Below are 57089 nucleotides of genomic sequence, written 5' to 3' on the forward strand. Positions count from 1 at the left end.
ACGGGTATTGCGCAAAGAGCAGCTTTATTTTGATATGGTGTGCGAGTGGATCAACCGCCGTAGCCTCTTTAAAATGCACTGGGGATACAAACGTGCCGGCATGGACGCCAATGAGTATAAAAAGCTCCTTGAGAGCAAAGTGTATCCCGCGTATGAGCGGATCAAAAAAGAGATCGTCAAACGGGGACTGTTTGACCCTACGGTAATTTACGGATACTATCCCGTACGCAGCAGCGACCAAGAGCTGCTGATTTTCGATGAAAGCTGCGGGTGGAATAGTGACGAAAATGCGAATCGACAGCCGTTGGATGCAGTGATCGGCAATGCCAAATACGTCTTCGAATTTCCGCGTCAGCGCAAAGCGCCTCACCGCGCGCTGAGTGATTTTTTCGCCCATACGCGCGATGATGTTTTGCCGCTTACCTGTGTGAGCGTGGGGGATAGATTTAGCGAGTATGAAAAAGAGCTGTACGCCAATAATGAATATCTCGAATACAACATGGTGCACGGATTTGGGGTGGAGCTGGCTGAGGCTTTGGCGGAAGTGGCGCACAAACAAATCCGGTTAGACCTGAACATCGCGCACGACGATGAAGGGTTCAGCCTGCGCGACGTCCGATTGAACCGCTATCAGGGGGCACGTTATTCCTTCGGCTACCCTGCATGCCCTGATTTGGAACAAAGCCGAATCATCTTTGATCTGTTGCGCCCCGAAGAGTTCGGGATCACCCTCAGCGAAACCTTCCAGATTCACCCGGAACAGAGCACGACGGCGCTCGTCGTCCATCACAAAGAGGCGACGTATTACAGCATCTAAATCCTTATGTCCCTTTTTTTGTTCCGGCAAAAAAAGGAACCAAAAAAACCTCATCTGACTGATGGTTCGCTACGCGCGACTCTCGCACTACTGCTTCGCGCGCGGCTCATTTACATCATTCAGATTTCTTACTCTTTGGAACTGTTCCACACTTTTGCAATCCACTCCCCCATCTTCGCTTCGTAACCGATCGGTTTGAATTCAACGAATTTGAGCGGCTTGGAGAGATATTTTTGGTTCACCCATCCGCCTGCGTCGTGCGGATACAGATACCCTTTGTGCTGTTGGCGCAAGTGTTCGGGAATTTCGAGGATAACGCCGTTTCTGACAGCCTGCTGTGCGGCATTGATTGCGTTGTAGGCCGAGTTTGATTTCGGTGAGGCACACAGGTAGATGACCGCCTGAGAGAGGATGATCCGCGCTTCGGGATAGCCGATCTGCTTCACGCTCGTCATGGCCGAAGTCGTCAGCGTCAGCGCCTGCGGATTGGCATTTCCCACATCCTCGCTGGCAAGGATCACGAGACGTCTGGCGATAAATTCGGGAGGTTCTCCCCCCTCGATCAGACGGGCGAGGTAATAGACCGCCGCATCGGGGTCTGAGCCTCGAATGCTCTTAATGAGGGCGGAAGCAAGGTCGTAATGCACCCCCGCTTCGGAGCTTCCCCGTGCCTGTGCGGCGGGGCGGAGCGATTTGAGCAATTTCACCGTAATCGGTTTGTTGAGCGCCACTGCGACTTCAAGCAGTTTGAGCATCGCCCGGGCGTCTCCGCCCGAACTTGCCACCAGATATTCGCGCGCTTCTTCGTCCGTTTCCACGCCTGTTCTGGCTAACAGATTTTCTAACGCATCCAAACCGATTTCGCGCAGTTCGAATAAAAGCGAGCGCGAGCGCATCGCCGCATTTAGCGAAAAATAGGGGTTTTCGGTCGATGCCCCGATAACTAACACGCTGTTTTTTTCCATAACCGGCAATAACACTTCCTGCTGATTCTTTGCAAGGCGGTGTACCTCATCGATGAAAATCAGCGGCCGGGTCAATGCCCCTTCGTATTGGTCGAAAATTTTGCGAAGCTGCTCGATTTTGAGCGAGGTCGCGTTGAATTCGTAAAACGGCAAATCCATCACGTCAGCGATGATACGCGCCAGAGAGGTCTTGCCCGAACCGGGAGGACCGTAGAAAAAAGAGTGGGTAAGATTTCCCCCTTCGCACAAAGTGCGCAGAGGAGCATCGGATGAGCATAAATGATCCTGCCCGACAACTTCGTCGAAGCTTTTAGGGCGGAGGAGGTAGGTGAAGTCCAAAAACGTTATCCCGCAATAACCTTGATGACTACTTCGCGTTCCTGTCTTGGGCCGTCGAATTCGCCGAAAAACACTCCCTGCCATTTCCCGAACATCGGGCGCCCGCCATGGACCGGGATCGTCACGGATGCGCCCATGCGCGAAGATTTCAGGTGGGCGGCGGCATTGGAGCCTACATGGGTGTAATGCTCGTCGCTGGGAATTGTTTTGGACAATGCAGCCAGCAGATCGCGGCGAAGATTCGGATCGGCATTTTCAAACAAAAATACGCTTCCCGTCGTGTGGGGGGTAAAAACGACACAAATGCCCTCTTTGACACCTGATGTAATGACCGCTTCACTCACCTCATTGCTGATATCCATTAGCTGCGTTTTGTGGCTGGTCGGAAATTTCAATGTTTTCATTTTTTGCGTTCACCTTGTGTAAATTTTTTTTCCGGTTTGTATTTATTTGTGCTGAAAGAATCATTCGCCGGCTTGGATTTAGATTTTGCCTTCTCTTTGCTGAAAGCTCTTTTTTCCGGCTTCGGTTTTTCTTTTAGGAACTTCGGTTCAGATTCCCCTTCGGCTTTGGGAAACTTCTTCTCCGATTTTTGTTTGGTTTTTTCCGATTTTTCAACCGCATCCAAGAATTCCCGCAAAGAGACGTATTCGTTGCGTTCTAAAAAGCGAACTTTTCCGGTCGGAAGATTATTCAGGTCGATTCCCCCGAAACTGAGCCGTTTGAGGTCAACGACTTCGGCACCGAAATGGGCGAAAAAACGGCGGAGTTCGCGGTTTTGCCCCTCGCCGATCGCGACTTTGAGCACCGAAAAATCACCCTGGTTTTTCTGGATCTGGTAAGCGTAAAAAGGGGCGAAATTCATCGATCCGATTTCCGAATGCTCATGTGCCCCGGCGCTGGCATCTTCGAGTTCGAGCCCTTCGCCCATCGCAACCTTCATCGCATCCGTAACGGGGCCTTTGATCTTGATCTTGTACACCCGCTCCATCTTCGACGTCATCAATGCCGTCGCAACGCGCGATGCGTCGGTAAGAAGCAGCAAGCCTTCCGAAGCGTAGTCGAGCCGTCCGACGGGGATGAAATGGCGGTACTGCTTTGCAAGCGAATCGTAAATGGTCTTGCGCCCCTGCGGGTCTTTTTTCGTTACCAGTTCACCGCGCGGCTTGTTATAGACGATCACGGTAAACTGATCGTGTGCGGTCACCTTGTTGCCGCTGATACTGACGTTTGCCGTCCGCTCATCCACCTGTGTCGCGGGATTTTTTTCGATCTCGCCGTCGATACGGACATATCCGTCCAAAATAGCCTGATCGGCTTCGCGGCGCGAATACGTCGAGTAGTGGGCGATAAATTTGTTCAGACGCATCATGAGATACCTGCTTCCACGAGAGTATGAAGGTGCAGAGCACCCTGAATGACGCCGGTTTTGTCCGTAACGACCAGCAACTGGATTTTTTTGTTCTCGATCAGCACCAACGCATCGCTGGCCAACATCGTCGCATCGTCAATCACAAGCGGATTTTTCGTAGCATAAGCCGATGCCGGAGCATCAAGCGAGAACGATTCGTTCATCAGCGCACGGCGAATATCCCCGTCGCTGAGAAGCCCGGAGAGTTTCCCCTGCGCGTCACGCAGCATCACCGTCCCCAAACGTCCCTCGCTCAGAGCCAAAATGGCTTCTTTGAGCGACGTGCTTTCCTCGACGATCGGAAGGTTTTCCGTCCGCATCAAATCAGAAACTTTGACAAACAACCGTTTGCCGAGTGAGCCGCCGGGATGAAACGAGGCAAAATCCTCTTTTTGAAAATTGCGCGCCCTCATCAGGCACACCGCAAGGGCATCACCCATTGCCAGCGTCAGAGTCGTCGAGCTGGTAGGCGCCGCATCGAGAGGACACGCTTCTTTGCTGACGTTGATGTTGATCACCACGTCGCTGGTGCGTCCGAGGGTCGAAGCATTATTACGGGTCATCCCGATCAAAGGGATATCAAAACGCTTGATATGGGGAAGGATTGAGCTGAGTTCCTCGCTCTCGCCGCTGTAGCTGATCGCAAGGACAGCATCCTCTTTCCCGATCATTCCCAGATCGCCGTGAAGAGCCTCGGTAGGATGGAGGAAAAAACTCGGCGTTCCGGTCGACGCAAACGTCGCGGCGATTTTGGCCCCGATAAGACCCGATTTTCCGACACCGGTCACGATCAGTTTTCCTTTGCACGAAAGAATGATCTCTACGGCACGGATGATTTCTCCGTCTAACCGCTCCATCGCTTCGCGGAGCATGGCCGCTTCGATTTCAAGTGTGTTTTTGGCTATTGCGATATAATCGTTGTTCATAAAAATAATTATAGCCGAATAACCTTATTAATTCAGGTCTTGACATGCGCAACCTTTATCTTGAAGTCAGTTCACTCGATCAACGTGCCGTCTCCAAATTCGGTCTGTCCGAAGAGATTATGATGGAACATGCCGCCCTAGCGCTGAAAGCGGCTATCTGCCGTCGTTTTCCTGCCGGTTTGAGAGTTTTGATCGTGTGCGGCAGCGGCAATAACGGAGCCGACGGGCTTGCACTGGCACGGCTGCTGCTTGGGGAATACGACGTTTGCGTTCATCTCCCCTTTGGGGCTTCTTCTCCTCTCGCACAGCTGCAGCGCTCCCGCCTTGAAGCACTGGAGATCAACCATACCGAGATAGGGAATGCCTACGACGTGATTGTCGATGCGATGTTCGGCAGCGGCCTCTCGCGGCCTCTTGGCCCCACCGCAGCGGAAGTGATCGATCGGATCAACGCGATGGAGGGATTCAAAATCGCGTGCGACGTTCCCAGCGGGCTTTATCCGAACGGTACGCATGAGAGTCATGTCTTTCGTGCCGATCTGACCGTGACGATGGGCGGTCTCAAACGGGGGCTGTTCAGCGACGCGGCCAAAGAGGTTGCAGGCGAGATCGATTCATGCGACCTGGGAGTTCCGCGCTCTTTTTACGAAACCCCGTCTTCATGGCAGTTGCTGGAAGAATCGGATTTAAACCTTCCTCGACGCATCCATGCCTCGGCGCACAAAGGGCACTACGGCCATCTATCGGTCGTGTGCGGCGAGAAAACGGGAGCGGCAGTGATCGCCGGCTCCGCGGCGTTACGGTTCGGTGCCGGACTGGTTAGCCTGATCAGCAACGAAAACGTCCGTATCCCTTACGAACTGATGCAAAGCCATTCCCTCCCCGCTACGACAACCGCCATTGCGGTGGGAATGGGGCTGGGGAGCGAATTCGACGACGAAGAGCTCGCGCAACTGCTGGAGAACGAACTGCCGATGGTATTGGATGCCGATATTTTGACTCATCCGATACTCGCCAGATTGCTGAAGCGGCAACGGATCATTTTGACCCCCCATCCCAAAGAGTTCACACGGCTTCTGCGGTGCTGCGAAATCGCCGACATCGACGTCGACACTCTCCAAAACGACCGCTTCGGTTACGCCGAACGGTTCTGCACCGCCTATCCCAATGCCGTTTTGGTGCTAAAAGGTTCCAATGTCATCATCGGACACCATGAGCGTTTTTACGTCAATCCGCACGGTACCGTTGCCTTGGCTAAAGGGGGAAGCGGCGATGTACTCGGAGGACTGATCGGCGCCCTGCTGGCACAAGGATATGAGCCTCTTGACGCCGCCGTTCAAGGATCGCTTGCCCATACGTTCGGCGCTAAAAGCTGGGATCGCGGCAACTATGCCCTGACACCGTTTGACCTTATTGAAAGAATTACCCATTTATGAAACGCATTGTGACCTTGTTTAGCGGCGAGGGGACTAACCTCGCCAACCTGATCGAAAAGCTCCACCTCAAGCATTGCGCGATCATCGCTGCCATCACCAACAATCCCGAAGCCGGAGGAATTGCCAAAGCCCGTTCCGCTGGAATTCCCGTCGAAATTCTGGATCATCGCGAATTTGAAAGCCGGGAGAGTTACGATGCGGCGTTGGTCGAACTGATCGGCGAATACGACCCGGATTTGGTCGTTCTGTGCGGATTCATGCGGATCCTCACCCCCGTCTTTACATCGCAAGTCCGCTCGATTAACCTTCATCCCGCACTGCTCCCCGCATTCAAAGGAGCCCGCGCCATCGAACGCAGCTTCGAGAGTGACGAGAAAATATGCGGGGTGAGCGTACACTGGGTCACCGACGAGCTCGATGGCGGGGAAGTCATCATGCAGCGATCCTTCGCTAAAAGCGACGGTGAGACCCTTGAGAGCTTCACGACGAAAATCCGTGCCATCGAGCATGAAATTTTACCCTTAAGCATTATCAGTCTGCTCAAAGAATCGTAGAATTCCTAAGATTTTCTATGCTATAAACCCCACATTAATTCAAAGGAGCCTATCCATGCATACTTTGCAAATCGGCAAATACACTCTCGGCAGCCGTTTGATCGTCGGCAGCGGTAAATACGATTCGTTTGAGATGACCAAAGCGGCTACGCTAGCCTCTGGCTCCGAACTCATTACCGTAGCGGTCCGCCGCCTCAACATCACCAACCCGAACGAACCGAATCTGCGCGACACGTTTGCGGGTACCAACGTCAAATTCCTTCCCAACTCGGCAGGATGCACGACGGCCGAAGAGGCGATTACCCTTTTTCGTCTCACCCGCGAAGCGACGGGGATTGATCTGATCAAACTCGAAGTGATCGGAGATACCCAGAAAACCCTCTATCCCGATGTCCTCGAAACGATCAAAGCGTGTGAAGTGTTGGCCAAAGACGGCTTTACGATCATGGCCTACACCTCGGATGATCCGATCATGGCGCGCCGTCTCGAAGACGCGGGAGCGCACGCGATCATGCCTCTCGCCGCCCCGATCGGAAGCGGTCTTGGCGTGCAAAATCGCTATAACATCGTGTTTGTACGCGAAGCGGTCAAGGTGCCTATCATCGTTGATGCGGGAATTGGGTGTGCTTCTGATGCGGCATTGGCAATGGAGCTGGGTGCGGATGGCGTATTGACTAACACGGCGATTGCACAGGCGCAAAATCCGATGTTGATGGCCGAAGCTATGAAGAATGCGGTGATCGCGGGGCGATTAAGCTACCTGGCGGGACGGATTCCGAAACGTCCGTACGCTACGGCTTCGTCACCTATCGACGGGATGATTCAGTTTTAATACCTTCTATACTTTTCTCGCTAAAGAGAAAAGTACATCACGCCTCTATGTAATCCAAATCCTCATGAAACGTTTCCCGCGTGTAATACAGCGCAATCAACGCAATCGAAAACGTCACTACGCCGACCACAGCGGCTGATCCCAAAACTCCCATACTCTCTTTGAGAAGCATAAAGCTCGACGTGATGGGAACCACCGCGCCGCGGACGAAATTGGGAACCGTGGTTGCGACGGTAGCGCGTATATTCGTTCCGAACTGCTCCGCCGCCATCGTAATAAAGAGCGCCCAGTAACCGCAGAACACCCCCAGAAAAAACGCGGCCATATAAAACATTTCCGCGCTCGCCCCGCTCAGTGTAAAATAGTACAGGACACTGACGACGGAAAACCCCATAAAAACGGCATACGCTTTTTTACGGCTTCTCATCTGCTGGGAGAGGTAACCACTGGCCAGATCGCCGACCGAGAGTCCGATGTAGGTGTACATCAGCGCCGCTCCGGCACTCACCTCCCCCTGGATCGATAGCGCCTGCGCAAATTCGGGAGAAAACATCACCAAAACCCCGACAACATACCACAGCGGCATCCCGATTACAATCGCTTTGATGTATTTTGCAAAAAGTTTTTTATGGGCAAAAAGGGCGAAAAACTGCCCCCGTTTGATATCGTCGCTCACATGATGCTCAAACATCGCCGATTCCCGGACACGGAACCGCAAAACAAGGAGCATAAAGCCCAATACCCCGCCGATGATATAGGCATTACGCCATGCAAAATGCTCTGCGACGATATTGGCCGCGACAACCCCAAGAACACCGAACGCCGCGATCGTCATGACCCCGTATCCGCGCAGCTCTTTGGGGAGAATTTCGGCGACCAGCGTCACCCCAGCACCCAGTTCGCCGGCCAGGCCGATCCCTGCGATAAAACGAAGAATCGCGTACTGCTCTACATCGGTGACAAACGCATTGAGCAGATTCGCAACCGAATAGAGGATGATCGAGGCAAACAGCACCGACAACCGCCCTTTTTTATCTCCGAGGATCCCCCATAATATCCCCCCTATCAACATTCCCGCCATCTGGGCGTTGAGGATGATCGATCCCCAATAGGTAATCCCCTCTTTGTCTAATCCGAGTTCGGTGAGACTCTCCACCCGAACGACGCCGAATAAAATCAGATCGTATATGTCGACAAAATACCCCATCGCGATGACGATGACAGGCAGCGTCAGCACCTGCCGCAACGTAGATATACTCATCCCTCTTCCTTCGCACGTTTGGCACCGTAAAAGGCATAAATCATCATACCGATGATCGACCATCCGATAAAACGCAACCACGTATCAAACGGCAGTCCCGCCATCATAAATATGATCAGGATGAAATTGAGCGGCATAAGAATCTTGAACGCAGGGACTTTAAACACCGGCTGAATGATATTTTGGCGTCGCAAAACGATGATCGCCACCGCTACCATCAGATAAGCGAACAATGTTCCGATATTAACCAATTCCGCAAGCGTTTTAAGAGGAACGAGTCCTGCCATAACGCTCAGTAATACGCCCCCGATCAGAGTTGCTTTATACGGCGTATTGTATTTCGGATGAATTTCACTCAGTGATTTGGGCAAAAGCCCGTCGCGTGCGAGGGCAAAAAAGATGCGGGTAAAGCCAAGCCCCATAACGATCATAACGGTCGTAATCGTAATGACCGCTCCCAATGCAATCACATTGGCGGCAAAGGGTTCATTTACTTTATACAGCGCAAACGCAAGGGCATCGGGAACATTCAATTCTTGGTAGGGGACGATTGCGGTAAGGGTAAAGCTTACGAGGATAAAAAAGACAACGCTAAGAGCCAACGAGAGCATCAAGCCCAACGGAATATTACGGGTGGGATTTTTCGTCTCCTCCGCTACCGTACTGATCGCGTCAAATCCGAGATACGCAAAAATAATCAGAGCGGCTCCATGCCAAACCCCTTCCCATCCGAATGGGAAAAAATCGACAAGATTATTAAAATCGACGTGGGGAAGACCGACCACGACAAACGTCACCAGAACGGATAGTTTAATCAAGACAATAGCCGTATTGACCTTTGCACTCTCTTTAATCCCGATCGCCAGAAGGACGAAAATAGCTAAAATAATCCCGAACGCACTGATGTCGATATACGTTCCGGCGCCGGGGTTATACGCACCGCTGAGAGCCAAAGGTATTTCTATTCCCATGCTGTTTTCTAAAAAACGGCGCAAATAGCCCGACCATCCGGTCGCCACGGCTGCCGTAGCCACTCCGTATTCCAACAGCAGATTCCACCCGACAAACCACGCGAACACTTCACCCAGCGACGCGAACGTAAAACTATAGGCACTTCCCGCTACCGGATAAGCCGAGCTAAGCTCCGCATAGATGAGCGCCGTAATGCCGATCATAACGGCACCCAGTAAAAACGAAAGGACAATAGCGGGCCCGGCCATCGTAGCTGCCGCCTGACCGGTAATAACAAAAATACCGGCTCCGATAACCGCTCCGACGCCGATGAAAGTAACGTCCATCAGCCCCAATCGACGCTGGAATTCCCCGTTTACGCCGGACATATCTTTTTTACGAAAATACTTCTTCATTCTTTTTTTGCACCTCATCCACAAGCAATATATTCTGATACAACCCCAGCAATAATAAGTCCCGATTATACATTAATTTCAAGTTGGTTCCTTCATCAAATCCCTTTTTTACAATGTTTCTGCCGAAACCATTACGATTATAAACACGTCTCTTGACAATATTCTTGCTTTCCGATATAATTTCGCCTCACTAATTAAGCTCACTTGGGTTAGATTAGATGAAGGTCGGGGCGTAGCTCAGTATGGTTAGAGTACTTGGTTTGGGACCAAGGGGCCGGAGGTTCGAGTCCTCTCGCCCCGACCATGTTTTTTTCTTTTTGTATCTTATTTTCAAACACAGATTCTTTATTACGTGAATGGTGGAATTAGCTCAGTCGGTTAGAGCATCAGGTTGTGGTTCTGAGGGTCGTGGGTTCGATTCCCATATTCCACCCCATTTGTTTCTGGTTTGAAACTCCTTTGATACACGATATTTTAGAAGGTGATTGTGCGTTCGTAGCTCAACTGGATAGAGTAACGGACTTCGGATCCGTAGGTTATAGGTTCGAACCCTATCGGGCGCACCATATAGTCTTTCGCGTCCTTAGCTCAGCTGGATAGAGCAATGCCCTTCTAAGGCATCGGTCAGAGGTTCGAATCCTCTAGGGCGTACCACCTTAGACTTTTTTTTGTTATGCGGACGTGGTGAAATTGGTAGACACGCCAGACTTAGGATCTGGTGCCTCACGGTGTGAAGGTTCAAGTCCTTTCGTCCGCACCACCCTTAAATAGGGACTTTCAAAGCTTTTTCTTCATTTTTTAAGAATTCACAAAAAACTTTTTTTACTACATTTTTACTACAAACATCAATCTGAGTTCAACCTTTTCAATCCACGATAATTTTATATCTTCAAAAAACCTTCCCTTTCAGCTACGTTCATGAAAAAATTCGTAGTAATATGAAACGTTTTGATACGCTTTGACAGCCTGTGAAAATATATTAACATAGCTCATTTTTTCAACTATGATTTCCCCGTTACGATTATTCAACGGGGTACCAAGTGTTCAATCACTCCCAAGTGATGGAAGCCTCTCGGCTTCCCGTTGAGTAATTCAATTGGGACACTTGGTACCTGTTCCCTTACTCACAAATCCATTCCCATTGTTCAATATATGAAAGGCGTATCATCAAGCGTCTGGTGAAGTATATATTTTGATTGTGACCATCATAGTCTCTGCTCATAATGCAGTACCCGAAATATAGAAAAAAGAGTAGAAGTTGATGCGGCTGCGGCTGGCTCTCACAGGGAAACCAAAAGGGGGATCGATCACACGCGAAAAGTAGCGCTGTGGTAGATACTATGCTCTCTGCACCTTCTCATACCGACCTAAATCCAAGACTCTCACATAATGGACACGGAACAAACTGAACAGCACAACCGACAGTTGATGGTATGCTCTTGCCGAGCGTGAAAAAGGCGAAGAGGCTATTCGACGATCAATCGAAACGACGGAATTATAACGTAAATGTAGTTAGTAGAATTTCAAGTGCGGAGAAGTATGCCCAAAATTTTGGGAGCTTTGAAGCCCCTAACTGCGTCATCTCCTCCCTTCTCACTCTGGAATTTGACTTGCTATCATTCTCTTAGACTTTCATAACCCTGCTTGGCGATATTTTTTAAAATTCTCAGCTTGCTCAAAAATCTCTTTATACACTTCATCTCTATCAATTGGCGGATAATCGTTTTCTGCCAGCAGGATAATCAGATCGGCTTTGAGCTCAGCTTTGATATCATCACGTTGACTCCAGTCGGTATATTTGGCTTTGTCATCCACGACGAGTTTGACCTCTTTGGCCAGATGGAGCAGTTTTTCTTCGGGATAGTAAAAATCATAGCGGTGTGCCATCGCCTTTAGGATGTCATAAAACGCTTTTTCTTCGAAATCGATGCCCATGTCGGCAAACGACTCTTTTTCTTTTTTCAGGGCATGATACAAGTCGATAATTTGATCGGTAAAGTCTTCGAGGACTTCACTGCGCAATACATCTGCTTCTTTACGTTCATTGTACATGTCAACCAGCGCTTTGAACTTTTGGGAAAAGTCGATCCCTTTGGTTTTGTTCACTTTTTTGAAATCGTTGATCGCTTTGGTCAAAAGCTGCTGCAACAGTTTGATTTTGGTATTGGGGAGCTTGATTTTCTCGATCTTTGCCAGATACTCATCATCGAAAATATCGATTTGCGATTGCTGTGCGTCACCGAGTTTAAAAATCTCCTCGACCCCGTCGCTTTCCAAAGCGTCTTTGATCATATCCCGGACTTTGGCGTTCATCTGCGCGACGTCGGGAGCATTGCCCTTGGTCAGTTTGAATACGATCGAACGAACCGCCAGATAAAAGTGGATCGTATCGCGTTCACTTTGGCTAAAGACTTCACTTCCGCTGCAAATATCGTAGGCTGCTTTGAGGCGCTTGACCAGATACATAAACCGCTTTTCGATCTCCTGAGTGATCTGCACGTATTCCGCTGCCATATTCAGCGTTTGGAGCTGCTGCAACGGTGATCCTCGGAAATACAAAGCCGCATCAAAATGGTGAAAAATTTTTCCGATCAAATCGAGATGATCTTTGACCACCACGATCGACTGCTCGATCTCTTCGAAATTGGTACTTTCTCCTTTCGAATAGTGGGCAAGTGCCAGGTTCATCTGCCTTTTGATCCCGATATAATCGACGACAAGCCCTTTTTCTTTCCCCTCGAATTTGCGGTTGACGCGCGAAATCGTCTGAATGAGGTTATGCCGCTGGATCGGTTTGTCAATGTAGATCGTATCGAGAAAAGGGACATCGAATCCCGTCAGCCACATATCGACGACGATCGCGATTTTAAAATTGGATTTGGCGTTTTTAAACTGCCGGTCCAGCTCTTTGCGATCCTCTTTGGTCCCCAGCATACGATACAGCTCTTCGGAATCGTCCTTGTTCCGCGTCATGATCATTTTGATCCGCTCCATCGGTTTGATCTCCTGGCGCTCTTTTTCGCTCAGTTCGGCACCTTCGTCGCATACTCGGATTTCTGCCCACTCCGGACGCAGTGCAATGACCTCTTTGTAGAACTGATAGGCGATCGGACGGCTGCTGCATACGAACATCGCTTTGCCTTTGACCGTCGAGCCTTCTGAAACGCGCTTTTCGTAATGGGCTACAAAATCTCCCGCCAGCGCTTTGATCCGATCCGGATCGCCCAGGATAACATTCATTTTGGCGTTGGCTTTTTTGCTCTTTTCGATCTGATATTCGCTGGTTCCCTCTTCGGCGCATTCGTTGTAATAGTTTTCGATCTCTTTGAGCTTGCCGTTGTCGAGAAGCACTTTTGCCGCACGCCCTTCATAGACGATACGGACGGTAATCTCATCCTTGACCGATTCGCTCATCGTATACGAATCGACGACCTCCCCGAATACGTCGAGAGTGGCATCGACCGGCGTCCCTGTAAATCCGACGTACGTTGCATTCGGAAGCGAATCGTGCAGATATTTGGCAAATCCGTAGCTTCGTTTGACCCCTTTTTCGGTGACGCTTACTTTCTGATCCAGATTGGTCTGTGACCTGTGGGCTTCATCCGAAATACAGATGATGTTGTTGCGTTCGCTCAGCAGCTCGGTGTCTTCGGTAAATTTGTGGATCGTCGTCAAAAAGACTCCGCCGCTGGAACGTCCTTTGAGGAGTTCACGCAGCTGCGCCCGGCTCTCCACGCTGATGATCGCATCGTCGCCGACGTAGCCTTTGGCATTGGTAAACTGATCGGAGAGCTGATCGTCCAGATCGGTTCGATCGGTGATGAGGACGATGGTCGGACTCGCGAAATCGACGCTTTTCATCAGCAAACGGCTCAGATAGAGCATCGTATAGCTTTTACCGCACCCCGTCGCACCGAAATACGTCCCCCCTTTCCCGTCTCCTTCGGGTTTGCGGTGTTTCATGATATTGGCATAGAGTTTTGTGGCCGCGTAGTACTGCGGATAGCGGCATACGACCTTTTCCTCTTTTTTGGAGGTGTCGGGGAAATAGATGAAATGGCGGATGATATCGCACAATCGATCCCGCCCAAAGAGCCCTTTGATCATCGTATAGAGCGAATCGATCCCATCGCGTTCGATCGACTCATCACCCGTGATCTTGCGCCACGCATAGAAAAATTCATACGGAGCGAAAAACGACCCCGCTTTGCTGTTTACCCCGTCGCTGATGACGCACAGCGCATTGTATTTGAACAGTTCTGGGATATCCCGCCGATACCGTACGGTGAGCTGGATAAACGCATCGTGAATCGTTGCCTCTTCACGAATCGCGCTTTTGAATTCGAATACCACGAGCGGCAATCCGTTGATATAGAGAATGCCATCGGGGATACGCAGTTCATACCCCTGAATCTCCAGCTGATTGACGATTTTGAAATGGTTTCGATCGACATCCGTATAATCGATCAGCTGAACATAGAGATCTTTTTGGGAGCGATCTTCGCGTTTGAGGAGAAATCCGTCAGAGACTATCTTCATAATCGCTTTATTGCTCTCATACAGATCCGAGTGGGGGAGGAGTTCCAGCTTGCGGATCAGCCCATCGATTTCATTGGGTGTGATCCCATCGGATGCGTATCGTGTGGATAAAAAGGATCGCAGATCCTCTTCGATCAAAACGCCCTGCGGATCTCTGATGATCGTTTCACCCGATACGTGCGTAATCTGCTCTTCGCCCAGCAGCTCGATGATCGCCTGTTCCAGCCGCCCTTCGGTAAACCTACTCACCTGTCACCTCCCAATGCCCGCCTTTGGCCGATCCGATCCGTCTGATAATCCCCTCGGATTTGAGTTTTTGGATCTGCCATTCGATCCCTTTGGTGCTGATGCCCGCGGCCTCAGCCAACTCTTCCATCGTAACGGAAGGGGTTTTTCTCATAGTTTCGAGAATGTTCTCCCTAGTTTTTCCCCTAGTTTTTCCCCTAGTTTCTACCGCTTCATCGGCTGCCGGTATAAACCCAAAAGAAATCCACAGACCGTTATCGTATCGAAGGGTCGGCTCGACACGGTTGTAGGCTACCGATTCGCTGATGATTTTATCGATACCGCGCCCCCAGGATTCGATAAGCCCTGCGAGGAAAAAGATATGGGCGATATCGGGGTTAAACGGCTTGGACGGGTGCTTTTGTTTCAGCGTCTCCACGCTCCACCCCTGCGGGAGATCCCCGGCATTCCAAATCATCAGCTTGTCATCGTACACGCTGATCTGGATCGGGGTACCGCTGCCGTAATCCTTGTGCGCCACGGCATTGATGAGCGCTTCACGCAAAGCGAGTTTTGAGACCGGGAACGTCTCGATCCTCTGTATCCCCTCGTAGGTGATATCGGCTTTGAGGTATTTGGTATAGAGCAGATCGATCGTCTTTTCGATCTGATCGAACAGATTGCCGTGGATCTCATCGTGAAAGCGCAAATCGCTGTCTGTTTTAAAATACCCGATCTTGATGTAGGCACCGGTGATGTATCTTTCGGCATCTTTGGCAAACAGCAGTACCGAGGCACGCTTGAGATACTCCCCGTCGATGAGATGAAGTTTGTCGATCAGTTCCTCGTCCGTTTCGTTCAGGATATCGACATCCAGACGCTCTTTCTTGGCGGCACGCTGGCGAAACGTCTCGATCGCCGAGGGGTCCAAATCGGTGCGCTTGATATACGGTATCGGTACACCGTCCCACCGTTTCCCCTGTTTTTCGAGTAAAAACCGATCCAGCGCTGCGCCTTTGAGCTCTTGTTTGGTGCTACCGGTACGGTAATGGTATTGCCCCTTATAGCTGACGGGATACGGATAGGGTTCGGTAGCGATGGAGAGGTATTGTCGCCCCTGCGCTTCATCCATCTGGACATCGACGATGATGCCGAGCAGATCGCGGACTTTGTTGGGGATGTCTTCGAGCAGTTTTTTGGCATTGTCGATCCCGACGATCTCACCCACATCATCGACACCGATGTAGATCGTACCCCCCTTGGCATTGGCAAATCCGCAGATCCACTGGATATACTCGTCGCGCCAGGATTGTTTAAATTCGGTGTCGTGGTTTTCGTGTGCGGTGAGTTTCATAAATTGATCCCAGAACAAAAAGCTCTTATCGGATGTATCAAAACTTCAAAAAAATGAGGAGAAGCCAAATCAATCAAATATATAGCCATTAGAATAAAACCGACCGTAAAAACAATAACGACCGATTGATATATACTCGTAAGTTTTAAAATGCTTCGAACTCTTCCGTTTACTCCATCTTGTTCTTTAACCAATACCTCTTTATCAATTCCAGATTTTTCCGAAATCAACTGAAATACATGATCAAATCTCACTTTTAAATCAGAAATACCTTTTTTCATTGTGCTAATGGTGAAGAAACTAAAAAGGCTCCAAACAAAAATTATGCCAGAAGCAATCAATAGAGGATACGGTTCTTTTTCAAATCTAAATAATAGATAAATATATACTCCAAACTGTATTGGAAGTGAGTTCACTTTAGATAAAAATTCGGAGAGTGAATCCTGTAACGTTTTAAAATATTTGTCCTTTTCCTCATCTAACTTTGATTGGAATTCTTCAAATGAAAATTTGTTTTTATAAAGTTCAAATTCTCTATTGGCTTTTTCTACAATTTTTGCCAAATTTTCCAAAGCAGTAATGAAGCGGTAGTTAATATCTTTGCAATCCTGAACTTTTTCAATCATATTGTCTCGAAAAAAACTCAAATATTCATTTTCCTGACATTTTATAGACAGCTTGTGATAGAGTTCTTTTAACTCATGATTCCTTTCATAGAAATCCAAAGATTTGTCTTTGTAACCAACCTCTATCTTGCCTCTCTTCTCTGATAAAAAAATAAATTTTTCATGCAATATATCGTGGTATGAAGCAATCTCTTTTTCAATAAGAAGTTTTTGTATTTTGGATGCAAAAATCAAGTTTTCAAAAAATAGATTTTCATCGGCATGACCATCTTGAAAATAGATTTGATCTTGAAGGATGATAATAGGCTTATCGGACGTTTGATCTGCATAATGCAATAAACAATCTTTTTTTGTTTTGTAGATATGTAATGGCTGAATAGATAAGTCGATATAAATGCCTTCAGCATGCTTCTCATACGTTATCGAATATTCAGCAAGAATTTCAGTTGAATTTTCGAGTTCTTTTGAAACGATTTCCAGGTCATTGTCTGAAATGTCATTACATTGTACGAGAAGATTAAATAGCTTTGAAACGTCATTCATTTTTAATCGGTTCTTCCGTGATTATTCAATGCATTTTGAATTTGCTGGACTAAGCCTGGAGAATTGATGACTACGGAGCCATCAACTATTCGAATTGCATTGGGGTTAAAACTACTTCTGGGAGCAGTAAGTTCAATGTTATCAGCTTTTACAGAGACCTTATAAAACTTTTGCAAGTTGCTACCAGTGAGTTTAAACTCTCCATCGATGTCAATATTATTTTCTGAGCAGAAGTTTGAAATCTTATTTTCATCTGCATACAAGTATTGACTGAGTTCTCGCAGATTAATCACTCGGTCTCTATGACTTTTGGTGTAGTCAAAAATCTTTTTCTTGAGTTCTTCTCTCGTTACACCTGCTGGCAAATCGATTTGATTAGCAACATCATATAAAGCTTCAGCATCTTTATTTTCCTGCTTCGTATCATCAAGTCCTATCCAGCCTTCAAAGTAATGCGATATATCAGTATTACCACGGACAAGGGAAACGTACCTGTCTTCTGACGTACCATTCAAAATTGAAAGATTGATTTTTGCACCCATTGCAAAATGTTCAACATCGAGATATTGCGTAGAATTCAGATCCCAGCTACCAGCATTGGGCGTCAATTTGGATCCATCCGTATTTCTTACAAGGAAAAGTGCTAAGAAATCATGATTTGAAGCATACTCTGCAAAAACAAGATAACCGCCTTTTGCTGCCGAAATACCATCTATACGGTCTTTCAGATTTTCAGTCAAATTGCGAGAAAGAGATAAAATTTCAAAACTTTCGAATGACTCTACACGATCTTGAAATCCTCCATCGGCGAACTTCGCTCGTTTAACAGTTTTTCTTGCAAAAGATTCTTCAAGAGAATTGACAATTCTTTTAACATTTTCATTCGTAACATCTAAGGTATCATTTGAAAGATATATACTCGCACTATTGGTACTGCCTGCTTCTTTGGTAATCTCGTGAATTACAATGGATTTTAATGTCATATCAATCCCTTTCTTTCGGTATTTCAACTTCAATCGTTGCCATTTTCGCAAGCAAAATTTGTCGCATGGTATTCAAAAGCTGAGTCTCTTTAGATTTGGCTTTTATGCGTTCAAAAATTGGCTGAACAAATTCATGAAATTTTTGCATTGTATTCAAATCGATTTTCATAATCGGATATTCATTTAAATAATCACTATGCACACGTTCTCTTCCTGAAGAACCTATCATACTGCTGATTGCATAAGTTCTGAACTGCTCATCTCTGGCAAAACAATAGATCCAAAACGGGCTAATGGCATTTTTAGCACGCATTACAATAAATTCAGTCGAGCCAAAAGCTATTTCACCATCTTCTAAACAATCGACAAATGCCGTTTTACCATTTTCAAGACACGGAGTTATTCGTGCCAGCAATGTATCACCATTTTGAAATTTAGAGCCGGCAGTATAAGGACGCTTGGCTACCTGTTTAATACTTAGACTGTCTTCCTGTACGTCAGCCATTTCTACATAACTACATAAAGTGTCTTTTTTGATTGAATGTGTCGGATTAAACTCGATATATTGTTCCAATGTCGTACTATTTTCTGTATCAATGACTTCGTCCATATTAAACCACTGCCGATAGAGCGCTTGTGCTGTCTCTTCAAGTTTTTGGTTCAACTGTTCGTTAAGGCGGATACACTCGGTGATCGTATGATACTCCCGCACGATCTCGCGCTGTTTTTCGATCGAGGGGATAGGAAGTTCAATATCACACATCTCTTCCCAGCCAAAAATCTCCCGCACGCTGCCGTGTGACATATAACGGGCATAACGATCGAATTCGGGACGGCGAAACCACATCATCAAATATTCGGGAAGTAATTCTTCAGAATCGATAATTTCAAAAACCGTATAAGCTTGAGAAACCAAAGCTTCTTCATGTGTTTCCAACATTGCAATTCCAATTTTATCACCACGGCGTGAAGTATCTGGAACGTAGGTAAACTGATACTTTTTAACAACTTTATATTTCTTGAAATCAGTTCCAACCGTATTTGCTATAGATTCAATAAATTTTTTTTGCGTTGAAACACCTAAGAGATTTTCTTGCTTATCTTCAACATTGCGAGTATCTACTTGACGAATATATTTGCCAAGATCCTTATAGTTCGATCGCATAACCCAACTCTTTGAACACGTTTAACAACTCTTTTTTCGATTCCTCTTCGGCTCGGAGCAAGTCGGCAAATTCAAATTGCAACGTCTGCATCTTCTCATCAAAATCGATGTTTTCATCGCGGTTGACAAACGCGATGTATTTGCTGGGGACGAGAGAATAATCTTTGGCTTTGATCTCCTGGATCGTGGCGCTGTAGCAGTATTCGGGGATGTTTTCGTATCCCTCTTCGACACACTGCCACGTGTGATAGGTACGGGCGATATCGCGGATATGCGCTTCGCTGAACTGCACGAATTTTTTCTCGAACGGCTCACCGACCTGGCGCAAGTCCATAAAAAGCACTTCATCTTCACGGTCACGATAACGGCGAACGACATCGCCGTGCTCTACCGTATGGGCTTTTTTGTTTTTGTTTAGAATCCAAAGCGTAACACTGATATCCGTCGTGTAGAACATATCTCTTGGCAAAATAACAATCGCTTCGACCAAACGGTTCTCGATCAGCTTCGCCCGGATCGCCTTTTCGACTCCGTCACCCGAGAGGGCGCCGTTGGCGAGGATAAATCCGGCGACCCCGTTTTGGGAGAGCTTGGAGACCATGTGCAAAATCCACGCGTAGTTAGCGTTGGACGTCGGCGGAACCTCGTAACCGCTCCAGCGCGGATCGTCGGTGAGTTCATTATCCGCACGCCAGTCTTTTTGGTTGAACGGAGGGTTGGCCATGATGAAATCGGCTTTGAGATCGGTATGGAGGTCTTTACTAAACGTATTGGCGGCGTTGTCTCCGAGATTTCCGCTGATCCCCCGAATGGCGAGATTCATTTTCGCCAGTTTGAGGGTGGTGGAAGTCCCCTCTTGTCCGTAGACGGAGATGTCTTTTTTGTTTCCTTGGTGGTTGTCGACGAATTTCATCGACTGCACGAACATCCCCCCCGAACCGCAGCACGGATCGTAGATCTTGCCCCGGTAGGGCTCGATCATCTCGGCGATCAGATTGACGATGCTTTTGGGGGTATAGAACTCCCCTTTCCCTTTTCCCTCGGCGAGGGCGAAGTTGGAGAGAAAATACTCATACACCCGCCCGATGATGTCGTGGGATTTGTCATTGAGGGTGTCGATGTTATTGATCGTATCGATTAGGGTCGCGAGTTTACTGACATCCAGATCCAGACGGGAAAAATAGTTATCGGGGAGCGCCCCTTTGAGCGCTTTGTTGTTTTTTTCGACGGTGTAGAGAGCGGTATCGATCTTGACCGCGATATCGTCTTGTTTCGCGTTTTCGCTGATGTAGCTCCATCTCGCTTCCGGCGGGAGGAAAAAGACGTTTTTCATCGCGTAGAACTCGACGAATTCGAGATATTTTTCTTTTCCTTCGGCGATGAGTTCCCCACGGCGCTCTTCGAATTTGTCACTGGCGAATTTGAGGAAGATGAGACTGAGGACGACGTGCTTGTATTCGGACGGTTCGACCGTCCCGCGTAGCTTATTGGCAGAGTCCCAGAGGGTCTCCTCGATATTTTTTTGTTTTTTAGGGGCGGCGGCTTTTTTTGCCATAAAAATCCTTGAATTCACGGGGGAAAAGTTGCATTTAAAATAGATTCGATTATAGCGGATTGATACTTAGATCGTGTTAGAAGATATGATAAGAAGTGGTTTGATACTTTATCAAACCACCCTACGGAAACTTTTTAATCGGCAATTTTAACTGTGTCAGTTCCATTGTAATAATCGTTTAATTTAATATCCCAAGATAAAGCTTTTGATTTTAGCTGTTCTATCACAATATCCGGGTTATGCAGAAGATAGTAGCAATCCTTGTTATTTATATTTTCTAATAATGCATATAACTCTTTTTTTACGTCTTTTAAAAAGGCTGATGTATCGTAAAACTCCTCGATTTTATCTCGAAGAAAATTTTTAGAATCTTCCTTCGAACCAAAGTATTTGTAACTTTTCAAGATTTTTATAAGTACAAAATGAACTCTATTCCCAAATTTGTGAGATTTCCTTTTGAATAGAAAGAAACCTTTTTCTTGTTTGTAAAACTTTTCTAAAATTTTTTTGACAATCTCTTTTCTAACGAGATCTACTTCTCCCCCATATTCCTGGAAATCAAGTATCAGATCTGTTAACTTGATCTTATTTTCATTCTCTTCTATCTTCATATTTCCTTCTCCAAAAATAAGCCAATTAGGATCAATCTTAAATTTATGTTTCAAAATAGTCACTTCTTCAATCTGCAATCTACGTTTTCCGTGTTCGAGGTTATTATAGATTTGTTTTGAATAATTAAACTCTTGTGCCATTTCCACCTGTGTTTTACCAATTTTTTCTCGTGCTTCTTTTAATCTTTTGGCGATTTCTTGCATAAGTTTCTCCATATTTTTAGGTCAATATTTTATTGACTGTCATGAATCATATCGAAAACAAATCATACAAATCAATATTTTATTGACTTTAGACCGCAAGCGAAAATGCTCCTGTAAGCTTGTGAAATCGTACGAAATAAAACATAAGCAAAAAGGCCTTTTTGAAAAAGAGAAAATCGTGACCGAAAAAGAGGTTGTTGAAAAGATGTATGAAAAACATCAAAAATGGGTGTTGGATGCCAAAGAAGCGCCCAAAGAATGGGGACGAAGTTACTCATATTTGAGCAAACTATTTGGTGGGAAGGATTCGATTCCAGACTCAATTATTTTGGAAAAGCAAATAATCCCTCCGTGGATTATGTATGGGGAAAGGCGGATGTGGAAGATCACCGACATCGCTAATTGGATCGTAAATACAGAACTAAAAGGAGAGACAAAACAATGAATGAACGTTTAAATTCATTACAACAACTAATCAAACTCAGTCAAGACGATCAGAGAAGACATCTTAACTATTTAGCAAAATGCCCAATGGAAACGAGGTTGGCACTGTTTGAGAAGCAAAAAGAGATTTTTTATTCTTTGCTGCAAAAATACAAAGGGGTCATAACAACAAGTGATATCACCTATGCTGCACTTATTTTAGCTATCGGTGTAACACGTTCCTTGGAAAAAAAACTGACGAAAAAAAGTTTTGGTGAGTTGTCGCTGGATGAAATACGTGAGCTCTCAGCATCACGTGCAGTATCATTCAAAAATACACTGACCAAGAAATCCCCTACACATGAAAAACTGATGGGATATTGGGCAATCATCCGCACACTTCGACTGGATCACATGTACAGTTACGAGCGGATAGCCCTGTATCTAAAAAAGAAACATCGCTTTTCAGTTGCACAGTCAACCATTCAAAAAAAATGGAAAGAACTCGAAGTCTCAATAACAAATCAAAAGGAAAACACCAAATGAGTACGTATCAGCATGTAGAAACAGCCATCGTCCCACTAGATGCACAAGAGGATTTCAAACTTTACTTAATCTCGCAACCCAACAATCCAAAAAAACCAACTTTATTGGGAATGTTTTTAACCTATAAAGATCTTTATACTTCGCCAAGCATTCAAGTGTCTAATCATATCAGATCGGCATTTCGGCTGTTTGGGAACGAAAAGCTTCGAAAAATGGAGTCAAACAAATATTTCAGTATTGTAAAACGAACTATTGAAAATGATACGTTCACATCGCTGCATTGTACATTTATTCAGGGTGAGAACGTTTATATCGATTTATTGCGTGCCTATGAGATCACACAAGCGTGGGACCATGTGCTAAGTGAATATTACTTGCGGCATCTGTACAGCACCAAAGATAAGCTGTTGGTTGTTGCACACGGAGATGGAATCAGCAAAAGTTTTTCTTCTGAATGGAATGATTCTGACATACAGAAAAAATCTATTCCAAAAATTCCGGATACTGTAAATACATTTTTGAAAGAAATAGTGCACACGGAAAAAATTTGACGTTTTCATATCCGTTTGAAAACCATTTCTTTCGGCATTTTCATACGCCATTTCGCTAAACTCTCCTAATCCCCTCCATTGGGGATTGCAAGCTATATTTTTCTGCAAAATAGAAACCGAGCACTTTTAAAACCTACCGATACAAAACTCTCCGAGTAAAATCGAATGAATTTCCATGTTACAGTTCCCTCGTTTTTATATTATGAATCTAAAAATCGATGGAGCTCAGAATGACCCAAGGGTCATCCGTACCACCGTAACCAAAAGAGCCGTGATTACTCTTTACACGTAAATAATAAATGAAGATTGACTTAACAAACCTGCCGGACGGCGGCTAAATCCGTTCACTATTTCTGTAGCGAGAAGACCACATGCGAGGATCTGTTTATTACCAATCGGCGGAACTGATTAAAGTTATCTTTGTCGAAGGTGCCAAAAAAACAGAACGTGTCGATAAGACACATCCTCATTACCAATGCATAACTTCATATAAGACCGCCAAAGCGTACCGCGAAGTTTTCAATAATTTCTTTCACTATCTGCGTGAACATTGGAAAATCAAAGATCCATTGTTGATTACGGGTGAAATGGTCGCTTCTTATATGGAGTACAAGTCAGAATACCATGTTAGTAAGCAATATTTAGAGAAGATATCTTCAGCCATGGCCAAATTAGAAATTGCGCTAAAACGTCATACCTTGTCTAAATACGGTGAAGCAGGTGATTATGATTTTTCGGTTCGACAAAAAATTTTAGATAGTTCGCGAGACTTGAAACTGGTAGCAGATAATTATCACAACCGCACCTATAAACATCCCCACGTACTTATCGCATCACTAACACAACCAGAACATCGGATTGCAGCTACTATTCAGCATGAAGGCGGTGCACGAATCGAAGGGGTAACACTCATCAAATCGGATCAACTGCACGGCATACGATTCGATTCTATCACCGGTACAGATAAGGGAGTTATTTTTACCAAAGAAAAAGGAGGAAAGGAAGGTGACGTACTGGTTTCAACAACTACCTACAATCGTCTTTTGCACCATTTGCAAACCAATAAACATTTCAAAATAAATCGACAAAAATACAGTCATGATATTCGTACAACTTGCGAAAAAATAGGGATTAGTGCTGAGGGATCGCACGGGCTGAGATGGAATTTTGCGAAGCGTCGTATGATGGAATACGCCAAAGCAGGCTATACATATGAGCAGAGCCTGCAAGCAGTTTCGTGGGAAATGAAACATAATCGTGCGAGCATTACCACTCATTATTTGGGGGGATTTTAGAAATAGTTATTTCCCAAAATTTTTAATATCCTTGGCTGCAGAAGACGCCGCATCGTTTTTTTGAGACATAAACGCCACTTCTCTGGCTTTATCCGTAAAACTCAACGATACGAACTGAGCCCCTTGAAAATATCCAGAATCGATAATATCGAGTTTTTCGTCAATATTGGGATCATTGTCCAATAATTCTGAAAGTGTCTGTTTAAATTGCTGAATATCGTTTTGATTATGAGTATGGCGTGATGTCAAAACAATTTTATAGATTTGCCCATTTTTATCCAGATGAGTCTGTATCCCGTTGATAGTCCCGTTATTATTGATGGACTGATAGCTGTTTTTTATAGCTTCAGGGTGGGTATATATTTCACAATAGCCTGAATAGGCCAATGAACCGCAATCAAACCCTTTTTTCAATAGTGTTTGTTTATCCATCCCCATTATCAAATCCAGAACTTTATATTGAGTCGGTTCGATTTTGGATGATGTTTGTTGCATATCTTTCTTTACTGTAGAATTGATATTCTTATTTTCGTGATTGTCAGAACAACCGATCATAAGTGCTGCACCCAAGAAAAGTGCAATCGATTTTGTATTGATCATTGATTCGTTTCCTTTGTTTTATTATTTTTAGCACTGACCATCTGCTCAGTCATCTTAACAATATCCTTCTCCAGCAGCAATGGAGGGAGATTATCCTCAAACGTTTTATCCGCCATATTCCATCCGACAAACGAGCTGTACACTAATTTTTCAATTTCTTGATAAGAACCTATATCTATCGGCTGGCCTTCTTTATGCGTATTTTTGGTAATTACTAGTGGATAAAATTCCAATGTTTTTTTTTCTTTACCGCTAAACGTCACATGATAGCGGATCATATCTCGCTCTTGCTGTGCCTTTGTCATAAGCCAATTTGCCATATTCAACGCCAAGCCAACCCCAGCTACTGCCATCCCTGCATTTCCGCCACCATTTGGTGTTCCCAACTGCGCAGTCGATCCTGCACGCATCAGGTCATTACCTAAACTTGAGTTTGACCCATTGGAAGATGCTGTTTGATTCTTGACTTTTAATGCTGAATTTTTTTGAATATACTCTTTATATTCATTCTCAGCCATACAAACATCAATACCAATTTTTATTGTCAAGTCGGGATTTTCATTTTCTTTCACAAGTTGATAACCGCTTTCTTCAAACCCTTTTGCCAGATAGTTATGGTTATAGCATCCCCTGTAGGGATTGATAACATATCCAAGTGACTTATCACCAAAAAATAGATTGGTCGCAAGAATACTAAAGCGTCCTGAATAGGGAACATTTGTCGCTTCAATGGCGTTTCTGACTGCTATTGCGGCCACATCTCTTTCATAATGGGCTTGAGATGCATTATCTGTAGCTGTTTGCACATCAATAACTTCCCCAAAGATTTTTGCGCTGCCAAGCTTTGCGGATTTCAGTTCACCGGTCTGAGTCAGTTTCGAAAAAAGATCAAATGCTTTATGGAATAATTCCTGAGGTGTTTTCCCTTCTTCGTACACGATTGCTAATTTTTTCCTGGGCAACTCTTCTCCATGCAATCCTATGAGAAGTGCTGACAAAGATGAAATGAATAAGAGTTTCTTTGGCATAAAAGCTCTTTTTATTTGAATTCTGAATAGCTCGGGGCTTCTTTAGCCTCTATCATTAGCTGCTTTGATTTTAGGTATTCTATCACTTCGCTTGCATCCAATACGGCCACGGTGTCGGCAGGTTTCTCTTTATACATACGAATTGCACCCGATGAACCTTTATCGGTTACAAACATACCACAAGCATCATTTGAGAAGAGCCTTCCTGCAGCTGCTTGCAATAAAACATTTCCTGCAGCATTGTTTTGAGTGCATTTTTCTAAATATTGTTCCGGCGTAGTGATGGACATATCTTTAACGACTTTAGGAATGGACAATTCAAAGTAGCGATAACCAGAGCGAAGAGTTTCTTCTGCCGCAATTTGAAGATAGCGGGTATTAGTTGTATTAATAGAACGCGAACTTGCAAAGGTTGATGTAGGCGTTACAGACAAACCTCTTATATTTTCTTTTGTTCCTAATCCTTTGGCTATATAAGCCTCTTTAACCGAACATCCGCTTAGCAACAAAATTCCGATAACTCCAATAGCCGATATTATTGAATTCATGCGTATCCTTTTTTTAAATTAATCGCGAAAATTTTATCTTCGCTATTCTTTGCGCTCACTTAATAGTGATTGTTTATATTTGATCCATTTCATTAGAATCACCCATCTTTTAGTGAGTGAAATTTGATTTGTCCAAAGAAGAACATCCTGACATCAAAGCGTATTATGATGCATTGACCGAACATATCAAACTGCTCCGAAAAGAACGGGGAATCAGTCAGTTAAAATTGGCCAATATTCTGGGTCACAACTCCACTTCATTTATTGCCCGGATTGAACTGCGTCAGAACAAGGCCAATTACAATCTTGCCCATCTTGTTCTTTTGGCAAAAGAATGGAGCCTGGAGGTCAAAGACCTCCTTCCTGATTACCCAGTCCTCTTCAAATAAAACATTTATCTTACTTGGATTATCCGCTCATACTTTATTAAAGTGCTCTTTTTCCTCTATTCGTTTCAACGCCTTATCTACCCGTTTGTTCATGAGATGCCTCAGATACAGCAGCGCCAGGATCACTACCGTCTCTACGGCGATCACGACCCCTTTTTTTCCATTGATCAGATATCCCGCGTAACTCGAGGAAAAATAGGCAAGCGTATAGATAACAACGGGATACCATTTTTTGAGGGCTGATAGAAGATACAGCCCAACGAGATACATCAGCCCAAAAAGTCCCATCGGCAGATAGAGCTCAAACGTTTCCATGATCGTCTTCTCTCTTTTCTTCAGACCGCCGGTTGCGTTTTTCGGCATAGGATTGAAAGTCGAATGTTTTACATTCCGCGCCCGTTCCAATCCTCTCCTCGATGATCCTCGCACACTCGGCGTCATCGGCCAGCTCTTCCATCAGGTGTTCAATAGAGAGCTCGATCGAGCGTTTGACGCGATAGGCGGTTTCACTATTTTCCCCGAAAGCGAGGCTGAGTTCCCTCATCGCCGCATCGGGCAGGATAAGCCTCCATGCCTCCCGGCTATATGGCACCCCTTGTAGATTCCGATCTTCGGGAGGAATGAAAGGTTTTGATGGGGGGAAATCTTCTTGGGCAACATACTTGTAATGCTCGATCATCCGGGGATCATTGCCGGCTCTTTCCCAGCGTTCGAGTTCTTCTTGATCTTTGACATGTTTTTGCTGTACACGTACCTGATTTTCGTGATAGAACCAATAAATTACTATACCCGACGCTATGGTGAAAGCCATGATCGCAATAACATAGAGCTCCATATCAGTCTCCGTTGAGACAATAGACCGGACGGATCCCTGAAGCGGCCGCCAGGGCAACAAACAGCGCGATGAGTCCCAGCAGCGTCATCGGGATATAGAGGATGCTCTGTGCTAGGCTTCCTGCCAGTGCAACAAGCGGCCGGGTGTGTTTGAAATTGTTCCGAATCTGGACAATGAATATCCACAGACCGATGAAGAGAATAATCATCCCATTCAGCGGATCACCCTGCCAGTTGGACCTGGCCATATGGTATCCCGCATACATCGCCACATACGAGGCGGCGTACCATCCGAAGCTGTATGTTGTAAAGAAGTGGTATTTCGCTTCCTTGTAGGTGAAGCTATTGAACCACAGCATAAACCGATAGAGTGCGATCACTGCAGCAAACGCTGCGATTATTTTTAAAATAAACATGGTTTCTCCTTACGTTTCATTCTTTTGGGGGCGGTACCCCTTTTTAGTTTTTTGAAGCAGAAGGATCTGTAAGTATTCTTCTGCTTGTTCCTGATTCCCGTAATAGGTTTTTATGACCCCTTTGGGGGAGATTTTGGAGGAGGATCCAAAGGTTCGGATCACCACCCACTCCCCAAACAGAGAGGAGACAAGCTCGATGGTGTATCGGCGCTCTTTGCCTTTGACACTACGATAGAGTGTTCTCATCATCGTCGTATTCACTCTGATCATTCTCTTGATCTTTTCTCTCAAGATACAACCCGTACAGCCCAAACAGACCGATCCATATCATGCTGCCCAGCAGAATAACTGCGGGATTGAATACACTGTTAAATTCCATTCCTTCCTCCTCTATGCGCACACCAGGGCGCGGCATTCGTTTCTGGCATCCTCTATCCAGCTCTCATCGAACCGCACTTCTCTTAGAAAGTTATCCAGAGCAATCCGTTTAATCGCATGGACATTTCCGAAGCGCTCATGGAGTTTGTCTCTGAGCGTCTTTGAGCCCAGTTGTCTGAGCAGCGATAGGACCAGCTTGTTCGCGTTGTTCATCCCTTTGGGCAGCTCTTTGTAAAAAGGGGCCGCCTGGCTGATGGAGCAGAGAAACCCGTAGGTATCGCCCCGGGCAAGGGGCATGAACATCGCCACCAGCATTTGCTCGCTCAAGGAGCCAAGATGCGATTCCAGCAATGCAAGATGGGGCAGCTTCTCTTTTTTAGGCCGTGCCTGCGATGCCAGGCGGTCCACCGTTTTTAGGTATTCGCGCTTGAACCACATGAACTGGATCTTCTCGAACATCGGCGCATAAAATCCCTTTAATGCTTCGGTATCGATGTTGATGTTGTCATAGACAAAGACACTGTTGCGATGGTTATTCAAGAGCGCATGCTCGATCGCGCAGATCAGGGCCATCTCTTCAGCCTCGTTGACTCCCGTAGCGCAGAGGCTGAGGGAGTGGGTCTGGCCGCTGGAGAGGTTTTTGATGCCGATGCCGGCATGGCCGGTATCAGGATCAAACGACGCGTCGCTCAGATAGATGACGTTGGGCTGCATGGGTGTTCTCCTTTTGCGCACGCCTCAAGCAGGTGTACCTTCAATCCGAGCTCCTGAAGCTCCAGCTTCTTGAGTCGCTGTTTTTCCATCAGGATCATCGCGGTATCGAACTCCCTGACCCGGAGAAGCTCTTCGACAATCGATTCGATCCTCTCCTGGATCCTTTCGGGTAGCTCTGATGCCCCCCGTTTCATGAAACCGGTTTCAAAGATCGTGTTCCATCCCACCTTGATCATCAGGATCACCAGGATCATCGCCCCGCTCATGAGTGCGAACACCAGAAAGATTTCAAAAAAATGGTGCAGTTGAAGCCAATCAAGAACGCGCATCGTTCACCTCCTGGGGATTGGTCTTTTCAGTGCTTTTAATCACTCTTTTGCCCGACCAGTAGGATAGTCCCGTTCCCGCACGTATCCCAAGACGGGCCAACAGCGACATGGCCGTCGAGAAAAGGAAAAAGATCAGCGGTTCAAACGCCATAGACGAGGGAAACTCTTTGCCCCGGACGCTGCAGAGTCCCGCATCGTTCAAGACGGTATCGCCTTTGATGAACTGTCCCTCTACAAGAATCCACCCGTTGGCCGGATCGGCGATGGTTCGTGTTCCTCTCCACAACCCGCACTCGATGCTGTGGCCTTGTTTAAACTCCTCATAAACGAACCGCTTGTTGGCCTCATCCTCAAGATTGCTCTGAAGGATCAGGGTATTCATGAAAAGAATAAGGATCCCCAGTAACGCGACAGCTGTGTTGGCGAACATAGTCATCCCCATACCGATCATGACCGTTCCATAGAACACCCATGTGAACGGATCGCTGAAATTCAGTACCGTTTCCATCCTAACACTCCTTTATTATGGTCTGTTCGATCACTTCAAGACGCTCATGGATCCGATACTGCTCGTGCTTACACAGATAATGGCTGCGGATGTCACGCTTCATGATCCCACATACGGTGTACCAGGTAAAGCCCAAAAAGCTTTTTTTGACGATCAGCTCCTCAGGATGGCAGCACAAAAGCTTTTCATAATCCCACCCGCTCTCTTTATGCTCCGTATAAAGGGTCTGTTCCCCCTCGATCTCGTAGCGATTCTTCTCGGCATCGTAGTGCAATATGGCGTTGCGGAATATCTTGTCCTGTTCATGGCACTCCACAAAGTAAAATCTCTCCCCCCTGGGATTGATCAGTATCTCTTTACGCGCTTCATCGATCAGTAGATCGATCTCTTTATACATAACCTCGCTCATGTCTGTCTCCCATTTTTAAGCGATTGTTACACCATCAAAAAAACAACGCCAGGCCGGAAAATTTCCTGAAAGAACACTCCTTCAGACAATACGACATTCTCCCCGATCGGGCCATTTTTTCAATCTGGTGTAGACAATGAATGAAAGCGCCTGTTCCGGATGCAAGGCGCCTGTAATGTAAGAAAGCCGATTCGGCAGCTACCCCGAATCATGTTTCACCGAAAATATTTGAGAGTACTCCCGGTCGCGACTGAGGAAATTGTAGAATATTTTTTAAAGAAGCACAATAGCTCGAAATTATTCAAAAAAACACTGAATATAGGGGTATTGACAAACAAAATGTATTGGCTAAAATAAGTGATTTTTCCAATTTTTATCTATACGAAAAACAGTTGTTTTTCGTACATCGCTTCCAAATCTTTCAAATCAATCTGTCAAATAGCAATAAAATATACGAAAAACACTGTCGGAATAATATAATATACGAATACTGAAATTTGAGGTTTTCCGACATGCTGATAGGATATATGCGCGTTTCGACTGACGGTGATCGGCAGAGTACAGATCTTCAACGTGATGCATTGATAAGTGCCGGGGTGGATGAGCGGCATATATTTGAAGACAAGGCTTCCGGATCCAAAGATGATCGTGCCGGGTTGGCACAGGCACTGGAATATTTTAAATCAGGAGACACCCTTGTCGTTTGGAAACTGGATCGTCTTGGGCGATCACTCCCCCATCTGATCGAAATCGTCAATCAGCTCAAATCCAGGGGAGTCGGATTCAAGTCTCTCACTGAGGGAATGGATACCTCCAGCCCTTCGGGTGAACTTCTATTTCATGTTTTCGGTGCATTGGCGCAGTTTGAGCGTTCATTGATCCAGGAACGGGTCAATGCCGGATTGGCAGCTGCGAAGAAGCGGGGGCGAATCGGTGGACGACCGCGAGCGATCCCTCAAGAGAAGATGGATGCTATTTTAGAGGCATTAAACAACGGAATGTCGAAAGCAGCGGTGTGTCGAACATTTGAAGTAAAGCGCTCCACATTAATTGATACCCTTAATCGAAAATCTGCAGAAAAATTCGCATATTAAGCCCCTATCTAATGAATTAGAGATAAAATCAAAAATTCTTCATAAACTGAGCGATGTGTAATCATTAAGGAATCTCAATGTTTGATCGAAACCTACCTTACAACGATTTGCCACTTCTGCCACCAGCAGTTGAACTCGAAACAAAAGCCATTCTCAAACAAGCCATTGCTGCTTCAAGAGCAGTTGCTGACTTAAAAGGGAAAGCTCAACAAATCCCAAACCAACGTATGATGATCGATTCCATTGTATTACAAGAAGCCCGTCTATCAAGTGAAATTGAAAATATTGTTACTACCAATGATGAACTTTACCGTGCGGCAGCTGATATGGACGGGCTTTTTGATAGTCATACCAAAGAAGTTCTTCGGTACCGACAAGCAATTTGGTATGGATATGAACAAATTCATAAACGCCCATTGAGTGCTAATCTTTTTGTCGAAATCGTTCGAATCATCAAACAAATCCATATGGACGTGAGGAAGACTACAGGAACCAAACTCTCCGGACCTAATGGTGAAATTGTTTATACTCCACCTGAAGGAGAACCAATTATTCGTGAAAAATTGGCAAATCTTGAACAATTCATTTATTCTGAAGACGACCTTGACCCACTTGTGAAATTAGCGGTTATGCATTACCAATTTGAAGCTATTCATCCATTCGCAGATGGCAACGGACGTACAGGGAGAATTCTAAATATCCTTTTTCTTGTAGAGCAAAAGCTATTGGATATGCCCGTTCTGTTTCTTTCGCGTTATATCCTCGAAAATAAAGGCGACTACTATGATGGACTTCGTGGAGTTACAGAAAATGGTCTCTGGGAAGATTGGATTTTATATGTTCTAAAAGGGATCGAACTTACCGCCAAACAAACTTCAGAACAGATAGATGCCATATTGGAACTCACGGAAGCTGTCAAAGACATAATGAGAGACAAGGCTGAAAAGATATACAGCAAAGAGTTGCTTGAGATGATTTTCATGCACCCATACTGTAAAATCAAATTTTTGGAACAAAGCGGTATTGCCAAACGTCAAACTGCCTCAACCTATCTACAGACCTTGTCTGATATTGGAATTTTGAGAACCGAGAAAATTGGAAGAGAAAACTATTATATCAATGATGCACTGCTACATATTTTGATGAATCGATAATATAATGATCCAATCGACATATTTTAAAAACATGTCGAAAAACAAACAAAAAATCGACATATTTTAAAAACATGTCGAAATAGTGTATATTTAAGAAAATAGCTTCATTGTCATGTCATGTCTAATATTGGGAATCAGATGGGCGTATCGCATCGTCATTTCGATATGTTTGTGCCCGAGTTGTTCTTTGATCTGCAAAATATCCAGCCCGGCTTCTGCAAGCCAACTCGCATGAGTATGCCGCAGTGAATGGGCAGTGATTTTGTATTTCGTATCTCGCTTCTTATTTCCAGGGATGACGATTTCTACCGCCGTAGCAAAATAGTCCGGCATTCTCAAGATGATCCCACCATCGCTGTTGTTGATAACGTTTTCATTGACCCTGTTTTCATAGAGATAATCGATCGTTTCGCGAAGGATCTCATTCATTGCGATATGGCGCTCATTGCCATTTTTGGTCTTTTTGAAAAAAATCGTATTGTTGGCGAAATTGACATCAGCCCATTTCAACCGGGTATCGATACCTGTTTTGTTTTTCTGAGATGAGGCACCCGTAATTTCACTGAACCGTGCGCCCGTAAAAAGGAGCAGCACCGTCAAATGATACATCAAAGGGTGTGCCGATTTCAAAATCTCTAAAATTTTTTTGGCCTGGTCTTTCGTTAGATAACCTTGCCGCTTGTTATCTATGTCCGGCATCTTGACTTTTCCTTCACCCATAGGATTGGCAAAGTTTTTGAGTATGTTATGTTTGATCGCATAATTAATGATCGTTCGGATGAGTGTCATCTGATGCTTGACCGTCTGCGGCTCCAGCCCTTTTGCTGTAAGATCCTGCTTGAATTTTTCGAAATCCAAAGAGGTCAAATCTTTCACACTCTTATGCCCGAAAACAGGCTTGATGTGCTTCTTATAATTCTTTTCGTCCATTAGATATGACTTCTTATTTGCCTTGGCATAGCTGTAAAATTCTTCCCAAATAGTGTCAAATTTTAGTTTTGAAGTTCTGCCCGCTTTAATCGTCGGTTCTTCATCATGCTGAAGTTTATACTTCATTTCAATCAGTTTTGCATAGGCATCTTTTACGGTGAAATCAGAAATTCTTGTTTTTTTACCTACAAGTACTTTAACCGGCTTACCGTGATCATCACGATAATTAATGTAAAAGGATATATCGCCATTTTTTAGCTCATTGACCCAGACACCCTCATATCGTCCACCAACTGCCTTCAATGCCATGTTATAAGTCCCCTGTTTTGAAAGAAAATTACTTTTTATCCACAATAGATCATTTTTTCGTTGAAAAAGTATAACAAAGTTTTCGTAATAGGAAGTGGCTTTTTTTACTACAATTTTTACTACAAAGTTTGAAAAATGATGAAAAAAGATGCATATAAATGAAAAACAATAAAGGCGATTAAACCCCTAAATATATGGATTTTGAAAGGATTTGAAAAGATTTAAGAAATTATGAAAAATGTCAAAAAACAGACTTAGGATCTGGTGCCTCACGGTGTGAAGGTTCAAGTCCTTTCGTCCGCACCACCCTTTCTCTTTTTTTATTTAATCCCTGTTTATTAACTCATTAATTCGCTTGGCTATAATAGTTGTCAATCCTTGTCAAAAGGCGGCACATGGAACTTCCGAAATCTCCTTGGTCTCAAAGCCCGCAAGTACTTTTTGATCAATTGCGTACCTCGTCCGAAGGGCTGAATGCTGTCGATGCCGAAGAACGACTGGAGCATTTCGGCCCGAATACCCTCAAAGAAGAACAACGCTCCGGGATTTCCCTTTTTATCGGCCAGTTTGCCAGCCCCATCGTGATTATCCTCGTTGTTGCCGCCGTCATAAGTTTTGCGATGGATCACACCAAAGACGGGATTATTATCCTGGCCATCCTTATTATCAACGCTCTGCTCGGATTTTATCAGGAGCTTAAAGCCGAAACGTCGATTCGGGCGCTACAGCGGCTTACCGAGAGCCATGTACGGGTCTTGCGAAACGGCATCGAAGCGTTGATCCCGTCGCGCGAACTGGTACCGGGAGACATCGTTATCCTCGCCGAGGGGGATATCGTCCCCGCCGACATTCGCCTCATTGATTCGCATGCTCTTCAGGCAGACGAAGCCGTTTTGACCGGCGAATCACTTCCCTGCGACAAAAATTCCCACATCGTGCCGGATCATGCCGCACCGATATTCGAACGCCGCAACATCCTCTTTTCGGGAACGTCGATACTTCGCGGCAAAACGACCTCTATCGTAGTGGCCACCGGAGAATCGACCGAAATCGCCCGCATAGCGCGATCCGCACAGGAGGATTCCCCCCAATCGCCTCTGACACGTTCCATACAGCACTTTTCCAAACTCCTTCTGATCGCCATCATTCTTATCCTCTCTTTTCTTGCGTTCATTGCACTGATGCAGGGACGCGGCATCGACGAAGTAGCGACATTCATGCTCGCACAGCTCGTTTCCGCTGTGCCCGAAGGGCTTCCCATCGTCATCACCCTCATCCTGGCTATCGGTGCCTATCGGCTAAGCCGGCATAAAATCCTTGTTCGGCATCTTCCTTCCGTCGAATCGCTCGGAAGCGCGACCCTCATAGCTACCGACAAAACAGGAACCGTCACGGAAGGAGTTTTGTCGGTCAAGGAAGAAATCGCCCTGGATTCATCCGCGCTGAGGATATGCGCCGCATTGTGCAATGACGCCAAGAACGGGCATGGAGACGGCGTCGACGTCGCTCTTGCCAAATGGCTCGGAGACGATTTTGAGGCAACGAATCTTCGGTACGAGCGGGTTTTCTACCACCCTTTCGACCCCGTGACCCGTATGATGGCAACCGTCAACCGATTCGACGGTTCCGAAAAACTGTACGTCAAAGGAGCGTACGAAGCGCTGCTGCCGCTATCGGTCAACCCCGACGACGAGCTTTTATACCTCAAAACCGCCCACAATGAAATGGCTTCACAGGGGCTTCGGGTATTGGCGTTCGGCGTCAGCGACCGCCATTGGGAAGACCCCTCATCCGCGCCCATTGTCCTTACCGGACTGGTCGCTTTTGCCGATCGCCCGAAAGCGGGAGCCGCAGAAGCCATAGCCCTCGCCAAAAAAGCGGGGATACGGTTTATCATGATCACCGGGGACAACCCGATCACGGCGCACGTCATTGCCCGTGAAGTCGGAATGGCGGAAGCCGACCTGCACATTCTCACAGGAGCCGATATCGACCGCATGGACGATATCGCATTGCAAAAAGCCCTCAAAAACACCTCTGTCATCGCGCGTGCGATGCCGGAACACAAATACCGCATCGTCCAGACGCTTCAGCATGATGGGGAAATTGTCGCCGTAACCGGAGACGGGGTCAATGACGTGCCTGCACTTAAAGCCGCCGATCTTGGGATCGCCATGGGCAACGGCAGCGAAGCGGCGAAATCGTCGGCCAAAATGGTACTGGTGGACAACAATCTGGGGGTTATCGTCGATGCGATACGCCAGGGACGCGTCATCGCCGATAACCTGCGCAAAGTCCTCTTTTACCTGCTATCAACGAGCCTTGGGGAAATCATGATTATCAGTGTTGCCATTCTGATGGCGCTTCCTCTGCCGCTCCATCCGACCCAGATCCTATGGATCAACATCGTCACCGACGGAGTAAACGACAAAATGTTTTCCATGTGCAAAGAAGAAGGAAACGTTATGACGCGGGGTGTACGTGGCCTGAAACAGCAGTTTTTCGATAGGGCAACGCTGCTGCGTCTGGTCTGGTTTGCGTTTGCGACCGCGCTGATGTCCATCTCTCTTTTCTTGTACCTTCTCTCAACCGACCATCCCTACGAAACGGCATTGACCGCAACGTTTTGTACGGTCGTCGTCGCGCAGTGGATCAACGCCGTTTTTGCCCAAAAAGAATCCGAACCTTTGTTAAAAAACATCAGACGCACCCTTACGATCAATCCATGGATATGGATGGGGATCACCACGGGAGTCGCTTTGCAGGGGATCGCGTTGTACATCATCCCGGAATGGTTTCACGTCATCCCCCCCTCCGCAGAGATACTGGGATACGTTTTTATCGCTTCGACGGGGATTTTTATCCTCGAGGAGGGGTACAAATGGGGAGAATATTGGCTGAAACGACGCAGTACTTCCACTCACTCTTCAATCAGCACGGCCGCAGGTTCGTAAAAATAATACCCTTGCGAAGCATCGATCCCGATCGCTTTGACGCGCTCAAAAATCTCTTCGCTCGCCACAAATTCCGCTACGGTAGTGATTCCCATTTCATGGGCAAATTCGGCAATATGCTTGACGAATATCTGGGCGTTCCGGTCATGCGGAAGATTTTTGATCAACGTTCCGTCAATTTTGAGCGTATCGACATTGAGTCTCAGGAGGTGGTCAAAATTCGAGTATCCCGCACCGAAATCATCGATCGCGAAACGGCATCCGATCGATTTAAACCGGTCGATAAATCCGCAGACCGCATCGTAATTTTCAAACCCTTCGCTCTCCAAAATCTCAAAAATGATCAATTTTCCCATCCCTTCGGTCAGAATGGTCGATTCAAGATAATCCGCCAAATCCGGATTCGTCAAATCCTGAGTGGAAAGATTCAGACTCACCGGCAAAGACCGCCCTTTAAATTCTTTGATCACTTTATCGATCATCATTTTGGTCAATTCGGGATAAATTTTCGTTTTTTTGGCAATATCCAGAAACAGATACGGCGAAATCACTTTGCCGTCATGATCGATAAGGCGGACAAGTGCTTCATATTTGGTAATTTTTTGGGTAGCATTATCGACGATCGGCTGAAAATAGGGAACGATGCGCGATTCCTCGACCGCTTCTTTAATCCGTTTGTACCAGGCGATGTTGTTCCCCTGTTCTTGCTTGAATTCAAACGAGAACACTTCCAGACTGTGCCGTTTTAGTTTTGCCTGTTTCAATGCGGCGGTGGCATGCTCGAGCACCCGATCCGAAGCCGGGGCGATACCGACCGTAATTGTCAGAACAATCTCGATCCCCTCAATCACAAACGACTCTTTTTGCGTCAGAGTAATCAGTTTGTCGAGAAATTCGATGCACCGGCTCATGTCACTGCAATCATCGTACACCAAGGCATATTCATCATTCCCCATTTTGTATAGGGAAATATTTTTCTCGGTAGCGAGTATTCTTCTGAGCCAATGTCCGTATCCCGACAAAATAGCATCACCGATTGCAATCCCGTACACGTCGTTGATATCGCTGAACCGGTCAATATTGATGATAGCCAATGCGGATACGCTTTCTTGCGCAAGTGCTTCCACTAGCGAAAACCGGTTGGGAAGATCGGTTACCGAATCGGTCGTAAGATGGTATTGCAGCTGCCGACGCTGGGTAAATGAGCCGATGGCAAATCCGATATCGCCGGCCAGTTCTTCGAGCATGGCAATCTCTTTGGGCTCAAAACCCTGCGAATGTTTGGCATAAATCGTTATGGCTCCCATCGGAGGCTTATCAATGTTCTCCACAAGCGGAATGGCAATAACCGAACCGAATCTTCCTTTTTCGGCAATGTAGCGCCATGCCCCTAGTGACGTATTATGTTCCAGATGATCGACAATGATCGTCTCTCTGTCTTTTACAGCCAGCACCGAGGGTTCCAGATCATCTGCCTGGTCCTGATTCAGATCGATTTTCATCCCCGGATAAAGGTATCCCGTCGTATCTTCGGAAAACGCTTCGACGACAAGGGTATCCTCTTTTTTAAGGGTAATATGACACAGCGCATACCCCGGATGTTCGGAGAGCCGTGTGCACGAATGGCTCAACAGTTCATGTATGTCTTTCGCCGTCAACAAATATTGATTGATATCGGCCACGGTCCGAAGGATTCCATCAAGATAGCGGGTCTCATCCAACGCTTCTTTAAGGTGGTCTTGCTGCATTTTCATGGAACCGAAAGATTCGCTTAACGTTTTGTCCAGTAAAGAGAATTCCTCAATCAAGTGCTTTTGGTAGCCCGTTTCCTGCTTTTCGGCCCGTGAAGCAATCTGCTCCAACGGTGAGATAATCCATCGGCGGACTACCAAGAAAGCACTCAACGCCAAAACGGCAAACACCAGAAACAATGCGATACCGTAAAACAGCGCGATTTGCTTCAGCCGACCGAAAATGAATTCTTCATTCAAATCGATCAGCAGCAAAGCGCTTTCCTGCTGCGCCTCGGGAAAATAGGTCAACTTAACCGCATAGAGCAGATGATGCTCCCGTATCCCCCGTTGAATGTCGGCAATCGGGCGATACCCCTCGCCGATCAACTTCCCGCTCAACGAGCGCGAAGAAGACATGGTTATCGTTTTACCATCCACAGAGAGGGAAAAAACCTCCACGGCATCATCAATGGCGGCGGATTGATCCAACAACGTCTGAACCGCATCGGCATGATTGCTTTGGAGCGCTTTGGTCAAATCCTCTTCAAGATTAAAAATACTTTGATTCAATGCGGTTCCCACATATTTCAACGTCATCGTCCGTTCAACATAGTAAAAACCTGCCGAAACGACGGCAATGGCCAAAAAAACGATGGCGATGTTTATGAGGATAAAACGCTGGATTTTCACGGCAGCAACCTGTCTGTTTTAACCTGTTGGCTATTTAGATGGGCTACGATAGTCTCGGGTACGGTGTCGTTCAGCCACTCTATCCCTTCGGTACTCGCCATAAACTCTTCATACGTTTGTCCTTCCAGATATCCTTTGATCGTCGCGTAATATTCTTTCGGATCTTCTCTGAAACGTTTGATCGCCAAGCTCAAGATCTCTTTGAGCCGGATAAATTCCTGCTTATTTGCGTCGATCACTTTTTCATCGACGAAGAGCGCATCAATGACATAAAAGCTGTTCATGGTCTGGGTTGAGGCTATCGTCTGATACCCTTTTTTGGTCAGTTCCGAAAGATACGGCGCATAGGAAATAATAATGACGGGGTCTTCTCGCATGGGCAATGTGCCGATATTTTTTTGGGACGCGTCTATTTGGCTGAAAACAAGTGATTCCATTTTTTGCTCTTTGACGAAAGCTTCAAAAAAATCTTCATTGAGCGACCCGCGTTCCAGAAAAACTTTGATCGGGCTTTTCACGGAACGCAGTTCTTCCAAGGTTCGGTTTGAGAGGATGGCATCGGCCCCATACGAATGATCAATCAGGAAAACGGGCTTGATAGCATGCTGTTCTTTGAAATGCATCAATTCGTATTGCGTTGCGGTAAACCCCTGCGTAAATCCCCGCTGGTAAAGACGGGCGTTGTCGGTGAGGTCGACAAGCCACATGAAGCGAAACGGCGTCTTTTCCAGCCACCCTTTCTCCTGAGCATAGATAAACGGGGTAAAACCAACCCACGGATTCGTGGAAATCCGGATTTCGGAGGACGTTTGGGGACGACTCATATAGTAATACAGAGAAACGGCGACAATCGATATCAACAAAACGATAACAACGCTGATAGCATAAGCTTTTTTCATACGGTATGCTCTTGATTTAAAATATTTCATTGCCCTATTGTTAACATAGTAACATAATTTTCGTCATTCACAGATACGCACGCAATGAAACAATCTTGTATCACGATATATACCCTGGACCGTTTTCACTGCCATAATGCTACAATTACATTTATTTTTGGTTCGGGAGTACCTGCGTGCACTATCTGTTAATGGTTTTTTTACTCATCGCTGCGACAGGATGGAGCAATGACGCTTTCACCGGAAAAAGTACCGTCATCATTCTTCCTTCCCCGGCGGGACAGGTATCTGCACCGGATAAAAATCTGAGCGTCGTCATGCATCCGCTGGATCGTTCCAAAGGAATCGTTATTGTCCCGGTCGATTATTATGCCTCTGCGGGAGACTACAATTTGACCTGGAATACCCCGGGCCGGAAAGTACCGTTGCCGCTGAGTATCAAGACTGTTTCCTACCCTGCCGAAACCCTTAGCGTCGATCCCTCAAAAGTGACTCCCCCGCCCGAAGCGCTGGAGAGGATAGCGCAGGAGCAGGCCGAAGCGATGTCCATCTATAACACCTTCACGCCGATCCGTTATTGGGATAAACCTTTTATCCGACCGCTGGAAAGCAACATTACCAGCGAATACGGCTCTGCGCGCACCTATAACGGCACACTTAAAAGCTATCACGGCGGGGTTGATTTCCGCGCACGGACACCGCTTTCTATCCTGGCGGCAAATGACGGTATCGTCGTTTTGGCCAAAGAGCGTTATTACGCCGGAGGAACCGTTATCATCGATCACGGAGAAGGGCTTTACAGCTGCTATTTTCACCTCAGCCGTTTTGACGTCAACGTCGGCGATCAGGTGAAACAGGGACAATCTATCGGGCTAACCGGTGCAACGGGACGGATTACGGGACCTCATCTGCATTTCGGGATCATGGCACATGCTCATCAAACCGATCCTCTGTACCTGATCGAACAAATCAACATGCTTTTTAAACAAGAATCCCAAGGGCAGCTTGCCACCCGTTAGCATCCTTGTTAATCTTTCTTAATGGCGGCCCAGATAAAGCCGCCCAGCCCGATCCCCACGACAAGTACCAAAAATCCCACCTGGAACCAATCCATCGCGCTCATTGTCCCGCCTCCTTTAAATCTTTTTCTTTAAGTTGACCGCACGCGGCGCTGATGTCCAGACCCTTTGAATCTCGGATCGTGCAGAGTACCCCGTGCTTGATCAGGTATTCCTGAAACGCGACCATGTCGGCACGAGAAGGACGCTGATAATCGCTTCCGGGATAGGGGTTGAAATAGATCAAATTCACCTTCGCCTTGATCCCGTGCAGCAGCTTCACAAGCTTTTTGGCCGAGCCGAGGTCGTCGTTTTTGCCCTTGATGACGAGGTATTCGAACATGACCCGCTTACGGGTATCGATCGGGAACCGTTTCACTGCGTCGATGATCGAGGCGATATTGTAGGCTTTGTTCATCGGGATCAGCTCGCTGCGCAGCTCATCGTCGACGGCGTGAAGGCTGATCGCGATATGGACGCCCAGATCCATCTGCCCCAGCTTGTCGATCTTGGTACTCAGACCGCTCGTCGAGACTGTCTGACGTTTCCCTGAAATACTCAAACCTTCTTCGTCTTTCAATATCTGTATCGCACGTGCTAGATTATCGAGGTTATCCAGCGGCTCCCCCATCCCCATATAGACGATGTTGAGACGGCGATGGGCGGCGAGGTCGTTGTCCATTTTAACGGCCAGCACCTGTGCAACGATCTCCCCGGCACTCAGATCGCGGGTGAATCCCCCCTTGGCGGTGAGGCAGAACGAACATCCCACTTTGCACCCCACCTGCGTCGAGACGCACACGGTAAAGCGGGCTTCATGTTCGATGTTCCCTTCCTCGTCGATACTTTCGTCTTTCATCTTGAGCCACACCGTCTCGACCGTTTTACCGTCACTCAGCTCGAAAAGATATTTGATCGTCCCGTCGGTTGAACACTCTTTACGGGCAATTTTAAGGGGCATAATCTCATACTGAGACGCTAATTCTTCGCGCATCGCCTTGGGGAGATTCGCCATCGTCTCAAAGCTCATTGCGTATTGATGGTAGATCCATCCCCATATCTGCTTCGCCCGAAATGAGGGCTTCACCATCTGGGCGAGTTCGGCTTTGGTGTAGTCAAGGATACATTTTTTAACCACGTATCATCCCTTTTGTCTGCATGTGTTCACGCAGCAATACTTTGGCGAACCCGTGATTGGCGATAAAGTCGCGGTGGGCGTTCGCATCGCAGTAATTCGTGACGCAAAACACTCCGCCCGCCGGAATGCCGAATACCTGCGCCACCCGCATCACACTGAAAAATTCCATATTTTCCAATCCGATACCGAGCGATCTCATCTGCTCCATAGCCCGGGTGCTTGTCGTGATGTAGTTCGAGGAGTTGACGATAACGTCTTTGATCTCCTCCGTTTGCGCCGAAACGACGTTGTCGATGGGGGTGTAGGCATTCTTGTCCAAAAAGCCCAGTTCGATGTTAGAGGCCGTTTTGGACTCGACGATCTCATGAATCCCGTAATCGCCGTAGCTCCCGGCACTCCCGACGAAAAGGAGAAATTCGGGTTTCTCGATCAGACAGTGCCGCGTCAGATTGATCGCGCTGTCGATCAGCCCCACTCCGATCGGGGTCGCAAAATCAAACGTCTCGTTATTCCCCGCGCACAAGATCATAAGCGTACCGGAATCCCGTTGGCGCTGAGATAGCGCTTGAGATCCATGATGTCGATCTCTTTGTAGTGGAAGATGCTTGCCGCGAGCGCCGCATCGGCGCCGTGATCGAATGCCTCTTTGATGTGCTCCATCGTCCCCGCCCCGCCGCTGGCGATAACCGGGACGTTCACGGTGCGGCTGATCTGCTCGGTGATGGAGAGATCAAATCCCGCTTTGGTTCCGTCGGCGTCCATCGACGTCAGAAGTATCTCTCCGGCTCCGCGATCTACTACCTCTTTCGCCCATTCAAGCGCATTAATCCCCGTATCGACGCGGCCGCCGTTGAGATAGACGTTGTATTGATCCCCCGTTTTTTTGACGTCGATGGCGACAACGATGCATTGGCTGCCGAACCGCTTTGCCCCTTCGTCGATGAGCTCGGGGCGCTTGATCGCCGCAGAGTTGACGCTCACTTTGTCGCATCCGACCGCGAGGAGCCGGTAAATGTCGTCGAGCTTGCGGATACCGCCACCGACGGTAAGGGGGATAAAGACCTCTTTCGCTACCTGTTCGACGATGTGGACGATCGTATCACGCTCTTCGTGCGAGGCGGTAATATCCAAAAAGGTGAGCTCATCGGCCCCCTCTTCGTTATACCGTTTAGCCACCTCGACCGGATCACCGGCATCTTTGAGCCCGACGAAATTGACTCCCTTGACGACGCGGCCGTCTTTGACATCGAGACACGGAATAATCCGTTTTGCAAAAAAATTATCCATTTGATACCTTCAACGCAATCATTACGGAAGTATATCGACGATTACCAAAAGTAACGATAAATCGGTTGCATTGACTTTCTTCGCTTAAACCGCTTATAATTTGCTTCTTTTATGATTTAATAGGGGATTAACACTTTCTGCGATAGAATGTGAGCAATGCAAAACCGTGCCGCCATAGCCAAAAAGAAATTTGGCCAGAATTTTTTACGCGACGAAGCCGTTTTGGCCGAAATCATCCAATCGATGCCCGATACGCCTTATCGTATCGCTGAAATCGGGCCTGGATTAGGTGATTTGACTAAATATTTAGTTGATGTCAAAAGTGTCACCGCTTTTGAGGTCGATACCGACTTGTGCAAGCATTTGGAGCACCATTTTGCCGATGCCATCGCTACCAACGCTCTCACTCTCCGCTGCGGAGATGTGCTGGAGCATTGGAAGAGTGAGCTTTTGGATGAACCGTACGATCTAGTGGCCAATCTGCCCTATTACATCGCTACCAACATCATCCTCAAAGCCCTCGCCGATCCGGCGTGCCGAAACTTGCTTGTCATGATACAGCGTGAAGTGGCGGAGAAATTTTCCGCCGCACCCGGAGAGAGAGCTTTCGGAGCGCTCAGCGTCATTACGCAGAGTGTGGGAGAGGCGCGGATCGTGTTACACGTCCCCCCTACCGCATTTGAGCCTGCTCCCAAAGTCGATTCAGCCGTACTGCTCATTCAAAAAACGGCGAATCGTAATGATGCGGGGTTTGAAGAGATGTTGCGCATCGCGTTTGCGCAGCCCAGAAAGACCCTGTACAAAAATCTCACTGCACGCTACGATGGAAAGACGTTGGGGCAAGCGTTTGAAACGCTTGAACTTGACCGCACCATCCGACCTCATCAGCTTGGCACCTCCGACTATCACCGGCTCTACACCCTTTTGCACTAGCCGCTTTTTCGGCTTTTATCGACGGTAGGGCATTCGAGAATCACAATTATTACGCGTCTAAGCGCCACAAGGAATGAACTAAATGACAGACGAAACAACAGAACCACAATCATCACAGCCCCAGGGTGAAAACCGCTCACGCAACCGCCGTCGGCCGTTTCGAAACCGTAACAACCGTCCGGCCGAAGGGGTACAGGAAACCCAGGAGGGAGAAGCACGCGCGCCGCGCGAAAACCGTTCTCCACGTAACGACAACCGCCCGCCGCGCAATGACAACCGTCCTCCGCGTAACGACAATCGTCCTCCACGCAACGATAACCGTCCTCCGCGCGGTGAACGCCCTGCCGAAGGGACAGAAGGCACCAACGAAGCCGAAACGAACCGTTCAGGCCGTGACCGCGGCCGCGGCGGGCGTCGCGGCGCTCCCAGCGCTCCGATCGACAGCAATCTTCGCGAATTCGTCAACAAAAACGCCGAAGCGCATAAATCGCGTTTGAACCCCCATTTCAAGCTCGATTTAAACAGCAATGACAAAGTCCGTATCACACCGCTCGGAGGTCTCGGCGAGATCGGCGGAAACATTACCGTCATCGAAACGGAAAACGAAGCGATCGTCATCGATATCGGGATGAGTTTCCCGGATGAAGAGATGCACGGTGTTGATATCCTCGTCCCCGATTTCACCTATTTGCGCGAAATCCGCAAAAAGATCGTCGCCGTTATCATCACCCACGCTCACGAAGACCACATCGGCGGCGTGCCGTATTTTTTCAAAGAGATGCAGTTCCCGATCTACGGGACCCCGCTTCCTTTGGCCATGATCGGCAACAAATTCGACGAACACCACATGCGTGATTTCCGCCGCTATTTCAATCCGATCGTTAAACGGGTGCCGTACAAAATCGGAAACGATTTCGAAATCGAATGGATGCACATGACCCACTCGATCATCGATTCCTCATCATTGGCGATCACAACCAAAGCCGGAACCATCATCCATACCGGCGACTTTAAAATCGACCACACTCCGGTTGATGGGTATACGGCCGATCTGCACCGTCTGGCTCATTACGGCGAAAAAGGGGTTCTGTGTCTGCTCTCAGATTCAACGAACTCGTACAACAAAGACTGGACGCCGAGTGAACTGACGGTTGCCCCGGGATTTGACCGCATCTTCGCCAAATCCGAAGGGCGCATCATCATGTCGACGTTCAGCTCGAATATCCACCGTGTCTATCAAGCGATTCTGGCAGGGATCAAATACGGGCGCAAAGTGTGCGTTATCGGACGTTCAATGGAGCGCAACCTCGAAGTATGTATGCAATACGATTACATCAAACTTCCGAAAAACATCTTCATCGATGCCGAAGAGGCCAACCGCATGAGCGACAAAGACGTCCTCATCGTCACGACCGGAAGCCAGGGGGAGCCGAGCTCTGCCCTTTTCCGTATGGCGATCGGCGAGCACCGCCACATCAAAATCAAACCGACCGATTTGATCGTTCTGTCTGCACGTGCGATTCCGGGGAACGAAGGATCGATTTCAGGCATGCTCAACTATCTGCAGCGTGCGGGCGCCCGTGTCGCTAACGACCGCGACATCCACGTTTCCGGACACGCAAGCATGGAAGAGCAAAAACTGATGCTCCGCCTGACCAATCCGAAGTTCTTCCTCCCGGTACACGGCGAGTACAACCATATCCAAAAACACAAAGAGACAGCGGTATCGTGCGGCGTTCCCGAACGCAATATCCTATTGATGTCCGACGGCGACTGCATCGAAGTCAGCGCGAAATTCATGCGCAAAGCCAAAACGGTTAAAACCGGCAAAACCTACATCGACAACCAAAACAACCACCAGATCGAAGACGATATCGTCATCGACCGCCAAAAAATGGCATCTGAGGGGATGGTCGTCCTCGTCGCTCAGGTTAGTGCGGCCGATTCACACCTATTGTCCAAACCGCTGGTTACAAGCTTCGGCCTCGTAGCAGACCGTCACGACAAAGCATTTGCGGCCGAGATGGAAGATGTCCTCGAGCACTTCCTCCTCAACCTCAAACCGGGGCTTATCGAAAACCCCAAAGCACTTGAAAACGACCTGCGCCAAATCGTGCGCAAACATATCTACCGCAAAATGAAAAAATACCCGCTTATCGTTCCTCACGTATTCGTCATGTAAGGTGTGCATCTGCACGCCTTAATCTTTTTTTCGCTATACTCTTTCAAATTTCAAGACAATCCTCTCAGGTAAAGACGCGCCATGAAAGTCACCCTTCATCACCATACTCCTCTTGTAATCTGTTCCGATGCGATCCGCACCTGTTGGCAAAGCTTCGATAAAAGCGATAACGGCGGCGACAAAGATCGTGAATTGATCGACCGTGTCGGCAATAAGTTCAAACACGCTTCAACCTTGGAGCATCTGGTCTATAATTTTTATCTCGAAGGAATCAGCCGTGCCCTTTTGCAAGAACTTGCCCGCCATCGGATGGCAAGCCTTTCGGTCAAAAGCACCCGCTACACCCTCAAAGAGCTTAAAGATGAAGAGCCTTTTTCCATCGATCACAAAGAACGTGCTTCCAAATATCTCGTCATGACGGATGTTCCAATGGTCGACGAGATGAGCATCCGGGCCCTCGAAAACCTCCGAATCGTGCTAGTGGAAGGTATCAGTAACGACCGCGCCAAATACTGCCTACCGGAGAGCTATAAAACCGAACTGACCTGGACGATCAACGCCCGAAGCCTTCAAAATTTTATTTCACTGCGCAGTGATAAAGCAGCCCTCTGGGAGATTCGAGATCTAGCCCGAGCCGTATATGAAGCATTGCCTGACGAACACCGCTATCTATTCGAAAATTCACTTAAAGAGGAACATTCTCATGAACACTAAACTTGTACTTGCCGTATTGTCCGCCATCGGCCTGATGGTCAGCGGATGCGCTGAAAAACAACTGGTCGTCAACGGGATGATTTGCCCGTTAGGTGTTAATGAAGAACGGGTGCATGCTGATTTCACCGAATGCCGTGTTTACGATCTGGAAGCCGCCACAAAAGCTTCTCGTGCACCGATTACCGTCGAATGCCAAAAATGCCTTGAAAGCAAAGGGTATAAAGTCGAGCAATAAATCGTTCTTTGAACGGTTTGCGCTGTACAATAAAAGGGATTGGTTAAAAAGAGGAGGCAAGACCCGAGGGTCTTGTTTTTTTAGAGTGCTGCTTTAGCTTGAGCGGTGAGAGCTGTGAAAGCTGCTGCATCGTTCATTGCCATGTCAGCAAGGATTTTGCGATCCAGGTCGATGTTAGCACGTTTAAGACCGTTCATGAAGTTAGAGTAGTTCATACCGTTCAAACGGCAAGCCGCATTGATACGAATAATCCACAATTTACGGAAATCCCGTTTTTTCTGTTTACGGTCACGGAATGCGTATACAAGTGAGCGCTCGAGCTGCTCTTTCGCTTTACGGAAATGTTTGCGTCTTCCGCTGTAGAAACCGCGTGCAAGTTTCAATACTTTTTTGTGACGTCTGCGTCTTACGACACCTGTTTTTACTCTTGGCATTGTTTTCCTTTCTTTACCCGGTACATCTTAATTTTAATGACGGGGTGCCGCTTTTTGCGGTCTTGCCCAGACGAATCTGGAGGGTATTATCGTGGCGTAATTAGCCTACGATCATCTTTTTGATGGCTTTTTCATCGACTTTAGCAACCACTTTAGGAGTGTTTTGCTTGCGACGAGTAGTTGCATCTTGTTTTGTCAAAATGTGGCTGCGGAATGCTGTACCACGTTTGATGCTGCCGTTTTTCTTTACTTTGAAGCGTTTGACCGCTCCTTTTACCGACTTCATTTTTGGCATCGACTGGATCCTTTCGCAAAAATTCTCTAAAAGAGGGGCGAATTATACCATAAAAAAGATTGTATCATTATATTAATCGAGATTGGCCATGCCGAAGCATGGCACGAAGAACGGAAGGAGACGATTACTTTTTATCGTCTTTTTTCGGAAGAATCATCATATTGCAGTAACGCCCTTCCATTGCGGGGGCTTTATACATCGTACCGATGTCTTCGACCATCGGCCAGACACGTTGCAATACGGCTGCTGCCGCTTCTGGATGGGCCATTTCACGGCCGCGAAGGAATACGCGGAAATGAACGTGTTTTCCCTCTTCGAGGAATTCACGGGCGTGTTTTACTTTGTACCCGATGTCGTTGTCGGCGATCTTGACGGAAAGCTTGATCTCTTTGACTTCAACTTTGGTCTGCTTTTTACGCGCCTCTTTTTTCTTTTTTTCTTCTTGGTAATGAAACTTACCGTAGTCCATGATTTTTGCGACGGGAGGCTTTGCATCCGGAGAAATGAGAACCAGATCCAGTCCCATATCGTTTGCTTTGTTCATCGCTTCCTGGATGGAGACGATACCTAACGCTTCACCGCCGTCGATGACGCAGCGTACCTCAGGGACCCTGATGTCTTCGTTCATCAGGACTCGGTCTTTTCTATTACTCAAAAATGTACCTCATTAATTTTTTCTTTAACCATCGAGAGGAATTCCGCCTCGCTCAGGTTGTATTGTTCGCGCGATCTGCGGTCACGAACCGCTACGCTCTTAGAGTTCACCTCTTCATCGCCTAATACGATGATCATCGGAACACGCCCTTTTTCCGCCGTACGAATCCGTTTGTTGAGACTTTCGTTTTTATCGAAAATTTCAAAATCCGCACCCAAATCCATCAGTTTATCGGCCAACTCACGTGCGTAAGCCTCGTGTGTCGGGGCAATCGGAACGATCGCCACCTGCGTCGGAGCGATAAACATCGGGAATTCCCCAGCGTAATGCTCTGTCAATATACCAACAAATCGCTCAAATGAACCTAAAATCGCACGGTGAATCATCACCGGCTGTATTTTGGCGTTCTCTTCGCCGTTATATTCGAGCTCGAAACGCATCGGAAGGTTGAAATCGAGCTGGATCGTTCCGCACTGCCATTCACGTCCGATGGCATCGGTGATTTTAATGTCGATCTTCGGACCGTAAAACGCTCCGCCCCCTTCATCGATCTCATACGCGAGGTTGTGTTTTTCCATCGCCGTCTTCAGCGCATTCGTCGAGACTTCCCACACAGCATCGTCTCCGACCGCTTTTTCGGGTTTGGTGGAAATCATCATTTTGTAGTTAAATTCAAACGTACTCATGATTTTGTCAACAAAATCGACCACTTCAATGATCTGTTCTTCGATCTGATCGGCCGTACAGAAGATGTGTGCGTCATCTTGTGTAAACTCGCGTACCCGGAACAGTCCGTGAAGCGCTCCGGTCATCTCGTGGCGATGGACAACGCCGTATTCGAAATATTTCAGCGGAAGATCGCGGTACGAATGCAAATCGTGTTCGTACACTTTGATATGGCCGACGCAGTTCATCGGTTTGACTCCGAATTCAAGTTCGTCGATGTGGGTGAAATACATGTTTTCGCCGTAGTTTTGGTAGTGACCGCTCACTTTCCAAAGATCAGAGCGAAGCATTTCAGGACCGCGTACCGGCTCATATCCGCGTTTGCGGTGGGCCTTGAAAAGAAGCTGCTCAAGTCGTGAACGCATCCGTGCACCCGCAGGAAGCCAGATCGGGAATCCCGCGCCCACCTCTTCGCGGAACGTAAACAATTTCATCTCCGCACCGATTTTGCGATGGTCGCGCTTTTCGGCCTCGGCAATCATATCGAGGTGTGCTTTGAGCGACTCTTTGTCGGCAAATGCGATACCGTAGATACGGGTCAGCATCTCGTTTTTGCTGTCCCCGCCCAGATAGGCCCCGGAAATTTTGGTCAGTTTGAAATAGCGCAGCAAACCGACATTCGGCAAATGGGGACCGCGGCAAAGGTCTTCGAAGTCGCCTTGTTTGTAGATCGATACGGTATCGCTCGGGATGCGATCCATAACCGCCTGCTTCAGATGATCGTTCGCAAATTTGGCGCGCGCTTCATCTTTGGTGATCTCGTAACGTTCAATCTTCTCTTTGCCTTTGGCAATATCGAGCATTTTTTTCTCGATGGTTTTCAAATCTTCTTCGCTGATGTGCTCATTGACTTTGAAATCGTAATAGAATCCCTCTTTGACGACGGGACCGACGAAGAATTTCGCATCGGTGTAAAGCGCTTTGACCGCTTCGGCCATCAGGTGAGCACACGAGTGGCGGATCACTTCAAGTGCTTCGGGAGAGTTGTCGTAACCGATCTCTTCGCCGCTGATTCCCTGCGCCTGCGCAGTTTGCAAGTCGACGATCTGATCGTTATGTTTGATCGCAATAATATCCATAAGGGTAAACCTTGTGTGAGAAAATATCGCGGATTATACGAAATTGTTGATTGGATTGAGATTAAACGAGTTGAAAAATACGTAATTTTGGGGAAATTTAAGAAAGAATGGTGGCCACAACAGGACTTGAACCTGTGACCACTACCATGTCAAGGTAGTGCTCTACCAACTGAGCTATGCGACCATTAAGAGGGTGCAATTATAGCTGCTCAGAAGTTAAAAGTCACTTAATTTTTACAGTAACGGGGGCGAAAATTCAAAATAAGTAGCCAGACAACCGCAATATCGATCATCACATCGGCAAAATTAAAGACGGCAAAGTCAAATCCACAGTGCCAGTACACGTAGTCGACAACCCCTCCGTGAACAAACCGGTCGTACACATTCGACGCTCCGGCTCCGACCATAATCCCGACGGGAAGGACGTAGCATGATTTCTTCAGCCACAGCGTATAGCCGACGACACCGGCGAGCAGCGCTATCTGTATCCATTTAAGCGCCTCCTCCAAAAAAGCGAACATCGAAAAAGCGACCCCGCGGTTATAAACCAAAATCAGATCGATACAATTCGTGTAGTACCGAAGCCCTTCGACAAAAAGGGTTTTGATGTTCTGGTCGATGATAAAAATACCGAGCGCGGCAAACGCCAGAACAACAAGAGGCCTAAGCATTCAGCGCCTTTTCGAAAAACGCCACGAGACGCTCCATCGCTTTCTCCATCGCTTTGGCATCTTTTCCTTCAAGCAGGATTCGAAGCTTGTTCTCCGTCCCGGAATAGCGGATCAGATGACGCATATGGAGCGCTTCGACCGCTTCAAGTTCGGCCGCCAGTCCGTCAATCTGCTCAAGCGGTTTTTTCGTCTTGACTTTGATGTTGACCAATTTTTGGGGATAGAGTTTAAACGGACGAAGCACCTTGCTCGCCTTCTCCCCCGATGTAAGGAGGAGGGCTAAAATCTGCAATGCGCTTACCAATCCGTCACCCGTTTTGGCGTAATCGTGCATAATGATGTGACCGCTTTGTTCACCGCCGAAATTGATACCGTTGTCGCGCATCACTTCCAGTACGTATTTGTCCCCGACGTTGGAACGGAAAAGTTTTAAACCGTTCTCACCCATCGTATCTTCCAACGCCTGATTGCTCATCACCGTTGCGACGATTCCGCCCCCTTTGAGCTGACCGCTGCGATGCAAAAACAACCCGAGCGCCCCCAGAACCTGATCGCCGTCGACCTCATCGCCGTTCTCATCCACGACAATAAGCCGATCGGCATCCCCATCAAGTGCAAGGCCTATGTCGGCGCGGTACTGCTTGACCGCTTCGCGCAAATCTTTAGTGTGGAGTGCGCCGCATCCTTCGTTGATGTTAAACCCGTTCGGTTTGTCGTGCAGAACGATCACTTCGGCACCCAGCTCTTCAAGGACCGTCGGTCCTACTTTGTAGCCTGCTCCGTTGGCGGTATCCAAAACGATCCGAAGCCCCTGCAATGTCAAATCGCGGCAAAACGAATTTTTGAGCTGGACGATGTAGCGTCCGATGACGTCGTCGATCCGCTTGGCACTTCCGATCTGTTTGCCGGTCACATGCCCCTCTTCCAAACGGATTTTGTCCTGAGCGATCATCTCGATCTGCGCTTCGATCTCTTCGGAAAGCTTGTTACCGTGCGCGTCGAAAAATTTGATTCCGTTGTCTTCATAGGGGTTATGGCTTGCCGAGATCATAATCCCCGCATCGCAGCGCATGTTCTCCGTCAGAAACGCGATTGCCGGCGTCGGCATCGGTCCGATCTGTACGACGTCGTAACCCACCGCCGTCAAACCGCTGACGATCGCATTTTCGATCATATAACCGCTTCGGCGCGTATCTTTGCCGACCAGAATTTTTTTCGTCCGAGCATGGTCACGAAAATAGATTCCCGCCGCCATCGCTACGCGCATCGCGAGTTCCGCTGTCAGAAACGATCCTGCTTCCCCCCGTACCCCATCGGTTCCAAAAAGTTTCATAAATTTTTCTTCCTTTTGTTTGATGTTATACGCTAAAACGAATTTATCCGTTTTAGCGGCAAGGACTAAAGTCCTTTGCAATCCCCTAAAGCTACAAAAACTACCGTTTTTGAGAATATTTAGAAGTATCTATTTATTTAAGAAATTCTTAGCATTAACAATTACTAAAACTTTTTTATGTCAAAATCTATAAATTTTAACTTAAATTTAATCATCTTTAAGGCAATATTCTACCCTAAAAAAAATTCGACAAGGATAAATGCCATGGCAAACCATAAGTCAGCATTGAAACGTATCCGTCAGACCGAAAAGCGCACTGAGCGTAACCGGTTCTACCGCACACGTGTAAAAAACATCGTTAAAGCAGTTCGCACTGCTGTAGAAGCAGGCAATAAAGAAGAGGCAAAAGCCGCTCTTATTATTGCTAACGCCAACCTTCACAAATATGTTAGCAAAGGTGTCTTGAAAAAAGAGACTGCCGCTCGCAAAGTTAGCCGCCTCCACCTCGCTGTCAACAAATTAGCGTAACCACCTTTTTTGCTTTGCCTCTTTTGAGGCAACCCATCCCCTTTTTGGACTATCACCATGCTAGCCGACAAACTCACCCCTTTCATCAACCGTTACAACGAACTCACCGAGCTGCTTAGTTCACCCGATATCGGCAACGATATCAAGCGGATGACCGACCTTTCCAAAGAGCAATCGTCGCTGCAGCCGATTTACACCAAAGCGACCGAATACAAAAAGCTTCTTTCCGATATCGAGGAGAACAAAGCGCTCGCTTTCGATGCGGAGCTGGGAGAACTGGCCAAAGAGGAGCTTAAATCGCTGGAACCTCAGATAGAACCCCTCGAAGAAGAGATCAAAAAACTCCTGATCCCTGCCGATCCTAACGACAAGCGTAACATCTACATCGAGCTGCGTGCCGGCACCGGCGGAGATGAGGCGGCATTGTTCGTCGGCGATCTATTTAATGCTTACGTCCGTTACGCCGATGTCAAGGGATGGAAAATCGAACTGATGAGTTCCAGCCCTTCCGATGCGGGAGGATACAAAGAGATCATCGCCCTGATCAAAGGGGAGCAGGTCTATTCACGTCTCAAATACGAGGCGGGAACGCACCGCGTTCAGCGGGTTCCCGCAACCGAATCGCAAGGACGGGTCCACACTTCGGCGATCACCGTCGCGGTGATGCCCGAAGTCGATGACGTCGAGATCACCATCAACGAAAACGAGCTCAAAATTGATGTCATGCGCTCCAGCGGATGCGGCGGCCAAAGCGTCAACACGACCGACTCGGCGGTTCGGATCACCCATATCCCGACCGGAATCGTGGTTACCAATCAGGACGAAAAATCGCAGCACAAAAATAAAGACAAGGCGATGAAGATTCTCAAAGCGCGTCTGTATGAAATGCAGATTCAGGAAGCCAAAGAAAAAGAGATGAACGAGCGTAAAGAGCAGGTAGGAACCGGGGATCGTTCAGGGCGCATCCGCACCTATAACTATCCGCAAAACCGAATCTCCGACCACCGTATCAACCTCACCCTCTACCGCCTCGATGAGATCATGCAGGGGGGATTGATGGATGACATCATCGAACCGCTGATCGCCGATGCGCAGGCAAAGCTCATGGAGCAGAACGGGCTATAACCCCCTAGTCTCTCCAGAGCGTCTCAAATACCCCTTTCACTTCCCCTTTGAACGTAATCGTCCCCTCATCAAACCCCAGATACAGCGTCTCTGCGCTTTTCGGATAAACACGCGCATGATCCGCAACCAAACCCTCGATTGACGCACGATAAAAACACGCTGCCATCCCTGTTCCGCACGCTAGCGTCTCATCTTCTACCCCACGCTCATAGGTGCGCACCCGCATACTTCCATCAGCATTTATACCCGCAATGTTCACATTGGCATTGTATTTGTGACGAAGCTCTCTCGCCATCGAAATATTAAAATGTTCCATGTCGGCATCGAAGGTAACAAGATGAGGAACGCCCGTATCGATGAGCCACCATGTCATTTCATGCTCTATAATCGCGTCGTTTATAACAAGCGGAGGGGTTAGATCACTCTGAACCATATCTCCCTCCACACTCGCTTTTATCAGCCCTGCACCCGTTAAAAACTCCATACTCTCACCGGCTAATCCAAAACGATGGGCATAATGAGCGCACGCGCGGCTTCCGTTGCCGCACATCGACGCGGTCGAGCCGTCGGCATTGTAAAATTCCCACTCGAAATCATGGCTCTCATGAGGAAGAAGGACAATTAGTCCATCCGCACCGATGCCGTTTTGACGATCACACAGGGTTCGGGCAAGTCCGGAACGATCTGCTCCGCAGAAAGCGTGAAAGATGACGAAATCGTTGCCGCTGGCGCAGTATTTGGCGATTTGAAGCATACAGGAATCCTTCGGAAAAATATATGCCATTATACCTTAGGGGCGGGATAGAGCGCTTTAATCGTGTCGACGAACTGTTCACACTCTTTCTGGAGGTGTTTGAGGTTGGAGGAGTTATCGATAACCCACGTCGCGCGCGCTTTTTTCTCCTCGATATCCATCTGGCTCTCGATGCGGCGAAGCGATTCCTCTTGCGAAAAGCCGTTACGCTTCATAAACCGCTCAAGCTGAATCGCTTTGGGGGTATAGACGACGACGGAATGCTCGATCGGGTAGGAGGACGTTTCAAAAAAGAGGGGAATGTCGATCAGATAAGGATACCCCAAACGATCCTGCTTTTCGCTCGCTTCTTCGATGGCCGCGCGGATTTTCGGATGTAAAAAAGCTTCGAGCTTTTTTTTCGCTTCGGGATCGGCAAAGATTTTTTTCCCCAGAAGAGGACGGTTGACTTTGGTACCGCTTACGTATTCTTCGCCGAAATGTTCTCGTACCCAAAGATGGTTTTCATCCAGAATACGATGTGCGATGGTATCGGCATCGATAATCCGAAGGCCGTTCAGGGTAAGCAGCGACGCGACACTGCTTTTTCCCGTCGCAATCCCTCCCGTCAAAGCGATAGCGTATTTAAAAGCCATTAATTGCGGATAATGCCCAAATAATTTTTGCGGATATATTGCGGCATTGCGAACGCGGCGACATGGATATCGCAGTTATAATATTGGTGCCCTTCGAGAAGGTCGCTGCGCTGCAAGATCAAGTCGGCCGTCGGGTGGTATTCTTTGGAGCACAGCAACAACGTCGTGCCCTCTCCGACGTGATAGGGCATGATAATTTTGAAATAGTTGCCCAAAATCTGTATCAGTTTGGTATTTGCGGCCGTGTCGTCAAGACCCGGATGACGCACAACGCACAATCCGTCTTCTTTGAGAATACGGTTAACATGAGCCAATGCCGCACTGTCTTCGCTGACGGTGCCGATCATAACGACATCCGCGCTGCTATCGGCTACATTACGCAAAGAACCAAGCAAATCGGAAGCAGGGGTATACGTAACTTCCACATCGCGATAACGGGCCAATTCACCTTTTAACGCAGCGGCATCGTTGCTTAAAACCAGAACTGACTGCGGATTTTTATGGGTACACATTGGAACATGAACCATCATTTCGGGGTAAATAAACGTTTTCATCAATTCGGTTGTCTCGTCTTTGCAGAATTTTTGAGCGATTGTAACATGCGGAGATTAAAAGGTATTGAATATTCCTTGCCTACTCCGACGTTAAAGGTTATAACGTTCCGTTTTGATATAATTTCAACAGATCAATCCTATTCTAACGGAGTTTATATATGTGCGCAGAAAGAATTCAACGCTTCTTGATGGCGATCGTGCTGACGGTTTCGATGGTGCTGTTCGTAACCGGGCAAATGCAGTGGGCCGTCATCCTTCAAACGTTCGTCATCCTTATGGTTCTTGTATGGGCCTTTACCGATTTTTGCC

General features: G+C 47.2%; 60 protein-coding genes and 6 tRNA genes (1 of these 66 running past the window's edge). 25 read left to right on the plus strand and 41 right to left on the minus strand.

Features of this window, described 5'->3' with window-relative positions; translation table 11 throughout:
• A partial coding sequence (locus JU82_RS00225) for a vitamin B12 dependent-methionine synthase activation domain-containing protein (protein WP_037945458.1) occupies nt 1-817 on the plus strand: 817 nt, incomplete at its 5' end.
• A gap of 128 nt (nt 818-945) precedes the next feature.
• Here JU82_RS00225 and JU82_RS00230 read toward each other — a convergent pair.
• The 4 genes from JU82_RS00230 to JU82_RS00245 are packed head-to-tail and all read right to left on the minus strand — an operon-like array spanning nt 946 to nt 4458.
• The gene (locus JU82_RS00230; protein ID WP_037945459.1) at nt 946-2121 is read right to left on the minus strand and encodes a replication-associated recombination protein A; all 1176 of its coding nucleotides are present in this window, start codon (nt 2119-2121) and stop codon (nt 946-948) included.
• Nucleotides 2122-2126: 5 nt separating this feature from the next.
• Nucleotides 2127-2525, minus strand: coding sequence for a secondary thiamine-phosphate synthase enzyme YjbQ (locus JU82_RS00235; RefSeq protein ID WP_037945461.1), 399 nt, complete (start codon nt 2523-2525; stop codon nt 2127-2129).
• Entirely contained in the window at nt 2522-3493 is a 972-nt protein-coding gene (locus JU82_RS00240) for a pseudouridine synthase (protein ID WP_037945463.1), read from the minus strand. The genes JU82_RS00235 and JU82_RS00240 overlap by 4 nt, the downstream gene beginning before the upstream one ends.
• Entirely contained in the window at nt 3490-4458 is a 969-nt protein-coding gene (locus tag JU82_RS00245) for a KpsF/GutQ family sugar-phosphate isomerase (protein WP_037945465.1), read from the minus strand. The genes JU82_RS00240 and JU82_RS00245 overlap by 4 nt, the downstream gene beginning before the upstream one ends.
• Nucleotides 4459-4502: 44 nt before the next feature.
• Between JU82_RS00245 and JU82_RS00250 the strand changes: the two genes are divergently transcribed.
• The 3 genes from JU82_RS00250 to JU82_RS00260 are packed head-to-tail and all read left to right on the plus strand — an operon-like array spanning nt 4503 to nt 7280.
• Nucleotides 4503-5894 carry an NAD(P)H-hydrate dehydratase gene (locus JU82_RS00250; protein WP_037945467.1) on the plus strand — a complete coding sequence of 464 codons (1392 nt, stop codon included), beginning with the start codon at nt 4503-4505 and terminating at the stop codon, nt 5892-5894.
• Nucleotides 5891-6448, plus strand: coding sequence for a phosphoribosylglycinamide formyltransferase (gene purN, locus JU82_RS00255; protein ID WP_037945469.1), 558 nt, complete (start codon nt 5891-5893; stop codon nt 6446-6448). Before JU82_RS00250 ends, purN begins: the two co-directional genes overlap by 4 nt.
• A 55-nt stretch (nt 6449-6503) precedes the next feature.
• Nucleotides 6504-7280, plus strand: a complete 777-nt coding sequence (locus JU82_RS00260; protein ID WP_037945470.1) for a thiazole synthase — start codon at nt 6504-6506, stop codon at nt 7278-7280.
• A gap of 37 nt (nt 7281-7317) precedes the next feature.
• Here JU82_RS00260 and JU82_RS00265 read toward each other — a convergent pair whose 3' ends face one another.
• Entirely contained in the window at nt 7318-8541 is a 1224-nt protein-coding gene (locus JU82_RS00265) for an MFS transporter (protein ID WP_037945471.1), read from the minus strand.
• Nucleotides 8538-9908, minus strand: coding sequence for an amino acid permease (locus tag JU82_RS00270; RefSeq protein ID WP_037945473.1), 1371 nt, complete (start codon nt 9906-9908; stop codon nt 8538-8540). The genes JU82_RS00265 and JU82_RS00270 overlap by 4 nt, the downstream gene beginning before the upstream one ends.
• Before the next feature lie 226 nt (nt 9909-10134).
• Between JU82_RS00270 and JU82_RS00275 the strand changes: the two genes are divergently transcribed.
• The 5 genes from JU82_RS00275 to JU82_RS00295 all read left to right on the plus strand — a co-directional run bounded on the left by JU82_RS00275 (nt 10135) and on the right by JU82_RS00295 (nt 10668).
• Nucleotides 10135-10212, plus strand: a tRNA-Pro gene (locus JU82_RS00275).
• Nucleotides 10213-10267: 55 nt separating this feature from the next.
• Nucleotides 10268-10344, plus strand: a tRNA-His gene (locus JU82_RS00280).
• Nucleotides 10345-10397: 53 nt separating this feature from the next.
• Nucleotides 10398-10474 (plus strand) — tRNA-Arg (locus tag JU82_RS00285).
• An 11-nt stretch (nt 10475-10485) separates the two neighbouring features.
• Nucleotides 10486-10562 (plus strand) — tRNA-Arg (locus JU82_RS00290).
• 21 nt (nt 10563-10583) lie between these two features.
• Nucleotides 10584-10668 (plus strand) — tRNA-Leu (locus JU82_RS00295).
• An 872-nt stretch (nt 10669-11540) separates the two neighbouring features.
• On the opposite strand, the gene JU82_RS00305 is transcribed toward JU82_RS00295, so the two are convergent.
• The 7 genes from JU82_RS00305 to JU82_RS00335 all read right to left on the minus strand — a co-directional run bounded on the left by JU82_RS00305 (nt 11541) and on the right by JU82_RS00335 (nt 21713).
• Entirely contained in the window at nt 11541-14696 is a 3156-nt protein-coding gene (locus JU82_RS00305; RefSeq protein WP_294891861.1) for a type I restriction endonuclease subunit R, read from the minus strand.
• Nucleotides 14689-16026 (minus strand): ATP-binding protein, encoded by a 1338-nt coding sequence (locus tag JU82_RS00310; protein ID WP_037945476.1) that lies wholly within the window; start codon nt 16024-16026, stop codon nt 14689-14691. The genes JU82_RS00305 and JU82_RS00310 overlap by 8 nt, the downstream gene beginning before the upstream one ends.
• A complete protein-coding gene (locus JU82_RS00315; protein ID WP_037945477.1) occupies nt 16023-17195 on the minus strand; it encodes a hypothetical protein in 1173 nt (390 codons plus the stop codon). The genes JU82_RS00310 and JU82_RS00315 overlap by 4 nt, the downstream gene beginning before the upstream one ends.
• Nucleotides 17196-17197: 2 nt before the next feature.
• Nucleotides 17198-18178 (minus strand): nucleoid-associated protein, encoded by a 981-nt coding sequence (locus tag JU82_RS00320; RefSeq protein ID WP_037945478.1) that lies wholly within the window; start codon nt 18176-18178, stop codon nt 17198-17200.
• A 1-nt stretch (nt 18179) separates the two neighbouring features.
• Nucleotides 18180-19343: a restriction endonuclease subunit S gene (locus JU82_RS00325; RefSeq protein ID WP_037945479.1), complete on the minus strand. Its 1164-nt coding sequence runs from the start codon at nt 19341-19343 to the stop codon at nt 18180-18182.
• Nucleotides 19327-20898, minus strand: a complete 1572-nt coding sequence (locus tag JU82_RS00330; protein ID WP_037945482.1) for a class I SAM-dependent DNA methyltransferase — start codon at nt 20896-20898, stop codon at nt 19327-19329. The genes JU82_RS00325 and JU82_RS00330 overlap by 17 nt, the downstream gene beginning before the upstream one ends.
• Nucleotides 20899-21032: 134 nt before the next feature.
• The gene (locus JU82_RS00335; protein WP_037945483.1) at nt 21033-21713 is read right to left on the minus strand and encodes a helix-turn-helix transcriptional regulator; all 681 of its coding nucleotides are present in this window, start codon (nt 21711-21713) and stop codon (nt 21033-21035) included.
• A 178-nt stretch (nt 21714-21891) separates the two neighbouring features.
• Between JU82_RS00335 and JU82_RS00340 the strand changes: the two genes are divergently transcribed.
• From JU82_RS00340 to JU82_RS00355, 4 genes are all read left to right on the plus strand, one after another.
• Nucleotides 21892-22158 carry a hypothetical protein gene (locus JU82_RS00340; protein WP_037945485.1) on the plus strand — a complete coding sequence of 89 codons (267 nt, stop codon included), beginning with the start codon at nt 21892-21894 and terminating at the stop codon, nt 22156-22158.
• Nucleotides 22155-22682, plus strand: a complete 528-nt coding sequence (locus tag JU82_RS00345) for a hypothetical protein (RefSeq protein ID WP_037945486.1) — start codon at nt 22155-22157, stop codon at nt 22680-22682. The genes JU82_RS00340 and JU82_RS00345 overlap by 4 nt, the downstream gene beginning before the upstream one ends.
• The gene (locus JU82_RS00350) at nt 22679-23233 is read left to right on the plus strand and encodes a hypothetical protein (RefSeq protein WP_037945488.1); all 555 of its coding nucleotides are present in this window, start codon (nt 22679-22681) and stop codon (nt 23231-23233) included. Before JU82_RS00345 ends, JU82_RS00350 begins: the two co-directional genes overlap by 4 nt.
• A 371-nt stretch (nt 23234-23604) precedes the next feature.
• Nucleotides 23605-24528 (plus strand): hypothetical protein, encoded by a 924-nt coding sequence (locus tag JU82_RS00355; protein WP_037945489.1) that lies wholly within the window; start codon nt 23605-23607, stop codon nt 24526-24528.
• Between the two features lie 6 nt (nt 24529-24534).
• On the opposite strand, the gene JU82_RS00360 is transcribed toward JU82_RS00355, so the two are convergent.
• Genes JU82_RS00360 through JU82_RS00370 form a run of 3 tightly spaced genes read right to left on the minus strand, consistent with a single transcriptional unit; the run spans nt 24535 to nt 26704 of the window.
• Nucleotides 24535-25128 (minus strand): hypothetical protein, encoded by a 594-nt coding sequence (locus JU82_RS00360; RefSeq protein ID WP_037945491.1) that lies wholly within the window; start codon nt 25126-25128, stop codon nt 24535-24537.
• Nucleotides 25125-26156: a hypothetical protein gene (locus JU82_RS00365; protein ID WP_037945493.1), complete on the minus strand. Its 1032-nt coding sequence runs from the start codon at nt 26154-26156 to the stop codon at nt 25125-25127. The genes JU82_RS00360 and JU82_RS00365 overlap by 4 nt, the downstream gene beginning before the upstream one ends.
• Nucleotides 26157-26167: 11 nt before the next feature.
• Nucleotides 26168-26704 carry a hypothetical protein gene (locus JU82_RS00370; RefSeq protein WP_037945494.1) on the minus strand — a complete coding sequence of 179 codons (537 nt, stop codon included), beginning with the start codon at nt 26702-26704 and terminating at the stop codon, nt 26168-26170.
• Nucleotides 26705-26832: 128 nt separating this feature from the next.
• Here JU82_RS00370 and JU82_RS00375 point away from each other — a divergent pair, with 128 nt between their 5' ends.
• Nucleotides 26833-27093, plus strand: a complete 261-nt coding sequence (locus tag JU82_RS00375) for a helix-turn-helix transcriptional regulator (protein WP_037945567.1) — start codon at nt 26833-26835, stop codon at nt 27091-27093.
• A gap of 27 nt (nt 27094-27120) precedes the next feature.
• Here the strand turns inward: JU82_RS00375 and JU82_RS00380 are convergent, their stop codons facing one another.
• The 9 genes from JU82_RS00380 to JU82_RS00415 are packed head-to-tail and all read right to left on the minus strand — an operon-like array spanning nt 27121 to nt 30681.
• Nucleotides 27121-27408: a hypothetical protein gene (locus JU82_RS00380; protein WP_037945495.1), complete on the minus strand. Its 288-nt coding sequence runs from the start codon at nt 27406-27408 to the stop codon at nt 27121-27123.
• Nucleotides 27395-27928, minus strand: coding sequence for a hypothetical protein (locus JU82_RS00385; RefSeq protein WP_037945496.1), 534 nt, complete (start codon nt 27926-27928; stop codon nt 27395-27397). Before JU82_RS00385 ends, JU82_RS00380 begins: the two co-directional genes overlap by 14 nt.
• A 1-nt stretch (nt 27929) precedes the next feature.
• Complete coding sequence (locus JU82_RS00390) at nt 27930-28307, minus strand: hypothetical protein (protein ID WP_294891872.1); 378 nt, start codon at nt 28305-28307, stop codon at nt 27930-27932.
• A gap of 45 nt (nt 28308-28352) precedes the next feature.
• On the minus strand, nt 28353-28613 hold the full coding sequence (locus JU82_RS00395) for a WGR domain-containing protein (RefSeq protein ID WP_294891874.1): 261 nt from the start codon (nt 28611-28613) through the stop codon (nt 28353-28355).
• Complete coding sequence (locus JU82_RS11505) at nt 28570-28722, minus strand: hypothetical protein (protein ID WP_294891875.1); 153 nt, start codon at nt 28720-28722, stop codon at nt 28570-28572. The genes JU82_RS00395 and JU82_RS11505 overlap by 44 nt, the downstream gene beginning before the upstream one ends.
• 11 nt (nt 28723-28733) lie before the next feature.
• Nucleotides 28734-29435: a hypothetical protein gene (locus tag JU82_RS00400; protein ID WP_037945500.1), complete on the minus strand. Its 702-nt coding sequence runs from the start codon at nt 29433-29435 to the stop codon at nt 28734-28736.
• Nucleotides 29411-29764 (minus strand): hypothetical protein, encoded by a 354-nt coding sequence (locus tag JU82_RS00405; protein WP_037945501.1) that lies wholly within the window; start codon nt 29762-29764, stop codon nt 29411-29413. The genes JU82_RS00400 and JU82_RS00405 overlap by 25 nt, the downstream gene beginning before the upstream one ends.
• Nucleotides 29751-30272 carry a hypothetical protein gene (locus JU82_RS00410; protein WP_037945503.1) on the minus strand — a complete coding sequence of 174 codons (522 nt, stop codon included), beginning with the start codon at nt 30270-30272 and terminating at the stop codon, nt 29751-29753. The genes JU82_RS00405 and JU82_RS00410 overlap by 14 nt, the downstream gene beginning before the upstream one ends.
• 1 nt (nt 30273) lies before the next feature.
• Nucleotides 30274-30681 (minus strand): hypothetical protein, encoded by a 408-nt coding sequence (locus JU82_RS00415; RefSeq protein ID WP_037945504.1) that lies wholly within the window; start codon nt 30679-30681, stop codon nt 30274-30276.
• A gap of 512 nt (nt 30682-31193) precedes the next feature.
• Here JU82_RS00415 and JU82_RS00420 point away from each other — a divergent pair.
• Together JU82_RS00420 and JU82_RS00425 are read left to right on the plus strand one after the other, a co-directional pair.
• Nucleotides 31194-31775, plus strand: coding sequence for a recombinase family protein (locus JU82_RS00420; RefSeq protein WP_037945505.1), 582 nt, complete (start codon nt 31194-31196; stop codon nt 31773-31775).
• Between the two features lie 77 nt (nt 31776-31852).
• Nucleotides 31853-32929, plus strand: coding sequence for a Fic family protein (locus JU82_RS00425; RefSeq protein WP_037945507.1), 1077 nt, complete (start codon nt 31853-31855; stop codon nt 32927-32929).
• A gap of 90 nt (nt 32930-33019) precedes the next feature.
• Here the strand turns inward: JU82_RS00425 and JU82_RS00430 are convergent, their stop codons facing one another.
• Nucleotides 33020-34168 (minus strand): site-specific integrase, encoded by a 1149-nt coding sequence (locus JU82_RS00430; RefSeq protein WP_037945509.1) that lies wholly within the window; start codon nt 34166-34168, stop codon nt 33020-33022.
• Nucleotides 34169-34563: 395 nt separating this feature from the next.
• Here JU82_RS00430 and JU82_RS00435 point away from each other — a divergent pair, with 395 nt between their 5' ends.
• Complete coding sequence (locus JU82_RS00435) at nt 34564-37122, plus strand: cation-transporting P-type ATPase (protein WP_294891880.1); 2559 nt, start codon at nt 34564-34566, stop codon at nt 37120-37122.
• Here the strand turns inward: JU82_RS00435 and JU82_RS11510 are convergent.
• Together JU82_RS11510 and JU82_RS00445 are read right to left on the minus strand one after the other, a co-directional pair.
• Nucleotides 37089-39545: an EAL domain-containing protein gene (locus JU82_RS11510; protein WP_294891882.1), complete on the minus strand. Its 2457-nt coding sequence runs from the start codon at nt 39543-39545 to the stop codon at nt 37089-37091. The genes JU82_RS00435 and JU82_RS11510 overlap by 34 nt on opposite strands.
• Nucleotides 39542-40444, minus strand: a complete 903-nt coding sequence (locus JU82_RS00445; protein ID WP_037945510.1) for a hypothetical protein — start codon at nt 40442-40444, stop codon at nt 39542-39544. The genes JU82_RS11510 and JU82_RS00445 overlap by 4 nt, the downstream gene beginning before the upstream one ends.
• 176 nt (nt 40445-40620) lie before the next feature.
• Here JU82_RS00445 and JU82_RS00450 point away from each other — a divergent pair, with 176 nt between their 5' ends.
• On the plus strand, nt 40621-41463 hold the full coding sequence (locus tag JU82_RS00450) for a M23 family metallopeptidase (protein ID WP_294891884.1): 843 nt from the start codon (nt 40621-40623) through the stop codon (nt 41461-41463).
• A 100-nt stretch (nt 41464-41563) separates the two neighbouring features.
• Here the strand turns inward: JU82_RS00450 and rlmN are convergent, their stop codons facing one another.
• The 3 genes from rlmN to hisF are packed head-to-tail and all read right to left on the minus strand — an operon-like array spanning nt 41564 to nt 43927.
• Nucleotides 41564-42640 (minus strand): 23S rRNA (adenine(2503)-C(2))-methyltransferase RlmN, encoded by a 1077-nt coding sequence (gene rlmN / locus JU82_RS00455; protein ID WP_037945513.1) that lies wholly within the window; start codon nt 42638-42640, stop codon nt 41564-41566.
• Nucleotides 42633-43169, minus strand: coding sequence for a purine-nucleoside phosphorylase (locus JU82_RS00460; protein ID WP_037945514.1), 537 nt, complete (start codon nt 43167-43169; stop codon nt 42633-42635). Before JU82_RS00460 ends, rlmN begins: the two co-directional genes overlap by 8 nt.
• Nucleotides 43166-43927 carry an imidazole glycerol phosphate synthase subunit HisF gene (hisF, locus tag JU82_RS00465; RefSeq protein WP_037945515.1) on the minus strand — a complete coding sequence of 254 codons (762 nt, stop codon included), beginning with the start codon at nt 43925-43927 and terminating at the stop codon, nt 43166-43168. Before hisF ends, JU82_RS00460 begins: the two co-directional genes overlap by 4 nt.
• A gap of 156 nt (nt 43928-44083) precedes the next feature.
• Between hisF and rsmA the strand changes: the two genes are divergently transcribed.
• The 4 genes from rsmA to JU82_RS00485 all read left to right on the plus strand — a co-directional run bounded on the left by rsmA (nt 44084) and on the right by JU82_RS00485 (nt 47991).
• Entirely contained in the window at nt 44084-44860 is a 777-nt protein-coding gene (gene rsmA, locus JU82_RS00470; RefSeq protein WP_037945516.1) for a 16S rRNA (adenine(1518)-N(6)/adenine(1519)-N(6))-dimethyltransferase RsmA, read from the plus strand.
• 82 nt (nt 44861-44942) lie between these two features.
• The gene (locus JU82_RS00475) at nt 44943-47042 is read left to right on the plus strand and encodes a ribonuclease J (protein WP_037945517.1); all 2100 of its coding nucleotides are present in this window, start codon (nt 44943-44945) and stop codon (nt 47040-47042) included.
• Nucleotides 47043-47123: 81 nt separating this feature from the next.
• On the plus strand, nt 47124-47756 hold the full coding sequence (gene thyX, locus JU82_RS00480; RefSeq protein WP_037945519.1) for an FAD-dependent thymidylate synthase: 633 nt from the start codon (nt 47124-47126) through the stop codon (nt 47754-47756).
• Entirely contained in the window at nt 47746-47991 is a 246-nt protein-coding gene (locus tag JU82_RS00485) for a hypothetical protein (RefSeq protein ID WP_037945520.1), read from the plus strand. Before thyX ends, JU82_RS00485 begins: the two co-directional genes overlap by 11 nt.
• Nucleotides 47992-48071: 80 nt before the next feature.
• On the opposite strand, the gene rplT is transcribed toward JU82_RS00485, so the two are convergent.
• The 7 genes from rplT to glmM form a co-directional block, all read right to left on the minus strand.
• Nucleotides 48072-48425: a 50S ribosomal protein L20 gene (gene rplT, locus JU82_RS00490; RefSeq protein WP_037945521.1), complete on the minus strand. Its 354-nt coding sequence runs from the start codon at nt 48423-48425 to the stop codon at nt 48072-48074.
• A gap of 100 nt (nt 48426-48525) precedes the next feature.
• On the minus strand, nt 48526-48720 hold the full coding sequence (rpmI, locus tag JU82_RS00495; protein ID WP_037945522.1) for a 50S ribosomal protein L35: 195 nt from the start codon (nt 48718-48720) through the stop codon (nt 48526-48528).
• Nucleotides 48721-48844: 124 nt separating this feature from the next.
• Complete coding sequence (infC, locus tag JU82_RS00500) at nt 48845-49375, minus strand: translation initiation factor IF-3 (protein ID WP_294891889.1); 531 nt, start codon at nt 49373-49375, stop codon at nt 48845-48847.
• On the minus strand, nt 49372-51180 hold the full coding sequence (thrS, locus tag JU82_RS00505; RefSeq protein WP_037945524.1) for a threonine--tRNA ligase: 1809 nt from the start codon (nt 51178-51180) through the stop codon (nt 49372-49374). The genes infC and thrS overlap by 4 nt, the downstream gene beginning before the upstream one ends.
• 108 nt (nt 51181-51288) lie before the next feature.
• Nucleotides 51289-51364: transfer RNA gene (locus JU82_RS00510), tRNA-Val, on the minus strand.
• Between the two features lie 43 nt (nt 51365-51407).
• Nucleotides 51408-51851 (minus strand): signal peptidase II, encoded by a 444-nt coding sequence (gene lspA, locus JU82_RS00515; protein WP_037945526.1) that lies wholly within the window; start codon nt 51849-51851, stop codon nt 51408-51410.
• Nucleotides 51844-53184 (minus strand): phosphoglucosamine mutase, encoded by a 1341-nt coding sequence (gene glmM / locus JU82_RS00520; RefSeq protein WP_037945528.1) that lies wholly within the window; start codon nt 53182-53184, stop codon nt 51844-51846. The genes lspA and glmM overlap by 8 nt, the downstream gene beginning before the upstream one ends.
• Nucleotides 53185-53448: 264 nt before the next feature.
• Between glmM and rpsT the strand changes: the two genes are divergently transcribed.
• A complete protein-coding gene (gene rpsT / locus JU82_RS00525; RefSeq protein ID WP_037945529.1) occupies nt 53449-53712 on the plus strand; it encodes a 30S ribosomal protein S20 in 264 nt (87 codons plus the stop codon).
• Nucleotides 53713-53769: 57 nt separating this feature from the next.
• Complete coding sequence (prfA, locus tag JU82_RS00530) at nt 53770-54837, plus strand: peptide chain release factor 1 (protein ID WP_037945530.1); 1068 nt, start codon at nt 53770-53772, stop codon at nt 54835-54837.
• Between the two features lie 4 nt (nt 54838-54841).
• Here the strand turns inward: prfA and dapF are convergent, their stop codons facing one another.
• The 3 genes from dapF to JU82_RS00545 are packed head-to-tail and all read right to left on the minus strand — an operon-like array spanning nt 54842 to nt 56780.
• Nucleotides 54842-55591 carry a diaminopimelate epimerase gene (dapF, locus tag JU82_RS00535; protein WP_037945531.1) on the minus strand — a complete coding sequence of 250 codons (750 nt, stop codon included), beginning with the start codon at nt 55589-55591 and terminating at the stop codon, nt 54842-54844.
• 29 nt (nt 55592-55620) lie between these two features.
• Nucleotides 55621-56226: a dephospho-CoA kinase gene (gene coaE / locus JU82_RS00540; protein ID WP_037945532.1), complete on the minus strand. Its 606-nt coding sequence runs from the start codon at nt 56224-56226 to the stop codon at nt 55621-55623.
• Nucleotides 56226-56780: a spermidine synthase gene (locus JU82_RS00545; RefSeq protein ID WP_037945533.1), complete on the minus strand. Its 555-nt coding sequence runs from the start codon at nt 56778-56780 to the stop codon at nt 56226-56228. Before JU82_RS00545 ends, coaE begins: the two co-directional genes overlap by 1 nt.
• Before the next feature lie 158 nt (nt 56781-56938).
• Between JU82_RS00545 and JU82_RS00550 the strand changes: the two genes are divergently transcribed.
• Nucleotides 56939-57089: the 5' portion of a hypothetical protein gene (locus tag JU82_RS00550; RefSeq protein WP_037945534.1), read on the plus strand. It continues 53 nt past the right edge of the window; 151 of the gene's 204 nt are visible here — the first part of the coding sequence; the start codon lies at nt 56939-56941; its stop codon lies beyond the right edge, outside the window.

It is taken from the genome of Sulfuricurvum sp. MLSB, from assembly GCF_000747095.1.
In the GTDB taxonomy this organism is placed as follows: domain Bacteria; phylum Campylobacterota; class Campylobacteria; order Campylobacterales; family Sulfurimonadaceae; genus Sulfuricurvum.

Excerpts from the sequence above, each read along its gene's own strand:
- JU82_RS00235 (WP_037945461.1), bottom strand. The coding sequence starts at position 2,525 with ATGAAAACATTGAAATTTCCGACCAGCCACAAAACGCAGCTAATGGAT.
- JU82_RS00240 (WP_037945463.1), bottom strand. The coding sequence starts at position 3,493 with ATGATGCGTCTGAACAAATTTATCGCCCACTACTCGACGTATTCGCGC.
- JU82_RS00245 (WP_037945465.1), bottom strand. The coding sequence starts at position 4,458 with ATGAACAACGATTATATCGCAATAGCCAAAAACACACTTGAAATCGAA.
- JU82_RS00250 (WP_037945467.1), top strand. The coding sequence starts at position 4,503 with ATGCGCAACCTTTATCTTGAAGTCAGTTCACTCGATCAACGTGCCGTC.
- purN (WP_037945469.1), top strand. The coding sequence starts at position 5,891 with ATGAAACGCATTGTGACCTTGTTTAGCGGCGAGGGGACTAACCTCGCC.
- JU82_RS00260 (WP_037945470.1), top strand. The coding sequence starts at position 6,504 with ATGCATACTTTGCAAATCGGCAAATACACTCTCGGCAGCCGTTTGATC.
- JU82_RS00265 (WP_037945471.1), bottom strand. The coding sequence starts at position 8,541 with ATGAGTATATCTACGTTGCGGCAGGTGCTGACGCTGCCTGTCATCGTC.
- JU82_RS00270 (WP_037945473.1), bottom strand. The coding sequence starts at position 9,908 with ATGAAGAAGTATTTTCGTAAAAAAGATATGTCCGGCGTAAACGGGGAA.
- JU82_RS00310 (WP_037945476.1), bottom strand. The coding sequence starts at position 16,026 with ATGAAACTCACCGCACACGAAAACCACGACACCGAATTTAAACAATCC.
- JU82_RS00315 (WP_037945477.1), bottom strand. The coding sequence starts at position 17,195 with ATGAATGACGTTTCAAAGCTATTTAATCTTCTCGTACAATGTAATGAC.
- JU82_RS00320 (WP_037945478.1), bottom strand. The coding sequence starts at position 18,178 with ATGACATTAAAATCCATTGTAATTCACGAGATTACCAAAGAAGCAGGC.
- JU82_RS00325 (WP_037945479.1), bottom strand. The coding sequence starts at position 19,343 with ATGCGATCGAACTATAAGGATCTTGGCAAATATATTCGTCAAGTAGAT.
- JU82_RS00330 (WP_037945482.1), bottom strand. The coding sequence starts at position 20,898 with ATGGCAAAAAAAGCCGCCGCCCCTAAAAAACAAAAAAATATCGAGGAG.
- JU82_RS00335 (WP_037945483.1), bottom strand. The coding sequence starts at position 21,713 with ATGCAAGAAATCGCCAAAAGATTAAAAGAAGCACGAGAAAAAATTGGT.
- JU82_RS00345 (WP_037945486.1), top strand. The coding sequence starts at position 22,155 with ATGAATGAACGTTTAAATTCATTACAACAACTAATCAAACTCAGTCAA.
- JU82_RS00350 (WP_037945488.1), top strand. The coding sequence starts at position 22,679 with ATGAGTACGTATCAGCATGTAGAAACAGCCATCGTCCCACTAGATGCA.
- JU82_RS00355 (WP_037945489.1), top strand. The coding sequence starts at position 23,605 with ATGCGAGGATCTGTTTATTACCAATCGGCGGAACTGATTAAAGTTATC.
- JU82_RS00360 (WP_037945491.1), bottom strand. The coding sequence starts at position 25,128 with ATGATCAATACAAAATCGATTGCACTTTTCTTGGGTGCAGCACTTATG.
- JU82_RS00365 (WP_037945493.1), bottom strand. The coding sequence starts at position 26,156 with ATGCCAAAGAAACTCTTATTCATTTCATCTTTGTCAGCACTTCTCATA.
- JU82_RS00370 (WP_037945494.1), bottom strand. The coding sequence starts at position 26,704 with ATGAATTCAATAATATCGGCTATTGGAGTTATCGGAATTTTGTTGCTA.
- JU82_RS00380 (WP_037945495.1), bottom strand. The coding sequence starts at position 27,408 with ATGGAAACGTTTGAGCTCTATCTGCCGATGGGACTTTTTGGGCTGATG.
- JU82_RS00385 (WP_037945496.1), bottom strand. The coding sequence starts at position 27,928 with ATGGAGCTCTATGTTATTGCGATCATGGCTTTCACCATAGCGTCGGGT.
- JU82_RS00395 (WP_294891874.1), bottom strand. The coding sequence starts at position 28,613 with ATGATCAGAGTGAATACGACGATGATGAGAACACTCTATCGTAGTGTC.
- JU82_RS11505 (WP_294891875.1), bottom strand. The coding sequence starts at position 28,722 with ATGGAATTTAACAGTGTATTCAATCCCGCAGTTATTCTGCTGGGCAGC.
- JU82_RS00400 (WP_037945500.1), bottom strand. The coding sequence starts at position 29,435 with ATGCAGCCCAACGTCATCTATCTGAGCGACGCGTCGTTTGATCCTGAT.
- JU82_RS00405 (WP_037945501.1), bottom strand. The coding sequence starts at position 29,764 with ATGCGCGTTCTTGATTGGCTTCAACTGCACCATTTTTTTGAAATCTTT.
- JU82_RS00410 (WP_037945503.1), bottom strand. The coding sequence starts at position 30,272 with ATGGAAACGGTACTGAATTTCAGCGATCCGTTCACATGGGTGTTCTAT.
- JU82_RS00415 (WP_037945504.1), bottom strand. The coding sequence starts at position 30,681 with ATGAGCGAGGTTATGTATAAAGAGATCGATCTACTGATCGATGAAGCG.
- JU82_RS00420 (WP_037945505.1), top strand. The coding sequence starts at position 31,194 with ATGCTGATAGGATATATGCGCGTTTCGACTGACGGTGATCGGCAGAGT.
- JU82_RS00425 (WP_037945507.1), top strand. The coding sequence starts at position 31,853 with ATGTTTGATCGAAACCTACCTTACAACGATTTGCCACTTCTGCCACCA.
- JU82_RS00430 (WP_037945509.1), bottom strand. The coding sequence starts at position 34,168 with ATGGCATTGAAGGCAGTTGGTGGACGATATGAGGGTGTCTGGGTCAAT.
- JU82_RS00435 (WP_294891880.1), top strand. The coding sequence starts at position 34,564 with ATGGAACTTCCGAAATCTCCTTGGTCTCAAAGCCCGCAAGTACTTTTT.
- JU82_RS00445 (WP_037945510.1), bottom strand. The coding sequence starts at position 40,444 with ATGAAAAAAGCTTATGCTATCAGCGTTGTTATCGTTTTGTTGATATCG.
- JU82_RS00460 (WP_037945514.1), bottom strand. The coding sequence starts at position 43,169 with ATGATCTTGTGCGCGGGGAATAACGAGACGTTTGATTTTGCGACCCCG.
- hisF (WP_037945515.1), bottom strand. The coding sequence starts at position 43,927 with ATGGATAATTTTTTTGCAAAACGGATTATTCCGTGTCTCGATGTCAAA.
- rsmA (WP_037945516.1), top strand. The coding sequence starts at position 44,084 with ATGCAAAACCGTGCCGCCATAGCCAAAAAGAAATTTGGCCAGAATTTT.
- JU82_RS00475 (WP_037945517.1), top strand. The coding sequence starts at position 44,943 with ATGACAGACGAAACAACAGAACCACAATCATCACAGCCCCAGGGTGAA.
- thyX (WP_037945519.1), top strand. The coding sequence starts at position 47,124 with ATGAAAGTCACCCTTCATCACCATACTCCTCTTGTAATCTGTTCCGAT.
- JU82_RS00485 (WP_037945520.1), top strand. The coding sequence starts at position 47,746 with ATGAACACTAAACTTGTACTTGCCGTATTGTCCGCCATCGGCCTGATG.
- rplT (WP_037945521.1), bottom strand. The coding sequence starts at position 48,425 with ATGCCAAGAGTAAAAACAGGTGTCGTAAGACGCAGACGTCACAAAAAA.
- rpmI (WP_037945522.1), bottom strand. The coding sequence starts at position 48,720 with ATGCCAAAAATGAAGTCGGTAAAAGGAGCGGTCAAACGCTTCAAAGTA.
- thrS (WP_037945524.1), bottom strand. The coding sequence starts at position 51,180 with ATGGATATTATTGCGATCAAACATAACGATCAGATCGTCGACTTGCAA.
- lspA (WP_037945526.1), bottom strand. The coding sequence starts at position 51,851 with ATGCTTAGGCCTCTTGTTGTTCTGGCGTTTGCCGCGCTCGGTATTTTT.
- glmM (WP_037945528.1), bottom strand. The coding sequence starts at position 53,184 with ATGAAACTTTTTGGAACCGATGGGGTACGGGGGGAAGCAGGATCGTTT.
- rpsT (WP_037945529.1), top strand. The coding sequence starts at position 53,449 with ATGGCAAACCATAAGTCAGCATTGAAACGTATCCGTCAGACCGAAAAG.
- prfA (WP_037945530.1), top strand. The coding sequence starts at position 53,770 with ATGCTAGCCGACAAACTCACCCCTTTCATCAACCGTTACAACGAACTC.
- dapF (WP_037945531.1), bottom strand. The coding sequence starts at position 55,591 with ATGCTTCAAATCGCCAAATACTGCGCCAGCGGCAACGATTTCGTCATC.
- coaE (WP_037945532.1), bottom strand. The coding sequence starts at position 56,226 with ATGGCTTTTAAATACGCTATCGCTTTGACGGGAGGGATTGCGACGGGA.
- JU82_RS00545 (WP_037945533.1), bottom strand. The coding sequence starts at position 56,780 with ATGAAAACGTTTATTTACCCCGAAATGATGGTTCATGTTCCAATGTGT.